The organism is Terribacillus sp. AE2B 122 (genome assembly GCF_902497585.1).
In the GTDB taxonomy this organism is placed as follows: domain Bacteria; phylum Bacillota; class Bacilli; order Bacillales; family Amphibacillaceae; genus Terribacillus; species Terribacillus saccharophilus_A.
In genome coordinates, this window is record NZ_LR700947.1 from 157,973 (window position 1) to 215,643 (window position 57,671).

Genomic DNA, 57,671 nt, shown 5'->3' on the forward strand with positions numbered 1-57,671 from the left:
GTAGCCATGATCGGGTGCTGCTCTGCCTTCAGCAGCGTAACATCTCCTACGATTACTTGCCTGCTGACATTTGCCTCCTCTGCCAGTTCACTTCCCTTAAGCGGGCCGTCTGCTGCCCGAAGCTTATTCAATAACCACTTTCTGCGCGTACTCCCCAATAACTTCTTTTTTCCTTGACCCATTTCGAATCCGTCCTTTTCACTGTTTCCTGTATTATAGCAAATAAAAAAGACACAGCCATACTAGCTGTGTCTTAGTCCGCGTACACTTCCTGTTCCTTTTTTTCAGGAAGTACTTTCCACGGTGTCTGCTGCAGGAATTCGAAATAAAGCGGAGCAAATGGATGCCCGACATCTGAGTTCCATGGTTTATTCGCACCAGTGAAATGAACGATGGCAGGTGATTGGCGAGCTTCCTTATAACGTTTCCGCTCTGCTAATTCTCTAGGCGTTTTCGTCTTTAGAATGATGAAGGATTGCGCATTCCATCTTGGATGGATCGGCTTCCACTTATCCCAAAGGATTGCATTCAAGGCATCCTGATCATGTAAGTAAAGGAACTCCGGATCATTGTTTTCGTCAATGAATTGCAGCACTCTGTCCGAGATGTTTTGTTTGCGCCAGCCCTCCATGTCAATAACCATCATACCGGAATTAAAATACTTGCCCTCAGTGGTAATATTCATTTTCTCCAAGCGCTGAAGCTGGCCAGCATCCTCTACCGCCGCCATCAGGTTCCCATCCAGATCGATATCGTTCAGCTGGGCGATATCCGTCAGCACAAGTGTGTCGCAGTCGATATAGATGACTCGTTCCACACTCGGATCTGTTATGACTTCCGGAATGGAGATACGATAGTAAGCCGTTTTATTAATATATCTGCTTTCTGTTGCATTCTTATAGGATTCTGTATCTATGGATAGAAAACGGATTGGAACACCGAATTGCATCGTCGTCTTCATGAGCATTCTTTTGTTTGGCTTTGTGATGCCCCCGTCGATTACATATAGCATGACTCGTCTTTTCTTATCAACATTTGTAAGCAGGGATGCCAGCATCACACCTAGGTGGTGGGCGTAGTTATCATCTGCACTGGAAACAACATGGATTGTATCTTTGTGATGCAAGACGTTCATCCTCCTTTGAAATCGTACGTTTCTGTACCCTGCTTTCACCTACAGGAAACCCTTTATAGCAAAAATAAGCAGATAGAACCGTTAATTGTTTGACAATTAGGACAATTACTCCGGTTAAAAAGAGCTATTACAACTAGTTAATTGCAATAGCTCTTTGATCAAATGTTTGATCAGGATAGCGGCTGATGGAGTTCCCAGCCTAACTTCAATATTTCTACGATATAATCCGCCACTTCCTCCGGATTCAAATTATCAGTTGTGACCCGCGCATTATGTTCTGCATAAATCGCTTGTCGTTCGTCGAAGATCTCTTGGACCTCCTCGACCGACTTGTTATGCAGTACAGGGCGGTTTTCGATCAGCAGATCCATACGTTCCTTCCAGTGGTCCCAACTTAAATCAAGGAAGAGCACCAGACAGCTGTCGAGACATTTTTCCCGGATGGCTTCTTGTTTGAAAGCACCACCGCCGAGAGAAACGATATTACATTGTTTATTATCACAGATATCGATGACCGTATTCCGTTCAATCTCTCGAAAATACCCTTCACCATGCTGCGCGAATATTTCTGGTATCGTCTTGTTATAACGGCGTTCGATTTCGATATCAACGTCGATGAAATCCCTGTAAAGTTTATCGGCAACCATCTTGCCGATGGTCGTTTTCCCGACACCCATGAATCCGATCAGGACGATATTCTTCGCCCGCACGGGTATATGCTGTCTGCTCATTGTCCGCACGCTGTATCTCCTCTCCTTACGTTTCGTATACTCTACATTATGTTCTATTGTATACGATAAATCAAAAAATCGTAAGAGAGAAATACCTTACTTTACCGCGGCATCTGAAAGCTCTAGATTCAGCCACTTTACTTCTTCTTCTGTCAATTCAATGTCAATTGCCGGCAGCGCTTCTTCTAATCGCTGTACATTTTTACATCCGACAATGGCACATGTCGGGAATTCTTGATGCAGTACATACGCAACAGCAATCTGATTTGCCGTCACACCTTTTCTGCTGGCAATTTCTGCAGCTCGGTCAAAGCGTTCCCAGTTGTCATCATTGTAATAAACACGAGCAATTTCTTCATCTGTCACATGATTCCTATCATAAGTACCGGTAAAGAAACCGCCTGCCTGAGAGGCCCAGGAAATGACCGGCATACCTGTGCGGCGATGCCAGACGAGATAGTCATTATCCAAAGCTACTGTCTCCGCCCAGCGCACCTCGTTCAACTGTGCAAGACTTAGGTTCGGACTATTCACGAACAGCCGGTCATACCCTTTGGCATCTGCATAGACATTTGCCTCCTCAATGCGATCAGCCTGCCAATTGGACACGCCGTATATGCCAATTTTCCCCGCCTGCTGATGCTCATGCAGCATATCCATCAGCACCTGGACAGGAACACTTCTATCATCCCGATGTATGAGATAGATGTCGATAAAATCGGTCTGCAAGTTTTCCAGGCTATCCTGCAAATCTTTTGTAATTTCAGCAGGGTCCACCCGCTTCATTTCCGGATGATGCGTGCCATCCTTATCAATGTGGTAATGACCACCTTTGGAGATAAGAACCACATCCTCACGGTTACCACGTTCCTGCATCCACTGACCAATTAGTTTTTCGGCTTGGTATTTTGCATATTTCGGACCTGTATCAATCGTATTGCCGCCTGCCTGTAAGAAGGCATCCAGAACAGCGAATACATCATCTTTTTTGTCTTCGAAGAATTTTGTTGTTCCCAGGATTAATTGTGATAGCGGGCGCTCGATTCCTGGTATAGCTGTATATTTCATGCTGAAAAACCTCCCTTTTATTCTGAAAAGTAAGTAAGCAGTTTGCATTCCTATTCCCTAATTGATAAGAAAAGTATCCTTTGCTAGTACAGAAAAAACAGAGTTCTTGATTGGAAGAAGCTATTGCGGGGTTGTTTCCTATAGGGGCGTGTATATTCACTTTAGCATTATGGCCATGCTTACAGCAAATAAAATGAGCAGTCACATAGTGTGACTGCTCAAAATACTTAGCCATTCATGACTTCTGTAAGGACTGGTACGATTTGTTTTTTACGGGATACAACACCTTTTAAGGTAGCTGTATTATTGGAAAGCTTCACTTGGAAAGCTTTTTCGACAGCTTCTGTATCTGCTCCGATTGCGATAGCAGTGGAGTCATTTGTCAGGATATTCGTGATAGCGAAGAGGTAGAGCTTCAAGCCTTTATCTGTAATCTTCTGCTTCATCGCTGCTTCCACTTCAGCCTGACGTACAAGAACATCCTGCTCGTCTACAACGTTGACTTGTGCGATTTCTACTGTTGCATTACCCATCTGGAATTCTTTTGCATCAAGTGTGATCAATTCCTCAGGAGTTTTCTTGCTAACATCTGCTCCAGCTTTCAGCATATCCAAGCCGTATGTATCAACATCGACATCAGCAATTTCTGCAAGTTCCTTCGCAGCCTTAATGTCCTGCTCCGTGCATGTAGGGGATTTGAACAATAGAGAATCAGAGATGATTGCACTCAGCATAGCACCCGCGATTTCTTTTGGAATCTCAACATTATGCTCTTTGTAAATTTTCTTGATGATGGTTGCTGTACAACCAACTGGCTCCGCACGGTAATAAAGCGGATCAGCTGTTTCGAAATTGGCAATACGATGGTGATCGACAACTTCAATAACAGAAACTGTATCGATATCTGAAACACTTTGCTGTTTTTCGTTGTGATCGACTAAGATGACTTGCTCAGCATCTCCATCAATCGCCTCAATTACACGAGGTGCTTCCAATCCGAAAGTTTTCAAAGCGAATGCTGTTTCTTCATTCAATTCTCCCAGGCGGACTGCTTCTGCTTCCACACCTAGTTTATTTTTCAAATGCGCGTATGCAATTGCGGATGTAACCGCATCTGTATCCGGGTTTTTATGTCCGAAGACGAGTACTTTACCCACTGCCTATCTCTCCTTTTTTGCATTGCCGGCGAGTGCCGGACATGATGTATTCATTTTACATGATTATAGCCGTTTTAAAAAGGGACTCACCTGGAAACATACCTGTTCCCGTGCACCCAGAAACGCCACGGAAAATCTTTGGCTTCCTGTGCATTTGGAATCCCGATTCTCGGTCCCGTCTCCACTTGCTCCGGCTTGTACCCTTCTGCGATATATAATGGCGGAGTGGTAAATTGACCGCCATAGTGTGACTGGATTATGCCCATTGCCTGACATAGCTTTCCGGGGCCATTGGTCAGTTCCCTCGGCTTCCGTCCAGGTCTGCGTGTTTCCATAAGCGGCATTCCATCCTTTGGTTCAAGCGCACGTATGAGGACAGCCTCCGGTATCTCAGCATCTGCACTTACTACATTTAGCAGCACTTGACGATGCATTGTATACGTATAAATATGACCGGGAGTATGGAACATGATTTCCGTCCGTTTTGTTCGCCGGTTATTGAAGCTATGCGCAGCACGATCGAGTGCTCCTCGGTACGCTTCAGTCTCCACGATATAGCCGGAGGTGATTCCTTCCGATGTTTCGTGTACAAGCAGGCATCCCAATAAGCTCTGAGCCAGCTCTAGTGTAGGCTGCTGATAAAATGACTGCAGCAGCGGCGGATAACTTGTCATCTAACATGCTCCTTTTTTAATACAGGTTTCAGGTTTTGCTCCTTCCCTTTTAGCATTACCCAAACCTGGAATAAGAATGGGGCACCAATAATGACAAGGAAGGCTATGATCGTGAATATCGGAATTGGATGAACTGCACCAAAATGATCAAGCAACATCCCTCCAATCAGCGGCCCTGCAACACTTCCAAAGCCCGTAAAGCCCATTGCGCCGAAATAAGTCCCCTTCATATCAGGATTGGCAATTTCATCAATGAACATATCCGACATAGAGAATAGCAGCACTTCTCCAATCGTGAACAGAATAACCGCTGCCGCAATCCAGATGATTTCATGCAAAAAGGCCATACTTAACAAACTGAGGGCAATCAGTACATTTCCAAGCATCAGGGACAATACGAGTGAATACTTTTTCGCAATAGCAACAATTGGATATTGTACAATTAGAACTGTCAAAGCATTCAACGTAAGCATCATACTGAATAGCTTTGCCCCATCCTCAATACTAGGCGTAGCTGCAAAAAACTGAGGTAAGGTAGCACTGAAATGCGAATATCCAAACACACTGATGGTGACCCCGATCAATAGGAACATAAACAGTGTGTCCTTTCGCGTTACATTAAAAGCTTCACGGACACTAATCCTATTTGCTCCTGCTGCGGCTGTTTCTTCCACTTTGACACGTAAAAACTGAAAGATAAGCACGAGTCCGTAGGCGAAATAAACCAAAGCCGCAATCAGAAATGGTGCTGTTGAAGAAGCCGAACCAAGGTACAGACCTAAAAGAGGACCGAATACGACACCTATATTGATTGCGGTATAGCGCATATTGAAAACGAGTAAACGGTTCTTTTGATCGGTCACATCTGACAAAAGAGCTTTGGACGTTGGTTCGAACAAAGAACGGCATAATCCATTCAGTGCATTCATGACAAAGAATACCCAGATAGCATCCGCCAGGGCAAACCCAACAAATACTCCGCACCAGCCAAATATACTGATACTGATAATTTTCTTTCTGCCGAATCGATCAGAAAAGTATCCGCCGTAGAAGCTGGACAGAATGCCAACCAAGGAACTGATAGCAATAATCAGGCCGGTAAATCCTGCTGATGCCCCTTTCTCCTGCGTCAGATAGATTGCTAAAAAAGGAATACTCATACTAGTAGCCATCCTGCCGAACACCGTTCCGATGATAATTGTCCAGCTGTAAGGATGGAGTGTGCGTAAAACGTGCATGCTGTCTCAACTCCTCGTAATCCAAATTATAGCAGATTACAAGGCTTCTGTTTTTGCATTCCCGGACTGCTTATAAATTAATCAAAAAAAGAACCAGACTCACGTCTGATCCTTCATTTTTTCTTCCTTTTTTAATAAGTCGCGGATTTCTGTGAGCAGCTCCTGTTCCACGGTCAGTTGCTGGACAACCTCTTCTGTCTGCGGCTGCTTGCGCTTCAATCTGTTCATGACTTTGACGACCATGAATAGTGATACAGCTATCAAAAAGAAATTAATGACAGTTTGAATGAACGCTCCATACTTCACTACGGCACTGCCAAAAGTGAACTGCAGACCGCTAAAGTCATGCCCTCCGGTAATAATACCGATGAGCGGCATGATGATATCGTTAACGAGGGATGTCGTGATGGCACTGAATGCGGAACCAATTACTACGGCTACAGCCAAATCCACGACGTTCCCGCGCAACGCAAACTCTTTAAATTCCTTAAACATCGTATGTATACCTCCTTAAAGCTAGTACCATTCTTACGCATCTATTTCCCTTTTTCAAGTATAGCCATTACAAAAACAAACGAGACTCCTGTTGGAGTCTCGTCTATATTATTATAATTCCTTCCACCAGTCATCATGGATGGTGGCCGGCATCTGCCGTTTATGCGTTGTTTTGAAGTAACGGTCCTCTAAAAGTTTAGCTGTTTTCTCTTCGATAATTTTCCCTTCGAGATAATCATCGATATCCTCATATGAGAGTCCGAGTTCTGCTTCGTCGGCTTGACCTGGATTCTCATCAAGCAAGTCAGCTGTTGGCGCTTTTTCATACAGACGTTCTGGTGCCCCAAGTTCGATGAGAAGCTGTTTACCCTGACGCTTGTTCAAGCCGCTCAATGGAAGAATGTCTGCTCCGCCATCGCCGTACTTCGTGTAGAAACCAGTAATAGCTTCAGCAGCATGATCTGTACCGATAACCAGCAATCCTTCTTGACCTCCAATTGCATATTGGGCGATCATGCGCATACGCGCCTTGATGTTTCCTTTGTGGTAATCAGCAAGCTGGTTGCCAGTAGCATCTTTATACGCTTTCGCCGCTTCTGAAACTGGGGATTTAATATTGTAAGCATATGATTCAATAGGATCAATGAAATCCAATGCCAGCTGAGCATCTTCTTCATCCGCTTGTTCACCATGCGGAAGCCGAACAGCAGCAAAGGTTACATCCTTACCTTCCTTCTTCAGCTCTTCGATTGCCAATTGCGCAAGGCGTCCTGCCAATGTAGAATCCTGTCCGCCGCTAATACCAAGAACGAATCCTTTAGCACCAGTTTTTAGCAGATAATCTTTCAGGAAGTCGATTCGGCTGCGGATCTCCTGTTTAGCGTCTATTGTTGGTTTTACTTGCAGCTCTGAAATAATTCTGGATTGATTAGACATAATTTTGCCTCCTCGATAATAATGATTCTTTTTCTTTTCCCTCTCAAGCTGGAACTTAATCTATTTATGTATCATGCTCTCTTCTTCTAGTATAAACCAATCGCATCATAAAAGACGAAAAATAAAGCCCGCGGCATTAGTTCTCCGCGGGCTTGCTGTTTAAATATTCTTCCATGTCCTCCATCGTCTTTTCCATACGCTGGACATCTATATCAAAATCAAGGTCTGTTGAACGAAAGAATGGATCGTTAAATGTGAAAAGCTCTGCAATGTAGTTTTCATAAGCTCGCATCGCAACCATCTCCTTTCCAATTCTTCTTTCGTCTATTTTAGCCTAAATCCCTGCCGAAAAAAACCCATCCAAAGGAACTTATTCGCAGGCTCAGCGTTTTAGAACACGCTGTTTATGTCAATAACTTTCCTGATGGAATAAAAGGAGGTAAAGGAAATGGATTTATATGATTTTATGAAAGAAGGCAACCCAGGCAAGAAACAAACCCGCCTGCCTGGAATTCAGCATGAGATGGATCCGCTCCCGATTGAAGAATTCGACCATTGGAAGGGCAGTGGGAAACTGCAGGGCAAGGTTATTCTTATTACAGGAGGGGACAGCGGTATTGGGCGTGCAGTAGCGATCGCTTATGCAAAAGAAGGTGCTGACATAGCAATATCTTATCTAAATGAACAGGAGGATGCAGAATACGCGAAAAAGAGGATTGAACAAGAAGGAGTTAAATGCGTTCTGTATCCTGGCGATATCAGCGACGCTGCATTTTGCGAAAATCTTATAAAACAAGTTATACAAGATTTTAATAAACTTGATATTTTGGTCAACAATGCTGCACGCCAGGAAGTACAGAACGATTTGACGGATATCACCCCAGAGCAGCTTGAACGGACTTTCCAGACCAATTTCTTTAGCTACTTTTACCTGACTCGTGCTGCTCTGCCGCATCTTGGAAAAGGAAACTGTATCATTAATACATCTTCCGTCACTCCGTATATCGGCAACCCTACATTGATCGATTATACGTCCACAAAAGGAGCAATCGTTGCCTTTACTCGATCATTAGCAAAAGGCTTGGCTAGCAAAGGGATACGAGTGAATGGAGTCGCACCCGGCCCGATCTGGACGCCGCTCATTCCGGCTACCATGCCGCAAGACACATTAGGAAACTTCGGTACCCAGACTCCGCTCGGAAGACCTGGCCAGCCTGTCGATCTCATCGGCAGCTATGTTCTGCTCGCTTCGGATGAAGCTGCCTACATTACCGGACAATTCATCCACGTTAACGGCGGGGATTATATGTCATCTTAATAAGAATAAGGAAGCCGCATATGCGGCTTCCTTATTCTTTGCTTTTCCAAGCTTGAGTTTTATCGTCCTCATCAAATTCGATGGTGACATCTGTGACGCCTCTATGCTCCAAGATTTGAGCTTCCAGCCGATCCCTGATATCATCAGCATCCGCCACCGTAATAGTCGGGTCAATTTCCAGTGTAGCTTCCACGTGGAAGGACTCCCCTTCTTTTACAACAGTCATTTCCTGGATATCACGTACATCCTTATCTGCAAATAAAATGTTCCCAATCTTATCTGCCATTTCTTCATCGGCTTCCCCAATGACACCAGCTGCATTATCAAGGAAAACACGTCCAACCACTAAAAACATCATGCCACCAATTATAATTGAAGCGATACCTTCTGCCTGGTAAAACGGTGTATAAGCCGCAATCAAGATCGCAATGATGGCAACCAAGCCGCCGCTAGTAGCAACCAAGTCTTCCATGAAGACTAGTTTTGTAGCTGGTTTTGCCCGTTTTACATGCGCGAAGCTCATCGGAATGACCGCGAGCCCTTTTGCACCTGAATCACTCTCATGGGCAATCTCACGCATCGCTTTGAGAAGTACGAATGCCTCTAGGATACAGCCAAGTGCAAGCACTGTAATACTGATCCATAATCCACCTGATTCTGATGGATGTGCCAGATGGGTAATACCCTCCCGGATGGTTTCATAAGCGAGGATACCTACGATTAAGACTGCGCCGAGCAGCACAAGGTTGACAGCCCGGCCAAACCCTCCCGGGAACCGCTCTGTAGGGGCTTTTTTACTGAGTGCTGAACCAACATAGACGAAGAGCTGGTTCGCGGCATCCCCAAAACTATGCATCGTTTCTGCAAACATAGCCACATTCCCTGTCAACAAGAAAGCTCCTCCTTTGACAAGGGCAATGATCAGATTGACTACCGCAGCCAATGCGGCTGATTTACTTCCCTGACGTAACAGGCTTACATATTCCTTCATGCTGTCTCTTCCTTCTTTATGTTTTTATATGTAGCAGTTTATGGTAACAATATTTTTAGCATAGCATACATTGAATGCAACGCCGCCCCCTTTTGCTTAAGGCGCAGGAAGACAGGATGTTTTAGTTTGAGTAGAAACGGTTATTCCATATACATGAAATCCGTATTTTTTTCACTTGCAGTCTTTCGCTGAACGTGTTAATATCTTGAACAATATACTTTTTCAGAGAAAGGAGATAAAAAAATGAGAAAAGTAACATTGGAGCAGATTTATACACATCCAATCGCACAGAAGTATCTCGGACGTTCCGGGCAAGCGCATGCCATTTCAGTGGCGGAGCACGCACTAGTCATCAGTGAGAAAAAGCAGGTTGACCCAGACACGGCCGTAAAAGCTGCATTGCTGCATGATATCGGCCATTATGAATGGTATAGCGATGGAAAATGGGATTATGATTTGTATAAACAAAATGATATCCATGCTATCAAGGGCGCTGCCCGGGCACACAAACTCCTGATTCGTTTAGGTGAAGAGCCGCAGGCCGCCAAAGCAATTTCCTTGGCAATCCTTCTGCACACAGACTCTTACCTGCCCGAACACAATCTGAAGCTTGATCCATTACAGCAAGTAGTAGCGGAAGCAGATACAGCTGATGAAGAGACTGGCGGTGCACATCATTATAAGACCATCTCTCAGCAAGAGGCACTCAAACGCATTCGGAAATTGGACGCAAGCATCGAGAAGCGCATGATAAGACAAGTCCAGACAAGCTAATCATGTCCGCTTCCTCCCCCCTTCCTTATATCTCCTATCTTTCCTTTCAAAACTTCGTTTCAAAACGTGCAATCTAGTACCTATTCCGCTATGCTAGAAATACAATATACGAGACTTCAAAAAGGAGAATAGCGAATTTGCACTGGAAAAGGATTATAGTAACTACTTTGCTTATGACAGTTGCAGCGTTGATCCTATTCGGCTTTTTGCATATAGAGCAGCTTCCGCCAAATCAATCCAATCCTGCCGATTCCATGAATGCAGATGACATTACCGGCCTCCATCCTACAGTAGAGAAGAATATGAATGAACTAGTAGAAAAAACTTCTGACATCGGAATCTCCATTATCATTACGGATGACTATCGATCCAAGGAAGAACAAGACAAGCTGTACGCCCAAGGCAGAACAACCGAGGGACAAATTGTCACTCAAGTCCAAGGCGGAGAATCCATGCATAATTACGGACTCGCCATCGACTTTGCCCTGGAACCGGAACCAGGCAATGTAATCTGGGATATGGAATACGACGGGAACAAGAATGGAGAATCCGACTGGATGGAAGTAGTCGAAATCGCCAAAGAACTCGGCTTCGAATGGGGCGGAGATTGGCCAGGATTCAAGGATTACCCGCATCTGGAGATGCATATTGATTAACAAAAAAGCGCCCTCATGGGCGCTTTTTCAGTTAGCAATGACAAGATAGGCGCTAAAACTGATGATATAGATAGCAAAACAAAAAACAGCTACGCGCATGTAATTACTTGTTAGGTCGAACAACACCTTTAACCCATTGGACAAAATAGCTGCAATTGTAAGTACAAAAGAAATTCCCAACATCAGCATAGCACTGAGAAAGACGATCTGCTCCATCTAGATTCTCTCCTTCTTTTAATTCCTATTACAATTATAATAGAAGGAAAGCCGCACAAGCTCCTGTTATTCTGGTAACATTAATTGCCTGAAAGTGACGATTATGTCACCTGTTACAGTTCTAACTGAGAAGGGTACAACGTCATACCGCCATCGACGAATAGAGTAGTACCTGTGACGTAACTCGCTTCCTTAGATGCAAGCCACGCAGCAGCTGCTGCAATCTCTTCTGGTTTACCAAAGGATTGCATCGGTATTTTCTTCATCTGCCTTGCTTCGTTTTCCGGCTTGGTATCATCGTTCCGCTCCGTATCAATTGTTCCTGGCGCAATGGCATTTACTCGGATTCCTTTAGCAGCATACTCAAGTGCCATCGTCTCAGTCAATAGCTTGATGCCACCTTTAGAAGCAGCATAATGACTGTCCGAAGGTTTCGGAATTTGCTGGTGTACACTAGACATATTAATAATGCTGCCTTTTATATTATTCTCCAGCATATGACGCAAAGCCACTTGGCCGCCAAGGAAAGTTCCGGTCAGGTTTACATCAATTACACTCCTCCACGTATCTTCTTCCATTTCATGAAACGGTTGCGGCTTGCTAAAGCCGGAGTTATTCACCATGACATCCAATCCGCCGAACTCGCTAAGAGCCGCATCTAACAGTTTCTGAATCTCTTCTTTTTTGGATACATCTGCTTGAATAACAATTGCTTTTCCGCCAGCTTGGCGAATATTTTCGGCCGCTTGATTAGCTCCATCCTCGTCCCCATGATAATTGACGACAACATTCATGCCCTCTTGTCCGAATCGTTCTGCAACTGCGCGCCCTATCCCCTTGGAAGAACCAGTGACGATAGCTGTCTTTCCTCTTAAATCATCATACATGTAGATTTCCCCTTTCAACTTATGTTCTTCTTTGCTTTTCCCCCATTCCATTTTTAAGAAACTTTTCTACAAAATATGACAAAATAGGATTTTTTCTAGTGAAGCGCTTTACTGTCTGGTACTTCTTACCGATATAAAGGAAAACCATGTGCAGAGGAGCTCGTTTTATGAATTCTACCTTACAGGCAGTAGTCAATATTGCCCCTATTATAAAAGATACGCTTGGACCGACAGCCGCGATGGGCGTGCTGGATACGGAGGAGTTCGTTTATTTCGCCCCTTCAACACTCTTGTCACTAGGTATTGAAGTAGGTAAAACAAAATTGAATGAACATGAAGTTTACCTGCGTGCAATCAAAGGGGAGCACATTGTCTTTGCTATCACAGAAGATTATGAAGCACTTGGTGCACCCGTTGTCACGTCAATAACTCCAATACGTGATATGGATACGAATGAAATTGTCGGCCTATTATCACTTTCACGTACATTAGAGCATCAAGGAAAGCTTGATAAAGAACTCAGCAAACTGAATCAAGTGATTGATGCATTGCAAGGAAAAGTACAGCATGTTGCAGCTCAAGCAGAACAATTATCCGCTACAAGCAGTGATATTAACGAACAGGCGAACAGCGCAAACCAAAACTCCCGTCAAATAGGAGAAGTAGTTCAGTTGATTGAACAAATTTCTACACAAACGAATTTGCTTGGCCTGAATGCGGCGATCGAAGCAGCTCGCTCCGGTGAGGCTGGCAAAGGATTTGGTGTCGTAGCAGATGAAATCCGTAAACTTTCTGATAACACGAAAGAAGCTATCCAGACAATCGGCAAGTCCTTAACGGAGATACGATCCAGTATCGAAAACCTGACACTCAGTATCAACGAAGTGTCAACATCCTCTGAGGAACAGTCTGTCGTCATGGTCGAGTTCATGGATGATATTCAGGCTTTGGATGAAAAGAGCAAACAGATTATCGAAACGATGAAGAAAGTAACGAATCAGGAATAAGGAGGATATTTAAATAATGCATCCTACAATACAAGCAATGGTACATCTAGCACCAGAAATCAAGAAGAATATTGGAGAAAACAATGTTGTTGTAGTTACAGATACAGAGAATTATGTATTCTTCTCCCCTTCAAAGGATTTAGATGTAGGTATTAAGGTCGGCGACTTCGCCTTTACAGAAGAAAATGATCTGCTAATTAAGGCACTTCAAGGTGAGAAAGTACAGGTGCATATTCCAAAGGAACGCTATGGTTTAGGTATGCAGAACACAGCCAACCCAATCCGTGATGAACATGGGGAGATTGTAGGTGTTTTCCAGATTACTAAGACATTGAAGGACGAAGAGATCTTGGACGAAGAATTGGATGAATTACGCGCAGTTGTAAGCAGTCTACAAGGAAAAGTACAGCAAGTTGCAGCTCAAGCGGAAGAACTTTCTGCCACGAGCACGGATATAGACAGTCAAGCATCTCATGCAAATGCCAACTCACAGGAAATCAGTAAGGTTGTACAGTTGATAGAAGATATTTCAACACAGACGAATCTGCTTGGCTTGAATGCTGCTATCGAAGCAGCCCGCTCTGGTGATGCTGGCAGAGGATTCGGTGTCGTAGCAGATGAAATACGAAAACTCTCCATCGGAACGAAAGAAGCTGTCGGTACAATCGGCCAGTCACTTCAGGAAATCCGTTCTAATATGGAGAATCTGACACTAAGCATCGGTGAGGTTTCCACTGCCTCCGAAGAACAATCTCGTGTGATGGTGGAGTTCATGGAAGATATTCAGAATCTCGATAGCCAAAGCAACGATATTGGTCAATACATTAAAGAAATTACGTATTAAAAAAACGCCTCCCATTGGGAGGCGTTTCCTTTAGATAGATTGTTTGTTGTTAGGAGTAGGCGGTGTTGTTTTAGTAGTAGGTGTTGTTGTTGTCTTGTTGATAGGCTGGCTCTTCTGTTCAACAGAACCGCCGTTGCCTTCATTTTTCGGTTTTGTCATCGGATTACTCGGTGCACTGTCAGGCTTTGTTTCCATTAGCTTATTAGAAGCTTCTTTCGCTTTACTGCCTGCATTTTTCAGATCGTCTTTCGCTTCTTTTACTGTTCCAAGGGCAGATTTAGAATCTTCTTGAACATCGTTCACTGAAGACATGATCTCATTTTGAGCCTTATCATAAACATTCTTAACGTCGTTAGCTGCATCTTTTGCAAGCTCCGTTGCGTCCTGCACTTTGGTCATAACTTGTTCCTTCGTGCCCTGCGGGTCCTGTTTTGCATCTTTTACGAAGCTGACAACCGTATCCTTTGCTACACCGACATTTTGGAATACTTTTTGACGTGTCTGCTTGTTAAGTAAAACGATTGCCGCGCCGGTAACTGCTCCAGCGACTGCGCCAGTCAATAGTTTGGAACCTGCTTTTGCCTGTTCTTTCACTTCGTGCTTGTCTACTGTTTGTGCTTGTACCATTATGAACACTCCTTAGCTTTTTTGTTTACCGTATTGGTGTATTAATACCCCGTCCAAATGAAAGTAAACAAGAAAACTGTAATTACAATGGCAGCACCCTTTTTTGTTTTTGTACGAAGTAGACCATTTCCTTGAACCCGATATCCTTCAAACGGTCTTTCACTTTATCAAAATCCTCGCCGATTCTGGATGGTATATGCGCATCAGAGCCAAAGGATATGTCCACACCATAATGCAGGGCTCGTTCCAAAATACGATCAGATGGATACCATCCGCCAACTGCCTTTGTGCCGCCTGATGTGTTCACTTCAATGCTAACACCAGATTCCCCGATTACTTTCAAAGTCTGTTCGATCGCGTGATCAGCAGGAATATCAGAAAATGCAGGATAAAAGCCTTTCATCGCATCGATGTGACCAAGCACTTGAAATATACCGCTTTTAGCCGACTGCTGTATCATATCGTAATAGGTTTCTTTCACCCGGATGTGATCAGCTTCTGATAGGCCATCCCATCTGCCTTGTTTGAAGATATTCACTTCATCGACATAATGAACAGAACCGATAATATAATCGAATGGATACTTTGCGTAGTAATCCGCATATAAAGCAGCATGTTGTGGGAAGAAATCACTCTCGACACCTAAGAGGACGTGGATCTGGTCCTTATACTTCTCTTTTAGATGCAGCACTTCCTGTACATATGCTTCAAAGCCGCTGATTGGCATAGCAATACCAGGATAAAGCTGATCTTCCTCGCTGTAGAAATAAGGAGAATGATCCGCTATCCCAATATAATGCAAGCCTTTTTCAATAGCAGACTTGATATAATCCTCTATTTGTCCTTCAGCATGACCACATCGGTAATGATGGGTGTGCAAATCGAATGTCATACACCTGCTCCTTCGGCTACTACAGTATTTTCTTCCAAAAATTCTTTAATCAGCATGTTGACGATTTCCGGCTGCTCGTGGTGCACCCAATGTGTTGCATCATCGATATATACCAGCTCATAATCAGAGCAGTACTTAACTGATTCCTGTGCCAGTTTCTTTAAAAGGAATTGATCCTTTATCCCCCAGATAATCTTGGTAGGTACATGAACCATAACAGAATCCCTTTTGCCGTACATGCTGATGTTGTCTTTTTCTGTCAAAGCTCGGTACCAGTTCAGCATCCCTGTCAGCGCACCTGGCTTGGACCATGCTTCTTTATAATTATCTACATCCATCTGAGAAAATGTTCCTTCTTGGCTGAACTTTGTCAGCGCCATTGCAAGACCGTAGTAATCGTTGGCAGCCAATGATTTTTCCGGTACATCCTGCATCTGGAAAAAGGCCATATAAGAGCTCTTGAACCATTGCAGCGGGTTAGTTGCGAGTATTTTAGGCATAGCTGCAGGATGAGGCATATTGATAGCAATGAATTTCTCTACATGTTCCGGCCGTGTAACTGCCAAATGCCAGCCAACAGCTCCGCCCCAGTCGTGACCAATGATAATCGCCTTCTCTCTCTGGAAAAGACGGATCACTGCAACGACATCATCACGGAGCTCGTCCAGTATATAATTAGCAGTATCCTCTGGTTTATCACTCAAATTATAGCCTCGCTGATCCAAAGCCAGCACCCGAAAACCTTGCTGTGCAAGCGGAACGATCTGCTCCTTCCACCCATACCAAAATTCCGGGAATCCATGCAGGAGTATCACCAATTCACCATCATTCGGACCAGCTGCCGCCATGTGCAAATTTATTCCATTCGCTTTTACCGTTAAATGCTCGACTCTCATTAGAATCCTCCTCGTCCATATTAACTGCGGGTCAATCCATAATGCGCCAATGCCTGCTGCAAGGAATTATAGAATAGAATACCCTCTGCTTGTATACCTCCTCCTAAAGTCTGTGCCAGATCGGGGCGGACACCGGAAACTGCACAGTTAATTCCAAGCATTTGCAGGATCTGCACCATCTGTCTGAGCTTTTCCCTAACAAGTGCTTCGGTAAAACTGGCCCCAGACATATCAATAAAAAGTGTTTCGACTCCCTTTTCCTTGCAAGCTTGCGGCATATGTTCCAGGATCAGCTCCGCACGCCGTTCACTTATTTCACCAACCAATGGAAATACCCCGATGCCATTCATAATTGGAATAACAGGTGAACTAGTCTTATGAATTACTTCGCGCTGGCTTCTGATTTTCCTTTCTGTCAGCTCATAATAAAACTTTGTAAATTTATTGATAACCTCATCTAATGCGCGGTGGAGATTTTTCGACCATCTAATGACCATAGCAGGTGTAACATCGTGTTTGTGCTCTTCTGCAAATGACTCGATGAATTCCCAAATCACCGTTCCTGATTTTCCGACCGCCTTCAGCACTTCATGGATTGGTGTATTGGTCTTAACCCGGCTATTCGCCACTTTTTCCACCCATGTTTTGAGATTTTGACTATATTGCTCTTCATCCTCTAAAAGTGCACTGGCAACTGTGATGATAGTCATTCGGTGCTGTTTTCTTAATTTCTCACGCATCTCTTTTCCAGCATCATCTGCGTAGATTGAATTTTTGTAGTCATATAATGAACCTGCCCATCGATCTGTTATATGAGGAGCGTTGTCCATGAGGTAGGTGTATAATGCTTCGTTCATACTTGGCATGCAAATCTCCTTCATCTTTGTGATGCTTTTATTATAGCCGAACCTCTAAGGCGCTTCTATCTTGAGCATGTAAAAAAAGAGTCTGCCGAAGCAGACTCCTACTAAACTCTCAAAGGTACCATATTCCCTTCGTTCACTCTTATATAGCCGTGATCAGTCAATTTCAACGCTGGACTTACCGGCAGCGAAAGGGTACTAATCGACATGAGAACATTATAATGCTTGTAACCGAGCGATTTGATAGACTTCGTCAAATCAGAGACTTGTGCTGCCACTTCTTTCAATGGTGCTTCCGAAAGAATACCCCCAACAGGCAATTGCACCAAAGACAGTATCTCGCCATCCTTCACGCAGCAGATGCCGCCTTGATGACGAATCACTTCATTCGCCGCAAGCACCATATCCTCTATATCACGACCGATAACAAGCAAGTTATGGTTATCATGCGAATAAGTAGTGGCAATCGCCCCTTCTTTCAGCATATCCCCCGTTAACAGACCGAAAGCACGATTTCCATTCTTCCCGTATCTTTCTGCTGTCATGACAAGTGCAAGTCCTTCTTCCTGCCATTTTACCTGCCCAGCTTCGATTGCTAAGCGAACATGCCGTTCTGTCGTGAATGTCGAACCGTCTTTTATTTCCATAACACGGTACAAAGCATCACTTTCTTCTTTTTCATTTAATAGAAGGAAATCGTCAGGCTTCAGCTCTTCCAACTTAATGCTCTCATAATAGGACGAAGGGAATTGCCGTTCAAGTACGATTTGCTCCTTCACAGCATCCTTCTCGTAAACTTGTTGACCTCTTTTGAAGACTTCTTGGATCGAGAAACCATGCAGATCATCGAGCAAGATAAAATCAGCTATTTTCCCAGGAGCAATTAATCCTCGGTCCTTCATTTGCATTCGTTTTGCTGGTGCAGCAGTAGCAGCATATATTGCCTGCTCCGGCTGCATCCCCATATGTATCGCTTTTTGCACAAGCTGATTCAGATGTCCTTCTTCCAGCAATTTATCTGCCATGACATCATCCGTTACAAAACAGAAATGTTCGGTAACATCGTTTTCTATCACATAGTTTATGATTTCCTGTGTCATAGATTTCTCCTGCAATTCTACGAACATACCTGCATTGATGCGCTGTTCCATCCCTTCAACTGTCTGATGGGTATGATCGGAATCGACACCGGCATATATCATCCGCTGCAGTTCAAGATCCAAAAGTTTCGGTACGTGACCCTCCACGATCAAGTTCGGATATGCTTGTCTTACATGCGCTAGAATACGATTCGTCTTACTGTCAGGAGCCGATATAACATCATAATAATTCATGATTTCACCAAGGCATTGAATATTGCCTGACAGCATCAACTCATCGATATCCTGGATATCGATTTCCCCGCCTGTCGTCTCCATCGATGTGGCTGGCACGGAGCTTGGAATGCCATAAAACATATCCACCGCACAATCAGCACTTGCTTTCATCATGCTTTTCACACCATCAACCCCGAAAACATTTGCCATCTCATGCGGTTCAGGAACAATGGTTGTCACACCATTTTGAATAATGCCATAAGAGAAGGAAGAGGGCGTAATCATTGTACTTTCAATGTGAAGATGAATATCAATCAAACCTGGTACCATGTACCGGCCCGCTCCATCTAGTACACTTTTTGGCTGTAATTTATCGGTATCTTTCTTGCCGATATAGAGGAATTTCCCCTCCAGCACAGCGACATCAGCATCGATGAATTTCTTTCGATAGCTGTTAAATACCCGCACATCACGAATCAGTAAATCAACAAGCATAGTTCAACCTCCTAATCAACGAGCACAATTTGTTTCTTTGGAATCTCGAGCACGACTTCCTGGCCATTTGCCAGTGGTGCTGCTGCAGCGTCATCATTTACGGTGAACTGCCCGATACTCGTTTTGACTTCATATTGATAGCTGCGGCCAAGATAAGTGCTGATCAGCACTTTTCCCTGTACAGCATTCTCTACCGTCATTGGTGCTGCATCCAATGGATACAGACGCAGATCATCCGGTCTGATTGCTCCTACCAACCCAGTGTCATTGTCCTGCTGCTGAACGGTTAAGGTTATTCCTTGAACAGTTGCAGCGATTCCATCTGTTTCCTGACGACGACTGTCGAATTGGATAAAGTTCTTAAATCCGATAAAGTCCGCGACAAATTTTGTCTTCGGTTGTCTGTAGATAGTGGCAGGATCACTAAGTTGTTCGATGATACCTTTATTCATGATCGCTACCTTATCCGAAATCGAAAAGCACTCTTCCTGGTCATGCGAGACATATACTGTCGTGATGCCAAGTTCCTGCTGTATCCTTCTAATCTCAACGCGCATATTCACACGCAAGTTGGCATCCAAGTTGCTTAAAGGTTCATCAAACAAAAGGAGGTCCGGTTCAATGACTAACGCTCTGGCAATTGCCACACGCTGCTTTTGTCCGCCTGACAATGCGGCCGGGAAGCGTTCCTCAAATCCTTTCAAACTGACGATATCAAGTACACGAAGTACTCGATCCTTGATCGATGCTTTCGATACTTTCCGCTGACGCAATCCGAACGCGACATTATCGAAGACCGTCATGTGCGGGAACAAAGCGTAATTTTGAAAAACAAAACCGAAATTACGTTTGTTTACTGGAACTTTCGTATAGTCCTTCTCCCTGAACAAGAATTTGCCTTGCTTTGATTGCAGGAATCCTGCAATCAGCCGAAGCGTTGTCGTTTTTCCGCAACCACTTGGACCAAGAAGGGAAACGAGTTCCCCTTCTCCGATAGACAAATTGAAGTCTTGAAGAATAGCTTGCTTCTGATAAGCAACAGTGACGTCCTGCAGCGTAAACAAAGACATGATAAAGCCTCCTAATTACCGTTTCGTGAAATAAGATAAACCAAGCAACCGCTCGACAAAGAACATGAATAAAGCTGTGATGATCATCAATACGACGGATAGCGCCGCGATTGTTGGATCGAAGTAATTCTGCACATACGTGAGCATCTCAATTGGCAGCGTGCTTACGCCAGGTCCAGTCATGAAGACCGAAATGTCCACATTATTGAAAGATTCCAAGAATGCAATCAAAACACCGGCAATGATACCGGATTTGATATTAGGCAGAACCACTTTAAAGAAAGTACCGATTCTGCTCGCACCTAAACTGACTGCCGCCTCTTCTATGGAAAAATCGAAGTTAGCAAGACTTGAGGAAACGACACGGATAATGAATGGCAGCATAATGACAGTATGCCCGATAAACAGACCTGCATAGATCGGCAGTTGATAGTATGTAATGAAAAAGCGCAGGAACGTAAAACCTAGCACGATACCAGGAATGATAATCGGAGATACAAATATACCTTCCAGAAGCGCCTTCCCTTTAAAATCAAATCGATTCAAAGCGTACGCTGCTGGTATTCCAATTAGCAGCGCAAGCAGGTTGCCTGCCAGAGAAAGATAGATGGAAACCTTGAACGTTTCCAGGAACCCGCTCACCTCGAATATATTTTTATACCAATCGAGGGAAAAGGATTCCGGCGGGAACCGAAGTACTGTTCCTTGTTCGAAAGAGGTGAAAGAAATAATCACCAATGGCCCCAGCAAGAAAACGAACACCAGAAACGTGAAGATGCCAAGTCCTATATGTTTTTCCCGCATGGTCTACCTCCTCGGATTCAATTTATTTGCCAGTAAATTCATGCAAGTAATGACAATGAGCGTCACTACAATCATGATGGCAGCTAGAATACTGGCCATATGCCAGTCATTTAATGTATTTGCATTTTGATAGAGCAGCGTTGAAAGGACTCGCTGCTGACCTCCCAGCAATGCAGGCGTTGTATAAGCGGTAAAGCTGCCGACAAACACCAGAATTCCCCCAATTACTAAACCAGGTACACAAAGCGGAAGGACTACCTTGGTAAACACTCCAAAACGGCTTGCACCAAGGCTCGCTGCTGCAGTCAGCAAATCTGACTCTATACTTTCCATAACACCAACTAATGTAATGATCGTCAATGGAAGGAAGAGATGGACAAGTCCGATGATGACGGCAGTGGGTGTATACAAAATTTCCAATGGTTCCTGTATGATACCAATCCCCATCAGTGCTTCATTGACCAGCCCGTTGCGTCCGATGATGACCATCCAGCTGAAGGAACGCACGACAGGACTCGTCAGCAGCGGGAATATTGTCAAAATTAACAGCAATGCTTTCATTTTTGCGGACATTCTGGCAATAAAGTATGCTGTCGGAAAACCGATCACCATACAAATAATAGTAGTCAGAATGCTGACCCGCAGCGTTGTCCATAGTATTTCCAAAAAGTATGAATCCCGGAAGAGACTAGCGTAATTGCTTGTATCAGCTGCTGCTTCATTTGGGAAGAAGGTCGAAATGATTGTCATGCCAATTGGGACGAGCATGAAGATTGTTAGAAATAGAACCCCTGGCAAGATCAGGAGATACTTATAGTAATTTCGCATAATGGTTAACTCCCGTTCTTTTGTCTAAGCGTTTAACAGCTTGAGAAAGAGGTCGAAGAAACGAGCTTCATCGAGCTCCAGACAAACATGCATATTCGCCGGATGTCCAAGACGGTTCTGGAAATCACAGATAGTTTGACCGTCGCAGTAAGTGCTGTTCGTCTCCATTGTGACGTGCAGGCATTCTGTTTTTACCAGCTCGGCATCGATTGCAATCGCAACTGCTAGCGGGTCATGCATTGCACAAGCCCATACGCCATTCCGCTCAAAATAGCTATTGCGGTATGTCGCAGTGCTTGTTCGAACATAATCCTGTAATACCGGGTTCTGTATGTGATCTATATGTTCATCCTTCAGCAAAGCGCTTCTCGTAACGTCCAGTCCGACTTGTGTTAAGGAATGGAATCCCGCCTCGAAGACAATGGATGCAGCCTCTGGGTCAGCGAACATGTTATACTCCGCCACCGGTGTCACATTGCCGACTCCTTTCACAACACCGCCCATAAAGACGACTTCTTTGACTGCCGATACAATCTCAGGATACTGCTGTACTGCCTCAGCTAGATTTGTCAGTGGACCTGTCATAATCAACGTAATGTCACCTGGAGCATTCATAACTTGAGTTCGTATAAAGTCCACCGCAGATTGTTCTTGTATCTCACGATTCGTAGCAACACCCTTTAGTGCGCCTCCGATCCCATCTTCACCGTGCACACGATGCTCGAAATGAGGGTTCCGGGTCAGCGGTTTGGCAGCCCCGGCGAATATAGGTGTCTTTTTATCATCAAGCAAATCAAGTATTTTGGCTGTGTTAATAGTGGCTGTTTCTAAGGAAACATTGCCGCTGACTGTCGTGATACCAACAACGTCTAATGCCTCGCTTTTCACAGCAAGCATGATGCCAATTGCATCATCAATACCAGTATCTACATCCAATATGACTTTCTTCATCATGCTCCCCCTTACTTGGTCACTTCTTTATTCCAGCGATCGATCCACTGCTTAGAGTTCTCGACTAGGAAGTCTGCTGGCAGGACATTAAGTTTCTCAATGACATCTTCACCGTACGTAATACCTTCCTGCTCTTCATCGGAAAGTACCACTTCTGTATTAACCGGAGAATCTACCTTTGCTTTTGCTGTCTTCTCTTGTACTTCTGTACTTAACTGATAATTGATAAATTCCTCAGCTAGTTCTTTCTGATCGCTATCCTTCACTACGTTGACTGTATTCATGACAGCATATCCGCCTTCTTCAGGTGTTACAAATTCCGCTTCAGGTACTGCTTCTTTCAATGAGCTGAAGTACATTTCCATGATTGGTCCGCCAGCAATCTCGCCTTGTCCGAACATATTGATGAATTCAGAGGTCTGATTGTATTCGTTAACGATATTAGGCTTCAAAGCATCAAGCTGTTTGAATGCAGCATCTTCATTAAATGAATCGTTGCCGCTCACTTTAGAAGCTGCATCAAGAAACATCGGTCCTGTTGTAGTCGTAATACCAGGAATTGCTACATTACTTTCCCACTCTGCATTCCACAGATCCTTCCATGATGAAACAGTTCCTTTCACCATTTCAGGGTTATAGGCAATTCCGAACTGCCCGATAGTGTAAGCCGGTCCATATCCTTCACCGTTAGGAGACTTGGCTGTCTCATAAATCTTGTCTAGGTTTGTCAGCTTGGAAGAATCCAGCTCCTCGAACAAACCATCATCCACACCTTGCTGCGCGTAATAATCAGATAAGTAGACTAGATCTACATCAGAGTTACCTTGACGTATTTTGTTCAATCGCTCCGCATTATTTCCTGTTTCTACTACAATATCAACATTGTGTTCCTCCTCAAATGGCGCATACACATCTTCATTGAAGAAGTCCTCCGAGAAACCCCATGTAGAGATGACAAGCTTTTCTTTCCCAGCTCCAGCACTATCACTGCCACAAGCAGATAAAGTAAGTGCAGAAGCAATTGCAGCTGAACCTAAAAGCATTTTAATACGACCATTCATGTGAAAAACCCCCATATAATAAGTGATTTATAAAAGCAAAAAAAGAAGACAATCTTAATAGAATGCGAGCATTCTACAAGATCATCTTCTCTTCGATCAACAAAGGTCAGACCAATCAAGCTTTTCTATGGCATTAGCCGCATACCAGATAAATCCGGTTTTAGCTTAACTGCCTAAGACAATATTGGTAAAAGCACGTTGAGAGGCTGCGTCGTAATCTCGTAGTATTGACTCAATGTGCCATTCCGTTTCATTATGCAATTTTTCTGCCAAGCGTTTTTTGTACAGCATCGATAACCGGAAGTCGACCTCCTGCTTCAAGCTAGGAGCCTCGCCTTCCAAAGCTGCAGATCGCGGAGAACGCCGATGCTTGGCTTGGATGGTGATGATGTTCTGATCGATAGATACCTTCAGTAATGTCGTTCCGACACCGAACAATTCCTTCGACACATCATTGTACATATGTGACAGCATCTTCTTGATTTCATTGCTATTCTCTAGCATGCCAACAACCACCTGTCATGTATGTGGTAAGGTCATTATACATACTTTAATAACTCAAATCAATATATTGTTCGGATTTAAATGTTTTTTTCTGTTTTACATTCAGTTATTGTTCACTAAAAAAGAGAGACAGGATTTATCATGTCTCTCTTACCGTTATCATATCGCGGTATTCCCGCTCTGCTTTTATTAGTTGCTTTGCCCTATACAAACGGGTTTTAACTGTTGATTTAGTCAAAGATAGGTTTGCAGCAATTTCACTTTCCTTCATATCTTTCACATAACGCAGCGCCAGCACTTCCTGAAGTTTTGGCTTCAGCTTTCGAATATCCTGCTCCAGTTCCCGTTTCGTCTCCCGGAGCTCGACTTCTTCAATCACGATATGCTCGAGATAATGCTGCTCCAGCTCCCAACTGGCCAGCTCAATGCTGATAAACTTACGCTTTCCTTCTTTACGAAGCATATCAATGGCCGTACGGGAAGCGATTGTTGCCAGCCACGCACCAGCCTTTGACACATCCTCCAGCTTGTCCAAATTCCGATAAGCCTTGATAAACGTTTCCTGCGCCGCATCCTCCGCCAGCTGCGGATCACGCAGCACCTTCTGAGCCGCGTGATATACCCGCTGATGGTAGAGCGAATAGATATGCTGAAACACCGACTCTGTCACATATACATACTCGCTAGCCACGCTTTATTCCTCCAATTGGTTTTTGATTGATTCGGGAAGGTCGTCGTATTCGATAGAGAGCTCATCTTGCATACTTCGCCCTCTGTTAAGATTGAACGTTACAAAATAAGAATCTTCGTTTTCGCTATAGTAGATGAGGTGATCCAGAATATGCTTGATATCTTCTTGATCCTCTATTGTCACTGTATTGTTTCGTTCGTAATTCTCTAATTGGATACTGGATATGTCTTCGGTATATACTTTTAAATCATCATAAAGCCCAGCTTCTTGTAGGACCTCAATCGTATTTTTGTAACTATTATCAAATTCAACGTAATAGTAGTCTTGATCTTTATTTGTTAATAAGTCGAGCGAATAAGTTTCAACCTCTTCCAAAGATTCCTGTGGATCCGCAAGCTCAATATCTTTCTTAACAGCTTCTATGAGCCTGTCAACCAATTCTCGATCTGTTACGGTAGTGCTACTTTGCTTAATATTATTCGATTGCACATCCACAGCATAAATATCATTTAAAGCAATATTAAACACAGAGTTATTCGCATACTTATACAAATTCGAACCCTCAATCTCATGTTGCAGACTTTTCAGTTCTGGATTATCGTCTAATGAATACGTATATGATCTAGCCACCTTCTTTCCGTTTTTCAGCTCATAAACAATGAACGTAGAACGCATGTCTCCTTCATACCAATCATCGGCTCTTGGAGCAGCTATTACTTGCTCATGTAAATCACGGACTAATTCTATATTTTGCTTATCTGTAAAAAATAGCGGTTTAATACCGGGTTCCAAATATTCCGGATCCTCAGTGTAAATATAGGAATCTCCAAAGTAGACTCTTTCGATATTGTCAGCAGATGGAATCCTATTCTCATAATTTTCTTTTACGAGATTTACAGCAATTAGAACAACAGCTAAGGAAACTGCGAATATTAGATAAGATTTATAGTTACTGTATACTCTCCAGGTTTTATTCAAAATCGCTTCAGCTATAATGAATCCCATCAGAGATCCTGCAATATAGCCGAATATAACCCAAGCGAAAGAAGAGGACATGACATGAAAGTAATACCCGCCTACCATCATAAAGCAGAATGTTACGCCGTTTCGAAAAACAGGTCGCATAAAAGGATACACAATAGCTTGTGATGTAGCTTCCATTCGCCGGTGAGCGTATAACCAGTATGCGGCCACATATAAAAGAACACCTGCTACTGCATACACTGACATCATGATCCAGGAAAATTCTGGCTCAGGCGTAAAGTTGACAAAGAAATAGGAGACTGGTGAGAATTTAAAAATAGCTAAGTCTGCGTAATATTCAACCGGGTAACCAACGAATAAAATACTCATATTGGCAATCAGCAGGAGAGCAAGACCCGCCGGAAGCAAGACTAAGATATAAGTGAGTACAAAGTGCATGGAAAACAATCCTGTTATCATTCCGGTGAAAAATGTAGCTAATAGTATAAAAATATTAAGAAATAACATTATGCCCAGCCAAGATAACACATGCGTAGCATTAAAATAATCTCCTATGCCAGTGAAAGCCTGTAAACCAAGCAAAATCAGCGCATTCAACATAATTGGGATGAATAACAATACCAGCCCAACAACTAAATGGTGATGATATAATGATGACCTCTTAACAGGCATACTGTGAATAAAATCAGATACCTGTTTTTTATGCAAGTAGCGCAGCAATAGTATACCCATAAGCACTGGCACTGTAATGGACATAAGCCATTGGAGATCAGGGATATATAGGAAAAGGCCCCCTTTTTCCATATACTCTCTCGTTTGTGGATTAGAATACTGGATGATAATCTGTAATGGCAGAATTAATAGCAAAGCCAAAAAATATAACACACTTAGCCAACCAACCTGCCGGACATCATGCAGAATAATCTGCTTCTTAATCGAGGATGTTTTCGATGGCATAGCCAGCACCTCCCATTTCATAGATAAAGATTTCTTCCAGTGATAGCGGCAGCATATCCAGTATGACTGGGTTTTGTGCTGCAAGTATTCCTTCTAACTCCTGATGGTCTGCTTTGACAATCAGCAGATGGATACTCCCGCGTTTTTCCTGGTGAAGGATATTTAGTTCTTCTAAGAAACTCATATCCTGCCCTTTCCGCAAAGCAAACTGAACTTTTTGAACCTCTGTCTTCATATCATCCAGATTGCGCTCCAGAATCATCTTTCCTTTATGTACAATACCGACGTCGTCACAGAGGTTTTCCATTTCCCGCAGATTGTGGGAAGAAATAAGAACAGTCATCTCTCTCTCTGCTACGTCATTGATGAGTAAGCCTTTAATTCGCTGCCGCACGACAGCGTCCAATCCATCCAGCGGTTCATCCATGATCAGAAAATCGGGCTTTGCTGCCAATGCCAGACAAAAAGCTACTTGCCGCTGCATTCCTTTCGAAAAGGTAGAGACTTTCTTGTTCTCGAGTTTGAATTGGCTGATTAGCTGGTCATATCGCTGCTGGTCCCAATTTGCATACATATCCGCATAATATTGTCCCATCTGCTTCACTGTATATTGCGGGAGAAAATAAAGAATATCAGGCATGAAGATGATGCGCTGCTTTAACGCCACATTTTCAAATACAGTTTTGCCGTCAACCAGGACACACCCTTTGTCTTGTTTCAGGATACCGGCAAGAATACGTATTATGGTTGTCTTGCCTGCACCGTTTGAGCCAAGCAGACCGTAGATTGTCCCTTTTTTCACCTGGAAACCAACTTGGTCCAACACTTGCTTCCGGTCAAATTTTTTACTTAATTCTACTGCTTTGATCATGTTTCACTTCCTCCCCCATTACGCAGCTGCTGCTCCACCACATTTCGAATTTCATTTGCTGTCATACCAATATACTGTGCCTCGGTCAGCAGTTTTTTCAATTCTTCCTGCATTTGCATCACCTTTTGCGGATCGACTTGTGCACTAATCGCGTTCACGAAACTCCCCCGTCCCTTCACGGAATAAATCAATTCCTGGTTCTCAAGCTCTCGGTATGCTTTCTGAATTGTATTCGGATTGATCGTCAGCTGCTGGGCAAGCTCCCGTACCGAGGGAAGCTTCTCGTCTGTCTCCAGCACTTGATTGATGATCAGTTCCTTGAACTTATCGACGATTTGTTCATAGATCGGCTTGCCGCTTCGCAAGTCAAGTTCAAACATGTATTCACCTCATTCAGGCTGTGTATTAACTGTATTAGTTATAGTAGTACACTTAATACACCAAAGTATACACCAGCGTTTTCCATTTGAAAAGCACTTTTTTCCAAAAAATAAAAAGCCAGATCATAAGATCTAGCTTTTCCAGTAAATTTATATGAATTAGATGCGTAGCATCCTCGCTTCACTGCCTCGTATTACAGGATTCTTTGCTGAACATAAAACCCGTCCTAATCATAATTAGAACGGGTTAAAGCACAAGTTAACCAAGACCGATGATATTGAAACCAGCATCAACGTAAACGATCTCACCAGTTACACCGCGGGAAAGGGCACCCAGCAAACCAACTGTCATATCGCCAACTTCTTCAGCAGAAACATTACGGCGTAGCGGTGCAGTATGTTCCACTTTTGAAAGAATGTCATTGAAAGAAGGTACGCCTTTTGCAGCCAATGTACGGATCGGACCTGCAGAGATAGCGTTAATACGGATATTATCCGGACCAAGATCATTAGCCAAGTAGCGTACACTTGCTTCCAAAGCTGCTTTTGCAACACCCATGACATTGTAGCCCTGAAGTACACGATCAGCTCCAAGGTAGCTCATTGTTACGATGGAACCGCCTTCTGACATAATCGGGCGAACAGCTTTTGCTACAGCTACTAGTGAATACGCACTTGTATCCTGAGCAAATGCATAGCCGTCACGAGAAGTGTCGATGAAATCACCATTCAAATCTTCTTTATGCGCATGTGCAACGGAATGTACAAGACCATGGACAGTTGTGAACTTGTCTTTGATTTCTGCAAATGCAGCCGCGATGCTGTCATCATCGTTAACATCACATTGGATAACTGCTGCTTCCATTTCATTCTTTTCCAATAGCTTGTTCAGCTTTTTAGCGGAACGCTCCTGACGATATGTAAAAATCAGCTTCGCACCAGCAGCATACAATGATTGCGCAACGCCCCATGCGATACTGCGATCATTCGCCACACCCATGATGACGATGTGCTTATCCTGTAATTGTAGAAAGTCCTTCATTTTCATTCTCCTTCTAATGAACAGTTTCGTTCACGTTTTCTACCGCCTATCATAACAGAAAACAGAAATGAAAGGAATGACACGTCTGTTCAGACAAGTCACACTTCTATATAATAGGGTTTGGAAATAACAACCAATAATTGCGAGGTGAAAAGATGGATACTACGCCTCCTAATAAACCTGGAGACAATTTTGATAAAAGACTCCAGGATTTATACGATCAAGGCTACATATCTGATGCAGTATTCACAAGCGCTTTAAATGGTAATCGAAGAAAGCGGCTTAATGATGCTTCAAATCACAAAGAAGCACAGACGCAAAGAGATTCAGTACCTATGCAGCAAACAGCTGCAACAGCAGTACAAACGCAACCTGTACCAAAACCGGCTGTATATGCAAATTCATCCTTTAAAAAACAAAAGTCTCCGGAGCAAATCCGTGAGCGCAATCTAACAATCATTCTTGTCCTTGGAATCATTATGCTTTTCTTTGGCGGGTTATATCTCGGCACTTCCAATTGGGGAAACTTCTCTTCTTTAGGAAAAGTGTTATTAATCAGCTTGATTCCTTTCCTTTTCGCAGGATTGAGTTATATCAGCTATAAGGTCCGGATTCCACAGACAGCCTTCGCCTTCTTAATGCTTGCTGCGCTGTTTGTACCGATAGCCATTTTCTCAGCATCTTATTATCAGCTGTTTGGGAGTTATTTGTCCTTCGGTGGTGACGGAGCAGCCTTAATCGGAACCATTGCAGCATTAAGCTGTACAGCTTTGTACTATGCAGTGGCAGCACGCACAGGCTCAAAAGCATTCATTTGGGTGACCTATGTCGGCTTATCGTCGACACTAATCTCAGCACTGCTGTATGTGACGACTACATATAGTGCATTTCTATTCTTTTTACAGCTAGCCAATTTGCTGCTGCTTTTGTTCGAGCGAACTATCCGAAATTCCTTCAAACTTCAGACATTGCAGCGTTATTGGCCATATTACCTGCAAATGAAGCTTGGAACAGAAGCCATCATCACAATTATTTTGATGACTAGCGCCATTACTTATGATCTGACTTTATTGGTGATTGGAATTAACGCATTGATTCTGGCCGCCAAGAACTTCAGCAGACTCTACCATTTTGGCTTTATCGTATTCACCTTAATTGGCGGCACCTCACTTCTTTTGGAGATTGATTCTTATTTCAACATGTTCTTTGGTCAATTCATAGGCTTAGGATTCATTCTCGTTCTGTTGACATGGAATTTGCCTCGCTGGTTGCAAGTGGTCTACGAATCCTTTATCCATGCTATAAATGGCTTTCTTCTGTTCTTTTTCACAAGTCTTATCTATTATTTCGAATTTAATTGGGCGTACTTGATCGGAATTTTATTCCTGCTGGTTCAGTATACAATTTGGACGGTTGCATCACGCAAAATCTACTACAGTTACCCAAGCGTCGGAATGTTCCTAATTGTTGTCTATTGGCTGCTTTATATGGCTGGTTCCTCAATCTGGATCCGCACAAGTGCATTCGCGACATTATCTTTCATTGGGCTGGCATACAGTTATATTTGGCCGAGAAGGATAACTCTTTTGAAGCCATTCCAAGTTACGATAAACTGGACAGCAGTTGGAACCGTCATTCCTATATTCCTGGTGAATCATAGTTATGGATATTATGAAGCAAATAGTTATCTGCTGCTATTAGTGGCTGCGGCAGGTTTCTTCTGTTACAGCAAGGAAAATGCAGAAGTTGTGCTCATCAGTAAGATTGTTACCCCGATTAGCTTGATTGCAGCGTTATTACTCGGTGGTTACCGTCTGTATACCGAAAATGAATTTTATCGTGAACAAGTTGGTATTTCAGGACACGCGACTTTGATTGCATTGATAGCTATTGCAATCGCATTCCTTTGCCGTAAATATCGGTACCAGCCGTTATTTTTGTCGTTTTTCCTAACAGGCCAAATCTTGCAAAGTTACGCTGTTGCGATTGCCATCTTATCGTGGAATTTACCGGCGGTCACTGTTACGTTCGTTTCACTTATCAATGTTGGTATTCAGTTAATGGCTCTTCAAGTCTTTCGGAAGCATCCATTATGGGTTGCCGTGCTCGGCTCCATCATCGTGACCTATGCATCACTGCAAAATCTATTCGGAATAAGGGACTCAAATATAATCACGGCTTATGTGCTGTTATGCGGCGTGCTATTCTTTGCAGCTAGTCTATACATCAAGAAGAAAGCTCCGATTGGATCGGTCTACTTTTTTTGGTGCAGTCATGCTTTGATAATTTTTGGTACGCTATGGGTATTGCTTGCACAGTTGTTAGATTATGTTCCTCCTATCTGGCTTCTTATTCCGCTCGTCCAATTCGTGTTTTCTGCACATATTGTGACGAGAGCGATAGAAAAGTATATATTTGCAAATGCCAGTATTATAGTTGTCTTCCTTATCTCGATCACTCATTTGGATCAGTACACAAATCTGAGTCATCAATTTGCATTGGCTGCAGCTCTAACTACAGTTTGCATTGCCTTGGTATATGCGCTGCTACCTAACTGGCGGTCTTTACTGCGGATCAGTCTGCTGACTGCCTATAATGTTATTCTGCTGTTCGCATTAGCAGAGCTTACTATTCTTTTCTCCTGGCAGATCATCCTGCTAGCCATCTTTGTCGGGGTAATTGCAATCTATCAACAGCTTCAATGGCAGCTAAGCATTATTTCTGCCTGTACATTGCTGTTACTTCTCACAATTACACTTCTCTATGGCAGTATCGGCCAAGAAATCCGTACAGCTTACTTACTGCTGGCCGGGGGAGCAGGATTAGCTATTACCAGCTTCAGCAATTACCAATCTTTCGTTGCTGAAGCTGACAAGTATTCTGTTTGGAATAGAATAGATGTATATCGGATTGGCGCTATCGTTTATACCGTTGCCGGAAGTCTGGCGGGCGTTGCAGCGTATGAATCCGGCCTTGCTGATACGCTGTTTGGTTTGACAGTTCCAGCACTGTTATTTGCGATTAGTATCTATACAGCACCTGCTGCTGAAAAGCGTTATGTACGGCTGGCTGCCATCGTATCTTGTTTGTACCCTTATATACTTGTGCTGCAAATTGCAGACATAAGTCCATATTTAACAACAGAGCTGTATGTTGTGCCAATTGCATTACTAGTTCTTATCATCTTGCGGCTGTTTTTCTATGATCCTGATGTGACACCGCATATTGAGTTAGTTTTGCTAACAATTGGATTCGGCATGTTGGTGCTCGATGGACTGTCTACGATGACTATTTATGATGCCCTATCCCTTGGCAGTCTTTCTTTACTAGCAGCTGTCATTGGTTTCTTACGAAAATATCGTGCGTATTTCCTGACGGGTACGATCACCGTTGTATTTAACTTATTCTTCAACACGCGTACGCTTTGGGGCAGCGCACCATGGTGGTTATATCTTATTGGAGCCGGCTTCCTGCTGATTGCCTCTGCCAGTTTTATTGAATATCAGAAACAAAAGCATGATAGAACCACCGAATCTCTGCTGCAAGCCAGCAAATCCAGGTGGACAAAATGGTTTAAGCAATATAAATAAAGAAAGGCAGCTGTCTGCGCTAAGACAGCTGCCTTTCTTTTCATTAAAAATCGAATTCATCCGGATGCGGCCCGCTACGGGTACCATCATCCAATTGATCCAAACGTTCCATATCTTCTAGTTGAATTTCGAAATCGAAGACTTCCTTATTTTCAATAATACGTTTGTCTGTCATTGATTTTGGTATCGTTATGACATCATGCTGAATATCCCAGCGAAGCACAATCTGAGCCGGTGACTTCCCGTATTTAGCAGAAAGCTCCTCAAGTAAAGGCTGTGCCAGTAGCTCTCCATTCATAAGCGGAGACCATGCTTCCAAATGAATACCCTTTTTCTTCGTATATGCACGCAGATCTGCTTGGATCAAGCGCGGATGGAATTCTACCTGATTCACAGCTGGTACGACAGATGCGGTACTTAGTAGTTCCTCCAGATGATGTACTTGGAAGTTGCTTACACCAATCGCTTTTACTTTCTTCTCTTTATATAACTCTTCTAGTGCACGATAGGCTTCTAAGAACTTATCTTTTCCAGGCCAATGGATTAAATATAGATCGAGATACTCAAGCTTCATCTTCTCCAGGCTCTCTTGATAAGCTGCTTTCGTTTGTTCAAACGTCAGGTCTGCATTCCACACTTTAGAGGTGACAAACAAATCTTCTCTCTTCACTAATCCTGCTTCAATGGCCTGGTTAATCCCTTGGCCGACACTTGCTTCATTTCCGTAAATAGCAGCTGTATCAATGCTGCGATAGCCTTGCTCGATAGCAAAATAGACTTTATCAGCTAGTTGTTCTCCATCTTCTACACGGAAGACACCGTATCCTAGCATCGGCATAGAATTGCCGTTATTGAGCTTTACTGATTTCATGAGATATTACTCCTTTGTTTTCTAGTTTTCTCGAAATAGCTGTTAAACCAACTGCTGCTGCAACCATGATTGCAGCCAACCAGCTTGTATGAATCAGACCGAGCCGCTCCGTAATGACTCCGCCCAAATAGGATCCAAGGGCAATTCCAGCATTGAAAGCTGCAATATTCCATGCAGAAGCTATATCTACCGCCTGTGGCACGAGCCGTTCGGCAAGCACAACGATATACGACTGCAAACCCGGAACGTTCATAAACGCGAACAACCCCATGAGAAGAATAAACAGCAAACCAAGTCCTTTGACAGGTAGCGTGATGTATAAGGCTGCAAGTACAATTGCCTGTATGGCAAACATATAAAATAAAGCATGAACAGGCCGTCTATTTGCAAGCTTACCACCAGCAATGTTTCCGACTGCTACCGCCACACCATATACTAGCAGCAGCCAAGTCACAGTCCCTGGCTGAAAGCCGCTTATCTGCTGCAGAAGTGGTGACAAATACGTAAAGACAACGAATGTACCGCCATAGCCAAGTGCCGTAATAAGAAGTACAAGTACGATAGGTACTGATCGTAAGAGACTAGTTTGATCTTTTAGTCTTACTTTGACGCCTTTAGGCAGCGTATTTGGCAGCAATGCAAAATTAGCCAAGCTAGCGAGAATTCCAATAACTACGATGAACAGAAAAGCAATTCGCCAATCAAGCTGCTGACCGATGAATGTGCCGAATGGAACTCCCGTGATAGTCGCTACCGTAAGTCCAGTGAACATGATACTTATTGCTCCAGCCCGCTTATTTGGCGGAACTAAACTAGCAGCAATTGTCGAGCCGATAGACATAAATACGCCGTGCGCAAGCGCTGAGATGAAACGTGCGGTCAGCAAAACAGACATATTAGGAGCCACAGCGGCAATACTATTACCTATTAAAAAGACAAGCATAACCAATAGAAGCTGCTTCTTTTTCGGTATACTGGAAAGCATCGGTGTCAGGATCGGAGCACCGACAACGACCCCGATGGCATATAGGGACACTGTAAGTCCGGCCGCCTGCACTGATGAGTGAAAGTCATCCGCAATCAACGGCAACAGACCCACACTGATGAATTCTGTTGTGCCGATCGCAAATGCTGTTATAGCCAAAGCGATCAAGGCAAAGGTTTGTTTTCCTTTCATATTACATTTCCTTTCCGGTTCTTTTATCTCCCGCCTCAGCCGGAGTAATGTTATTATGTCGTATGGGATTCATATTGAACAGTACGTACTTTTTTGTGCTATAGGCACCATTTAGTACCTATATAAGGAGAGAAGACGATGCAAAAAAAATATAATATTAGTGTGGAAGCAACACTTGAAGTAATCGGTGGAAAGTGGAAAACCGTTATTCTTTGCCATTTGACACATGGAAAGAGACGGACAAGCGAATTAAAGCGGCTTATGCCGAATATCTCCCAAAAAATGCTCACTCAGCAACTCCGAGAGCTGGAGGCAGATGGAATTATCAATCGTATCCAATACCACGAGCTGCCCCCGCGTGTCGAATACGAGCTGAGCGATTATGGCTGGAGTTTACAAACCATTCTCGACTCGTTATGCAGCTGGGGTGAATCCCATATCGTCAAGGTATATGGAAATAAAGAAGACTACCTGGAAAAGACGTATCTAAACGAATGAAAACAGCTATAGCATGATCGCTATAGCTGTTTTTTCTTACAATGTTTCGATATTCACTTTGTTTTTTTGTTGAACTTTGACTTGCTCTCCCTCTTGGAAAACAACTCTTTCAGCAGATCCCAGATTCGTGAACACAACCGGAGTCAGCAAGGATGGGACGTGTGGTTGAATTCTTGCGAGGTCAGCTTCCGCGATTTTTTGACCCGCAGTGACCTGGTCTCCCTCTTTCACGAAGACCTCGAATCCTTCACCCTTCAAATTCACTGTTTCTAATCCGATGTGGATCAGCACCTCACGACCAGTGTCTGCTTCTACACCAATGGCGTGCTTTGTCGGAAAAATGTTGATGACTTTTCCGTTAACCGGAGAAACAACTGTTCCATCGACAGGTTCGATTGCAAAGCCATCTCCCATCAATTTCTCAGAGAAGACCAGATCCGGTACGTCTTCCAAGTAACGAAGTGTACCAGACATTGGAATAACAAATCCTTTTATATTTAGATCATCCTGAAGTGAATTTATTATAACATCCTGGACCAGTTTACCGACTTCTGCTGCATGTGCTGCTTCAATTTGCGGGCTCGAATTTTTGCCATTTATGATATCCTGCATTTGCTCTTTCAGCCCTTCCGATTTCGGCCCAAAAATGGCTTGCATATTGTTGCCGACTTCCAGCACACCCGCTGCTCCTAGTTTCTTCAGTGCAGTTTTATCGACTTTGTTTTTATCATTCACTGTGACTCGAAGACGTGTTAGACATGCGTCCAGATACTTGATATTTTCTTTAGTACCCATCGCTTCAAGCACGTGATACGCCAGTCCTCCAGTCTGAGCATTCCTTCCGTTTGTTGCTTCTTGCACTCCTCTTTCACGACCTGGCGTCATGAGGTTGAATTTACGGATAGCGAATCGGAACCCGAAATAGTAGATTACTGCAAAAGCTAATCCCACTGGAATGACCAGCCACCAATCAGTTCGGTTTGGCAGTATTCCGTACAGGAAGAAATCAATGAATCCACCGGAGAATGTCATTCCGACTTTAATATCCAGCATGTACATCGTCATATAGGAAAGTCCGGCAAATACACAGTGTACAGCGTACAATAGTGGTGCTACGAACAGGAAAGAGAAATCAAGCGGTTCGGTGATTCCTGTCAAGAAGGAAGTCAGTGCTGCTGACCCCATCAACCCAGCAACAACTTTCTTTCTTTCAGGGCTTGCTTCGTGATAAATAGCCAACGCTGCCGCCGGTAAGCCAAACATCATGAACGGATATCTGCCAGTCATGAATGTACCTGCTGTCAGCTCTGCCCCGTCTCTGATTTGTGCCATGAAAATACGCTGATCCCCACGGATCAGTTCACCAGCCGCATTTGTATAGCTGAAGAATTCATACCAAAACGGCGAATAAAAGATATGATGCAATCCGAACGGAATCAACGCCCGTTCAATGACACCGAAAATGAAGGCCGTCAGTGTCATATTGGAAGATAACAGGCCGCTCGAGAAGCTATTCAATGCATGTTGAATTGGCGGCCAGACAACAAGCATTAACAGACCGAGCATCAATGCAGCAAGAGATGTCACGATTGGAACGAAACGCTTTCCGGCGAAGAATCCTAGATACTGCGGCAATTCAATTTTATAAAACCTATTGAACATAATGGCCGCCAGCACACCGACAATGATCCCGCCGAATACTCCTGTGGCGAGCGTTGGTATTCCGAGCGTCGTCGTATATGCCGGATTATTCCCCGCAAAGAATTCCGCTTGTTCACCAGCATCTTTCGGAATGCTGCCATTAGCGATGAGCACCGCACTCATCGTCACGTTCATGATCAGATAACCGATGATGGCAGCTATACCTGCCACACCATCCCCATTCGCAAGTCCAATGGCAACACCTACCGCAAATAATAACGGCAAGTTATCAAATACGATATAGCCGGCACTTTGCATAACAGAAGCAATGAGCTGCACCAAAGCACTGTTCAAAAAGCCGACATTCCCCATCAAATCCGGGTTCTGCAATGCATCACCCAATGCAAGCAAAATACCGGCAGCAGGTAGTATTGCGACAGGCAGCATAAGTGCCCGTCCAATCTTCTGCAAAACACCAAAAGCACTTTTCATCTTCTTAGCCTCCGATTTTCACGGTTGATAACGGTTACAAACTAGTAAATAAAAAAGACATGAGCGATAAAGAATATTACACAAAAAGAATAAGATTCTTCTTGCGCATCCTTTTATCCTCATGCCTGATCAGTTCAGTTACACGTATAAATGTAATGCACATTATAATTTATTGGTCAAACGGTACAGATGCAAAGTGAGATAGACCGTCTCCGCTTCCTGCACTGGACGTTTTAACGTTTGCTGTAATATTTTGACTAGCTTCCAAGCAGTATTATAGCATAGCGGATATTCATTTTTCAATAGGGTCATAATCTTGTCAGGCTCCCGGACTTCCTCTCCCCGTTTTATCCGGTCAATTGCAAATCGGAAGTGACGGACAAGTCTTATATAATTGATGCTTTCGCGATCCACTGTAATGGCTAAACTCTTCTCAATCACTTGGAACATCTGGGCGATAAGCCTTGTATATTGACTTAGCTCTCCTACTGGCTGGTTGATACAGGCACTGTGAATATGCAAGGCGATAAAGCCGATTTCCCCGTCTGGAAGCTCAATGCCGAGCCGTTCGTTTAATAATGACACTGCCTCACTAGCTACCGTATATTCTTTTGGATAGATGAATTTTGTTTCCACAGCAAAAGGATTTTTGATATCCAAGCCTTGTTCCAGCCGTTTCATTGCAAAAGCTAGATGGTCCGTCAATCCGACGTGGATATGCTCATTCAACGGATGCTCCATCCGTTTTGCGATTAAATAAATCACATCATTCATTACTGCAACAAGCTCTTCATCGATATGATTCAGCATCTGTTTGTAGCTGTTTTGCTCCTTCTCATCTTGAAGGACAAATAGCTTTTCAAAAGTACCTTCCGCAAGGAGGCTACCTGCTTTCTTCCCGAAACCAACTCCTTTACCGATCAGCACGACTTCTTTCGCCGCTTCATTTTCAGCAATGAGTACATTATTGTTCAATACCTTTTGGACAGAAAAGGAATTCCCCATAGACTATCTCCTTTTATTATTCATAACGATATTGTAATAGATAATTAGTCCTTTGTGTAACTTTTTGAATCCGCTTTCTTTCCTATATAGAAAAAATGTATAGCTATTTTCTGCTATACACTTCTTTATACGGGCTCTGGTAACGATGTATGCAATAATAAATCCGCGAAATTACGCGTTAGTGGCAAGGCATCATCCAAGCTGCGGGAAGTACCATATGCATAAAGGAAAGGGCTATGCTTCTTTTTTCTGATAGCAACTCGACAGCTGGCTTCTTTATATTTCTCGCGTACATCCATACACGCAAGCAGCTGGTCGAATGTCAGGATTGCGATTTCTCCGCCAAGAAGATCTTTCTTACTGCATATCAGCACAAACAGCTGGTGTCGTTCTTCATCAGTCCATTGCAGCAGACGTTCTCGTTCTTCATCCGAGAAGCGGAAATTCCACGTATTAGTCGAACTTGTCGCGTATTTGGAATATACTTTCATCCGATTCGAACCTGTTTCCAGCTGGTAAACCCGTCGTTCCTTACTTTCCTCGATCAGGGCAGGAACAATCTGCATGGATACAAGCTTAGAAAGGAAGGCACCATAATAATAATCATATTTGTTCAACATACTATCGTTGCTCCTGTCTTTGTTGTTCCAACAGTATAGCATGGCCGCAGATTTTTTGCAGATGCCTGTTACAAATAATAACTCGCTTACGAATGAGCATTTTGTTTGCTACCTTTTTCACAAGTCTCTAGAATATAGTCCATACAAAGGAGGAATATTTCCCGTGAATGAAAAATACGCTTCTCTTTTCGAGAGTTTAACCTTACCAAATGGCGTTACGTTGAAAAACCGCTTCGTACTCGCTCCGATGACACATTACTCTTCCAATCCTGATGGAACAATTTCTGATCAGGAACTTCCATATATCGCACAGCGTTCCAAGGATATCGGCTTGGTTATCACTGCTGCATCGAATGTATCTGATAGCGGAAAAGCATTTCCTGGACAGCCTTCCGTTGCCCATGATACAGATATCCCTGGCTTGAAAAAGCAGGCAGATACAATCAAGGCTGAAGGAGCAAAAGCGATCATCCAGATACACCACGGCGGACGTGAAGCAGTTGCTGATCTTGTGCCTAATGGAGATATTGTTGCCCCAAGCGCTGTAGAAAAAGAAGGAGCAGCTACTCCGCGCGCATTGGAAACTGCTGAGGTGCAGCAAATCGTAGAAGATTTTGGTGAAGCTACTCGCCGTGCTATCGAAGCTGGCTTTGACGGCGTAGAGATCCATGGTGCAAACGGCTATATCATTCAGCAGTTTTATTCTCCATTCTCCAATCGTCGTGATGATGAGTGGGGCGAGCGTTTACGCTTCCCATTGGCTATCATCGACAAAGTCACGGAAGCTGTAGAAAAGCATGGTTCAAAAGACTTTATCGTTGGTTACCGCTTCTCTCCAGAAGAACCGGAAACACCTGGACTGACGATGAAAGAAACGTTCGAATTAATTGATGCACTTGTAGAAAAACCATTAGATTACCTGCATGTATCTTTGATGGACTTCCATTCCACAGCAAGACGCGGTGCTGATACAAATGCAAAACGTATCGATTTAATCAAAGAACGAATCAATGACAAAATACCATTGATCGGCGTAGGATCCTTGTATTCCGCTGAAGACGTAGCCGCAGCGAAAGCGACTGGTGTCCCACTGATTGCTTTAGGCCGTGAATTGTTAATTGATCCAGAATTCGCAACGAAGCTTAAAGAAGGACGTGAAGATGAAATCATCCGTCTGATCGATCCTGCCCGCGCGGATCACCACGGTTTAACAGAAACGCTTTGGAATATCGTATTGCAAACAAAAGGCTGGGTTCCGACAAAAGCAGAGTAATAGCGAAGCGTATCCTATTATGCTTTAATGGAATAAAAGCATTCGAAGGAGAGAGCCCACATGGCAAAAATTTCAGCATTAGTATTAAAACCAGAAAGAGACTTCGCTGCAAAGTCTGTACCATCTGATCCCCAAGGCATTCAAAAATTTGTTGGCGGCTCACCCATCATGACAAGATTGGTTGATGGTATTGTTGTCGTCAGCAATGAAAGTGCTACGGAAAATGATCCGTTGAACTTCACTATTTTCCAGCGTCACAATGACCACGTTCATGAACTAGGCAAACTATACGGTGATGCTGTATTCGCAGCAGAATCTGAAAAAGGATTGACTAGCCTCGACAAGGATCAGAAACAGGCTGTTAAAGAATGGTTCCAATTCGGTCGGGATAGACTTCTATTAAATGAATAGACGAAAAATACCCTCTCACATGAGAGGGTATTTTTTATGCTTGCTGCTTTTCAACAAAACGCTTAATCCGTTTCATCGCTTCTGTCAGCTGCTTCATCGAAGTCGCATAAGAACAGCGAATATAACCTTCTCCGCTTTCCCCGAATACACTTCCAGGTACAACGGCAACCTTTTCTTCAATCAGCAATGCTTCGGCAAAAGCTTCGGAGCTCATGCCGGTTTCTTTAATAGATGGGAAGATATAGAAAGCTCCGCCCGGTTTGTTCGTCATCAAGCCCATTTCCTCGAAGGCGGACGTTACAAAATTCCGACGCTGGCGATAGCTTTTTCTCATATGCTCTACACTGGCAGATCCGCTGCGCAGTGCTTCAACTGCGCCGTATTGAGCCATCGTCGGTGCGCACATAATTGTATACTGATGAATCTTTGTCATTGCTTGGATCAGTTCAGCAGGTCCTGCAGCATAACCGAGACGCCAGCCTGTCATCGCAAATGATTTAGAGAATCCGGAAATGAGAATCGTGCGATCCTGCATATTCGGTAAACTGGAGAAGCTTACGTAATCAGCTTCATAGCTTAGCTCTGCATATATCTCATCAGAAAGGACGAGTAAGTCATGTTTTTCCACAAGCTCTGCAATCGGCAAAAGCTCCTCCCGGTTCAACATAGTGCCTGTCGGGTTATTCGGATTACATAGGATGATTGCCTTTGTTTTTGACGTAAGCGCATTTTCCAATTCTTCCGGTTGCAGCTTAAAGCCGTTCTTCGCCTTCGTCCCGACAGAGACCGGTACGCCTCCTGCCAATGAAACGGCTGAAGCATAAGCAACAAAGCATGGCTCGACAATGATAACCTCATCACCTGGGTTGAGGATAGCCCGTAAAGCAATATCGATTGCCTGGCTGGCCCCTACCGTCACAATCACTTGATCCTCAGGGCGGTATGTCACAGAGTATGTTGTTTTGAGATAATCGGAAATCAGTTCCCGCAATTCCAACAGTCCAGCATTTGCTGTATACGCTGTGTACCCTTGCTCAAGCGAGTGATAGCTTGCTTCAATAACATTCCACGGTGTGACGAAATCTGGTTCACCAACCCCCAAGGAGATGACATTATCCATTGTAGAAGCTAAGTCGAAAAAGCGCCGAATCCCAGATGGTTTTAATGCATCGACATGCTCCGCAATAAAGCGGCTCGTATCCAGACTCATGGACTCACCGGCATTCTGCGATCATTATTGTCATCCTCACCGAAGATGATGCCATCATGTTTATACTTTTTCAGGATGAAGTGAGTGGTCGTCGAGATAACTGTGTCCAATGTGGACAGCTTTTCAGATACAAAGCGCGCCACCTGCGACATTGTTTTGCCCTCCACCGAAACGGACAAATCGTATGCACCTGACATCAAATAGACAGCTTTCACTTCTGGGAAACGATAAATACGCTCTGCTACATCATCGAACCCCTTGCCTCTTATAGGTGTTACTTTTACATCGATCATAGCAGTAACACCTTCATGACCACGCACTTCCGTCCAGTCAATTAGCGTTGAGTAGCCGTGGACAATCTGCATTTGCTCAAATTTACTGATAGCAGCTTCTACTTCATCAACGGACAGCTCTACCATCCGTGCTATCATATGTACGTCCATTCTTCCGTTTTTCTCTAATAGCTCTAGTATTTCTATCTCTTTCTTATCCAAGTCTGTCACTCCTCTAATACCTAATGATGTAATTCTATTTTATCTGAAAACAAAGAATTGAGAAACCGAAAACGATTACACCATCGATATATCAACCGATGATGATCCGTTCTTCCGGATTTCGCACGGCAGTCTTCCTGATTCGGAAAGCTAACGCGAACGCGATGGTAATCGGTCCAACACGGCCCATAAACATGAGGATGGATAGCAGAATCTTGCCGGATTCTGACAGATCCGGTGTAAGTCCAAGTGACATCCCGACCGTTCCGAAAGCAGAAAGCACTTCGAACGCAATATAATTGAGTGCAGCACCCTTCTCCGTAATAGCAAGCAAAAATACGAATAGCGATACAAGGAGAACAGAATATGTCGTGATTGAAAAAGCTCGGAACACTAAATCTCCCGGTATCCGCCGATTTCTAATATTCACTTCCTGCTTCCCTTTTATCAGTGCCCATACTGCAAACAGCAATATGGCAAAGGTAGTAACTTTAATGCCGCCTGCTGTTCCTCCAGTTCCGCCACCGATAAACATAAGCGCCATTGTTACCAGCTGTGATCCTAATGTCAAATCAGCAGTATTCAGCGAATTGAAACCAGCAGTCCGCGGAACTACACCATGGAAATAGGAAGCCAATAGTTTATCATTCCATGACAGATTTCCGATAGTAGCTGGGTTACCATACTCCAATAGAAAGATTAATAATGTCCCGCTAACGACAAGTACAGCAGACATCCATAGAACAACTTTCGTATGAAGTGTCAGCCGCTTTCTTGTTTTTCTCTTCTGGAAGATATCAGCTACGACAATGAAGCCGATTCCTCCTAATACCAGCAGACTTGTTAACGTAAGATTGACTATCGGATCATCAACATAAGCAGTCATGCTGCTGAAATCTCCCATAATATCAAATCCGGCATTATTGAATGCGGATATTGAATGAAAGAGTCCGTAATAGAAAGATTTCGGATAGCCAAACTCATCTCCCCAGTGAATCCCGAGGATAATCGTTCCAATCACTTCACAAATAATAGTGAATAAGAGAACAAACCGTACCATTGTGACAATTCCTTGATACGAATCCTGATTGAGTGATTCTTTAACTAGATGCCTCTCCTCAAAGCTTATATTGCGGCGAAGAAGCAATGCAATGAATACCGTAAGCGTCATAAACCCTAATCCGCCTACCTGGATAAGACACAACAGTACAATTTGCCCAAATAAAGTAAAAGTGGTCTGTGTATCGACCACTACCAGCCCTGTCACACAAACAGCTGAAGTTGCCTCGAATAGCGCATCAATAAAAGAAAGATGGTGCCGATCTGCTGTCGCAATCGGAAGCATTAGAAGAATCGTACCCAATGCGATCAACAGGAGAAATCCCAGCGCAAAAAATTGCGGCGGATTGATTTTTATACGGTGAAACAGCTTCCCACCTCTAGTCGCCATGTCTACCCAAGTCCTTTTATCTTATTTTACATCTCACTTATACTATATATCATTCGATTATAATACTGAAAAAAGGGTGAATATGCTATGGTATATTGTAGCTAAATGAAGAAAAGGATGTTCGACATGCATATAGCAATTATTGGAGCAGGAATAGCTGGATCTGTTACCGCTTATAAACTTGCCAAAGCAGGCATGCAGGTAACTGTTATCGATCGTTTTGACCAAGGACAAGCGACAGATGCAGCAGCCGGAATCGTCTGTCCATGGCTCTCTCAGCGGCGCAACAAAGATTGGTATCAGCTAGCCAAAGGCGGGGCTCGCTATTACCCGGAGATTATTGAGGAACTTCGGATTGATGGCGAAGAGGAAACAGGCTATGCCCGTGTAGGTGCCTTAAGCTTGCATCAAGATCCCAAGAAATTAGAAGCCATGCAGAAACGTGCAGAAAAACGCAGAGACGACGCTCCGGAAATGGGAGCCATCACGATGTTAGAAGAAGATGATGTACGGCAGATTTTCCCATTACTTGCACCAGGATTTGGTGCCGTACACGTTAGCGGAGCTGCTCGTGTCGATGGCCGGGCTTTACGCAATAGTTTGCATCGGGCTGCTAAGAAATACAACGCTCGTTTCGTTTCAGCTGATGCTCACCTTTCGATGACTGCAGGACAAATTGTCGTCACAGCCGGCGATGAAGAATGGATACCCGATCAGGTTGTAGTCACAGCCGGCGCTTGGGCAAAGGAGCTGCTAGAACCGTTAGGCTATTCACTGCAAGTCAGCTTCCAGAAAGCACAAATTTGCCATTTACAGCTTGATGCTGTCCAAACAGAAGACTGGCCAGTTATTATACCGCCCAACGATCAATACCTGCTTGCTTTTCCAGACGGCAGGATGGTGGCTGGAGCCACACACGAGAATGATGACGAAATGAATACAAAAATCACTGCTGGCGGCGTGCATGAAGTGCTAAGCAAAGCTATGCAGCTTGCGCCTGAATTAGCTGAAGCTATGCTGACTGAAACGCGGGTTGGCTTCCGGCCATTTACACCTGGCTTTCTTCCAGTCTTCGGCCGCCTTCCAAAGCATCAAAATCTTTATGTAATGAATGGATTGGGCGCATCTGGTCTTACAATGGGACCGTTTGTTGCCTCTCAGCTCACGAAGTTGATAATAGGACAAGAAACCGATATCGATATTTCTGCTTATAATCCGGTAAGTGCGTTAGTATAAAGTAAGCCCATGTTCAGCATGGGCTCTTTGTCATAATTAGGAACCGTAAGCCATCAGACTCCCGATTAAAACGATTGATTTCCCGGAAGCCAGCCTTTTCATAAAGGTGGATAGCACGCTCATTGAAAGCAGCTACAGTAAGCCGGTATTGGTCTTGCTCGATGTTTTTCTTAATCCAATTCAAAATTTCAGTGAAAAACTGCGAGCCACTTCCTTGTCCGGTCTTTTCTGGTACCATCCCGACTCCGATATCCAAATAGGCATGGTTACTATAGTCACCGCCAAGCACACGTGCATCATCTCCAACACAGAAATATCCAAGCAGGTTCCCGTTTTCATATACCCCATAATAGTCACCGACCATGAGCATCATGACTGCACCTTCCGTGTAGGTTAGGTTATAGAGGTCGTATGGCGGGGAATAGCGCCAATGCAATACTGCATACGCATCATCTGCTGTTAATGATTTTATCTCATATCCCATCAAAAGGACTCCTTCTATCAGTTGTTGCTTGTATTATAGCATTTTCCATCTATAGAGAAATGGGTATACTTGAACTTAAGAAAGGACGGTATTGCTTATGGAATTACGGCAGCTGCGCTATCTGATCGAAATTGTGAAACAGAAGAGGCTAACGAAAGCAGCAGAAAGCTTGCATGTATCTCAGCCCGCCCTCAGCAAAACGATCAAGAGTCTGGAAGAAGAACTCGGCATCACCTTATTCAAACGTACGAACAAATCCACTACCTTGACCGATGCGGGCAAAGTAGTCCATACCTATGGTCAGCAAGTGCTGGCCCAATTGGATGAGATGCAAACGACCCTTCAAGATCTTACTGATCTGAAACAAGGAGCTGTCACTATCGGGATTCCGCCTATCATCGGCAGTCTCTTCTTTCCTAAGGTAATGGCTCGCTTCCACCAGACCTATCCGAATGTCACGATTAATATTACCGAATACGGGGCCGCCCGTGTCGTAAAGGCAGTAGAAGAAGGGGAATTCGAGCTTGGTGTTGCTGTTTTGCCCCTTGATGAAACGGAGTTCAATTATTATCCAATTGTTGAGGAAGATATGAAGCTGATGGTGCATCGGGAGCATCCGCTAGCAGATCGAGAATTGGTTGAGCTGAAGGAATTGAAGGATGAAGATTTTATTTTTTATAATGAAGAATTCGCTTTACACGATATTATGCGAAAACGCTGCATCGAGGAAGGCTTTGAACCGCATATCCTCTTCAAAAGCGCGCAGTGGGATTTCATCAGTGAAATGGTCGCTGCTAACTTAGGAGTCAGCCTGCTTCCTGAATCCATTTGTAATCGTACCTATAACGCTGATATCCGCATTATAGATATAACACCGTCTATTCCTTGGAACTTGGCAATCATCACAAAAAAGGACAAATACATTTCCTATGCCGGAAGACGTTTTATTGAGTTTTTCCTTTAATTCAATATAACTATAAGTTATACACAATATAATATATATGTATTTTACGAATACGTGAGACCGCAGTATGATGGAGTTATCAATAAAAAAAGTTATGATAACTTTCTGTTAGGAGGAAGAAATATGGTACGAAAAACGATTACCATGCTTTCTCAGCTAGCGATCATTCACGTATTTTATTTTGCCGGTGTCGGCTTAGCGCATATATTATCTCTTCCGGTACCAGGCTCCATTGTAGGTCTGGTCTTGTTATTACTAAGCTTATTTGCAGGCATCGTCAAACTGGAATGGATCGAGAAAGCAGGGGGCTGGCTGTTGGCTGAACTTCTGCTTTTCTTTGTCCCATCAGCTGTCGGTATCCTGAATTATAAAGAAATATTGAACTGGCAAGGTCTGGAGACAGTGCTGCTGATTCTGATCAGCACCTTCATCGTGATGGCCGCTACTGGATTCACTGCTGAGAAACTGTATAGAAGAAAAAGAAAAGGAGGACACACACAATGACTACCGCACTGATTATCTTAATAGGCACCATTGTAACCTACGTCATCTACCGCGCCTCAAAAGTTGTGTACAAGAAATGGCCCATGCCATTCTTCCACCCTCTGCTGTTGTGTCCTTTGATTCTTATCGGTATTATCCAGCTGGCTCATTTGCAGCCAAGTGATTATGCCTTATCTTCTAGTCTTTGGACACATATGCTCGGACCAGCTACTGTTGCCTTTGCGATTCCCATCTATAAACATGCTCCTCTGTTACGAAAAAATATCATGATCATCTTAACTAGTATTGCAGCCGGTACATTGGTAGCAATCAGTTCTTCCCTGCTTTTGAGTCTAGTTATGCGATTCAATGGTGATTTACTGATCAGCCTCCTGCCTCGGTCCATTACAACTCCGATCGCAATTGAAGTATCGAAAACGATCGGTGGCTTACCGACATTGACGACTGTTTTCGTTATCGTTACTGGTGTGACAGGCGGTATCATCGGCCCGTATGTCATTCGGCTGATGGCACTTAAATCCCCTGTTGCTCGCGGCTTAGCACTTGGAATGGGGGCTCATGGAGTGGGCACAAACAAAGCAATGGAATATGGAGAGCAAGAAGGTACGTTCTCGACTATCGGCATGATTATGGCTGCCGGTATGACATTGATTTGGGGAGGCTTGCTCATACCTTCCTTGCTGCAAATCACCATCCTATGAAAAAAAGCATTTGCCGAAAATGGCAAATGCTTTTTCTTATGCATGTTTTTTGCGAAGAATAAACATGCTTACTGTGATGATTACAAAAGCGGTGAATGCAAGCAATGGAATCGTGATGAATCCGAGCCAGTTGATATAGTGACCCGAGCACGGTACACCGCTGGAACAGAGACTGGCTCCTTGTAAAGCGGGTACCTTTTGATGCAGGTAATGATAACCTGAAATAAGTACTCCGAGAATACTAAGCGGCAGCACATACTTATAAATTCGAACATCATTTTTATAAAATGCGATACCTAGTATGATGGCTAACGGATACATGAGAATCCGCTGATACCAGCATAGCGTACAAGGCACAAATTTCATAATTTCACTGAAATAGAGACTGCCCAGCATCGCAATGACTGCAGTTATCCAGGCAAATAACAGGCTCTTATTCATCAGTTCGCCTCCTGCGTTTCCTCATCCACCATATCAATCAAGTCGTTCATATCTTGACCTTCGAATAGTTTCCCATTTACGAAGATTGTTGGAGTACCTTGCACACCAAGATCATCCGCAAGTTCTGTATCTGTTGAAACGGCATCATCGGTTCCATTATTCTGATACACTTGCAATACCTCTTCAGCTTCTTCATCGCTGACTACTTCACGAAGCTTGTCCATTAGGAAATCATCAGTGAAGCTTGTATTCAAATCTTCCGCGAAGAGAACATCGTGGAATTTCCAGAATCCATCATCTCCAAGCACTTGGTAAACTGCCTCACTGAATTCTGCACCCTTCTCGGAGTCTGCATTAATGATCGGCATATTCATGAAGTAGAAGCTAGCCTTACCAGTTTCAATCAATTCCTGATCGATTACCGGGAAATTATTATGGTGGAACTCTTGGCAGTGGATACATTTGTAATCGCCAAATTCAACTATTTTAACCGGGGCATTTTCATCACCAAGGAAAGGCTGACTGCTGTAGTCGATATCCTGCGCCTCATCACTGGAAGACCCTGTATAATTATTAATGAGGACCAGTGCTACTACTAAAAGGATAATCGCCAAAACAACCCAAACAATGACCTTAGATGCTTTAGAAGCAGCTCCTGATGTATTGCCTGCGGATTTCTTCTTTTTTGCCATCTCACTATCGCTCCTTTATTACAGAAATAAGATGATAGATTTCTTCTATCACATAACATCATAACATTAAAAAGTAAAAATGGATGCCTTGCAACAAATTTGATTACAGGTATTTTTATGCGCAAGTCTCCCACTTAATACTTCACCCGTTTGAATTAGTTTGTGAATTGCATTACAATATAATAGTTCTGATTATGGCCTTTTTTTATGGGTATCACGGAAAGAAAAGAAGGGATTTACTTGAAGGAATATCATTTACCGCAGGCACCGGCACGACTTAATCTGCGTGATGCATTACGTGTCAGATCGGCTGCCTATCCTTGGAATCGAGCAATTGGATCTGGCCTCGCCACCTGTCTACCAATTTTGATTGGTTTATTGTTAGGTGACATCATCCATGGATTTTCAGCTGCGCTCGGTGCTTTTACATTCTTATATATAGGAACAGAAACGTATAAACAACGAGCCAAGAAGCTCGCTGCAGTCGCTATCTGTCTAGCTGCCGCTATGGTGCTTGGAAGTCTGCTTGCTCCGTATACAATTGTGCTTTCTATAGTCGCAGGTATCATTGGCATAATTGCCTTTTACGTCCTGAACACTTTGCAGCTTCTCATACCAGGGCCGATGTTCTTCGTTTTAATATTTTGCATGGCTACAGGGCTGCCACTAGACCCGCATAGTGCGTGGGAACGAGGATTATACGTCTTGCTTGGAGGAGCACTATCTTGGCTTCTTGCCATGGCAAGCTGGCTCTGGACAAAAAAGAACCACGAAAAACAAGTTCTGGTCAAATCCTACAGACAGCTTATGACAATGCTGCAATCCATTGGGACACCATCGTTCTATCAGATGCAGCACCTTACCGTCCTGACGTTAAAGCAAGCCGACCGAATTATCTATGCATCCAAAAGGCAGCCAGCTGCGCTGCGTTTACATGAGCTAGCTGCAGATATTTTCTATACATTGACACAGCTCAATAATGACAGTCTCTCATCAGATTTGCGAAAATCCTTAGAAAATCAGCTGGCTGCAGTAATCGATGCACTCGAAGATGCAAAAGGCAACTGGCCTGCATATACAAAGTCTGACCAGTCAGTAGTACGCAATCTCCAGCTTGAATTGGAGCAGGCATATGAACTTTCCTCCAAGGCAACTGCTGAGGAAGCTGTCCATGTCGAGACAGAGTCTGCTTGGAGTGTGCTTCGAAATGGTCTTTCACGTAAAAACATTACCGTCCGGCACGCTTTATTTTATGGACTGTTTATTATGATTGCTTCGCTGCTGGCGCACATCCTGGGATTTAACCGCCCATATTGGGTACCTGTAGCCTGTGCTGCTGTACTTATCGGGGCGAACACGACACTCACTATTCATCGGGCAATCCAGCGCTCACTTGGCACCATCGTTGGTACCCTAATAGGTGGACTGATTTTATCACTAGAACCGTCCGGCATTTACCTGATTCTTGTTGTTGGTCTGCTGCAGCTCTGTGTGGAACTAGTGATAGTACGCAACTACGTTTTTGCTAACATGTTCATTGCTCCACTTGTCCTTGTACTGGTAGAGACAATGAATCCAGGCAATACTGTCAGCTATTTCGTAACAGCAAGGGTCGTCGATACGATTGTCGGCAGCTTGATTGCTATTCTCGCTGTATTGCTTTTATGGCGAGGTATCCATACTCGCTTCCTCCCGATCATTCTGAAAGAAACAATCCTGAATATGCAGGAGCTGCTCCGTGCAATTCATTCAGGAGATCGGGAAAAAAGACATACAAAAAAATTAATGAACAATTTGATCGAATTGCGAGCTGCATATGATAGAAGCCTTGGTGATTTCTCGGCTTCCCAGCAGCAGGCTGAAGTTTTGTGGCCGGCCATCATGCACACGCAGCATGCAGGTTATCTGCTCATGTCCCTCCGCAAGAACAAAGATAAGTTAACGGAAACTCAATATGATGCAATTCAGAACCAGCTCGGCAGCATCATGACCAGTCTTTCAACACGACAGCCAGTATCCTTTGAAAAGTACGAGGAGCTCGATTTACAGCGGGAGCTCAACCAGCTGCAGTCTGCTCTTACACAGCTTCACAAAACAAAAGATGCGGCCAAGCTCGCACCTAATTGACCTTCTCTGACGACAGAGAAGGTTTTTTTGTGTTACAGGCACGAGAAAGAAGGGTACGATTATACACAAAGAACAAGAAGACAGGAGCGGTACATCATGCAAACAGATCAGAAAAAACGCCCGGTCGTCGCTTTGACGGGGGCGAGCGGCTACATAGGCAGTCATCTATTGGATAAATTGAAAGAGCGTTTTGATATCATCGCCTTATCACGCAGCGGTGACAAGCGGGAAAACACAGACCAGGTAACATGGCGGTCTTGTGATTTATTTTCCCAGATCGATACCGAAAAAGGTCTTCAAGGAGCTGATATCGCGGTCTACCTTGTCCACTCGATGAGCCCTTCTGCAAAGCTCACCCAGGCAAGATTTGAGGATATGGATGTCATCTTGGCCGATAACTTTGCCCAAGCTGCCAAGAAAAACGGCGTGAAGCAAATCGTTTATCTAAGCGGGATCATCCCGCCGGATGAAAAACTTTCCCGTCATCTTCGCAGCCGATTGGAAGTAGAGAAGATACTTGGATCTTACGGCGTACCTGTGACGACAGTTCGAGCAGGATTAATCGTAGGTCCGAAGGGATCTTCTTTCCCGATTGCTGAAAAGTTGGTCAAACGACTGCCAGTCATGGTCTTGCCAAGCTGGACAAGGACGAAGACACACCCAATCGCGCTAGCTGATGTATTAACAGCATTACAAAAAAGTGTCGGGAATAAAGACGTTGCTGATAAAGCTATAGATGTCGGCGGCCCAGAAGTCATGACGTATAAGGAAATGCTTGAACACCTTGCGGGCGTAATGGGTAAAAAGCTACGCAGCTTTAATGTACCATTCCCTACTGTCATGCTCTCCCGACTATGGGTAAAACTCATCAGCGGTATGCCAAAAGAGACAGTCTACCCTCTGATCGAGAGCCTGTCACATCCAATGGTTGCGCAGCCTTCCCACTACGTGGAGGGCATCAGTAATGGTCAGATTTCCTTTGACGAAGCAGCCAAATCAGCAATGGAAGAAGAACAACAAAATAAAGATTCCAAGCATAGCAAAAAGCCGACGCTCCCTTCCCTTCCGCTACGTCAGGATGTACGTTCTGTACAGCGCATGCCACTTCCATCAGGCAGGGACGCGGGTTGGGCAGCAAAGCATTACATGAGCTGGGTATCCGGATCGCTCCGGCCTTTTGTTCGGACAGAGGTTGATGATCAGTTTAATTGCAAGATCTACTTGACGTTTACCAAGCACCCGTTGCTTATCTTGTCTTATGCAAAAGAAAGAAGCACAGGTCATCGCGCATTGTATTACATTACTGGCGGTCTGTTCGCGAATGTAAAGGAAAGCCAGCGGGGCCGCATTGAATTTCGACAAATACCAGGAAAGCAGGAGATGGTCGTCGCCATACACGAATACTTACCGTCCTTGCCTTGGTTCGTCTATAAATATACTCAGGCGCCTATCCATATGCTCGTTATGTTCTTGTATCGGAAACATCTCGAGCGTCTGATCCGCCATAAATCGCAGCCCTGTTTACAAGTACCGCAGCTTGCGGCACAGCATTGAAAAAAGGCAGCACATCAAGTGCTGCCTTTTTTTGAAGGTTCTATACTAAGAGGCTGCTTACACTGTGTATCAACATTACATTTACTATTTCGAGAGATTGATTGAGTCCCCAGCCTCCTGATACCAAAAGAGTGAATAATCGTTCATCGTAGAAGCGTGGCCCAACTGGCGCAGCATTGCAGAAACATTGCCCCGGTGATAGGTACCGTGATTGACTACATGCAGTACAATTTCTGATAACCGAGTGTGTCGTGTGCCAGCATATGGGTTCTCAAGCAGAATAGTTCGGTCCAAGTCGTCCTGGCCTTGTAACCATTCTTTGTATTGTTCTGCCAACCGTGCGAAGTCGTTTGCAAATTGATCTGCAGAATGCAGAAGAGTCTCCTTTTCTAGAGGCATGCACATTTCCAGTGCATCCTGCATACGAACACCATTTAAAACCCTATACCAGACACTTTCTACTGCATAGATATGACCAAAAGCTTGGGCGATAGTAGGAAATGAGGTGTTCACTTCTTCGTGCAGCACAGCAGCTGGGAGCTCCTTGATCCGGTTCAAGAGGGTTTGATTGGCCCAAGAATGGTAGGTATACATTTGTTCTGGATGATTCATTCGTATCTTCTCCTTTTGATATAACTAGATTTAGGTTGTTTCTCATCACATTATAAAAAAAGAAGTATGACAGCAGTCTGTCATACTTCTTCATAAAGTTTAATTGTGTTTTGTAGCTTCTCTTTCAGAATGACTCGCAGGGCATGCGGCTCGAGAACTTCAGCACCGCTGCTAAAACTCAGCAGAATCGCCCACAACCATCGCGCTTTTAAAGGCTCATAAACAGGGATTCTCATCGTCATGCTGCCATCAACATGAAATTGCTTATCAACTTGGTGAAACTGATCCAATGCTTCCGCCAATGCCTCCTGCCTGACCTTTATTACCACATCAGACACCTTATTTCCCATTACATTATCAGAAGTAAGATTTTCTTTCGCCATTTCGTCATGCGGCTGAAACGTTTCCTCTGTCAAAGACAACTCCAGCATCCGGGACAATCGGAACTCCCTATAACCCTGTCGATTTCGGCAAAAACCATTAATGTACCAATTGCTATACTTGTAATGAAGCTGCAATGGTTCCATATCACGAGTGGTGCGTTGATTCTGTGCATTGATATAATCAAAGCGGACAACCTTTCGCTCCATGATGCCAGAGCGCAGTTGGCGAAGTGCCTCCGGCTCCGTCCGGTAGCTTTCAAAGTCCACCGAGAGATTCTGACTCTGATGCTCCTTCCCAATTGTTTGCAGGCGCTCAATGGTGCTCTGTGCACGCTCATCTTCAAACACAGTGGCAAGGCTTTTGAGCACAGTGATCAAGGAATCAACATCATATGAACCGAGCAAACTTCTGTCCATCTTGTATCCGTCCATTATGCCATAACCACCCTTATTTCCCTGATACGATACAACTGGGATACCTGCAGCACAAATCACATCTATATCCCGGTAGATAGTTCTTGGGGAAACTTGGAACTCTTCAGCTAGCATAGATGCAGACAAAACTTCGTTGTTCAAAAGTTTGTAGATTATAGAAATCAAACGCTCCAATTTCATGTGTATTCCACCCTTTATCCAATTCGAATTCTTAAGCGTTTCTCTAAAATATAAGGGGCAGCACATCACGTGCTGCCCCTTTATTCGCCGCCTCCTCCATCCATCGAGAAGGAACCATTATTATTGTGCAAGACCATATCCAGTACAATCATGACAGCGATATAAGTAAGCAAATGAGATTCATCCTCTATCTGCATTTCGTACGTATCGCCCCAGGTGAACCACTTTTTTGTTACATGCATCAACGGCTCATTCCCATCCGTCAACGTATACTGATGCGACCAAACATCACCATCCAGACTCCAATTTTGCGGCTTCAACGAGAAATTAGCTTTGAAGAAAGTGAAGTTCTTCGTCACTTCGGCAACTTGTTGGCCATTTTCTTCAATTATATATCTTGGCTTCAAAAAAGCTAGCTGCTGTTTAATCTCAACAAGAGGCTGATCATCCAGATTAGTGATCGTCAACCGATCTTGCAGGGAAAAAAGTTTGCTTTTGACACGATAAACCTCCTGCTGATCTGCGTCGAATACCGAAAAGCTATCCTTGAAGCTGAATACTTTTTGTTTAATATAATATGTCCCCATTGCCACACCTCCGCAAATTCTCTATTTCCTTCATACGAAGGTACGGAAGCTTTAGTTCCAAATTCTAAATAAGTTTCGTTTTTTCCTTCGGTACTGCACGCTCGACACTCGCATACCGCTGGCGCAATGCCATTTCACAGAACAAGATGCCAAGCAGTGTAAAGACAATGTAGCTGAATCCCATACCATATTTGCCGACCGACTCTCCCATGATAATGCCTCCTGCGCCAATCAGCTTTCCGAATTGGAACACAAAGCCATGGAAAGCCATGTATGTCCCGCGTTTCGTATCATCGACCATGTCAGCCAGCATGCTTTGTCTTGTTGGGACATACATCAGCTCACCTAAGGATAGGATCAGAACTGCTGCTGCCAATAGAAATGGGCTATTACTGACAGCCATAATGACAAATCCTATGCCGAACAGGACAAAGCCTGTGTACATGACCAGGCGCTCATTATGCCCTTTAATCAGTTTGGTGACCAAACCTGTGAAGAGCACAATCAACAATGTATTTTCCACAGTCAGAAGACTGACCAGACGCAGTCCATCTATGGATAAACTGAACCCAAAAATAGACATGCCCATCTCTGCGATGTCTTTCTCCATGCGAACCGTCAAATAATTGCTCCGCTGGAACTCAAGCGAAAGGATAGCAATGCCGCTAAGTACAAACAGCAAGAAGGCTCTGTCTTTGCCAACACTGCGGTAACTTTGAAACAAGGATTTTAACCCAAGGTCTTTCTTTTCTCCAACCGCCGTACGAACTGTATATGTTTCTTGGATGAACATAATTGTAATTACCATCGTGATGACAGACATCACCACTAATCCAAGAAGCAGCTGGAACATATAATCCTGAAACAGCCAGCCACCTATCGTAAGACCAATCATCATAGCCAGATTGTTTGCCCAATAGTTGATCGCATACATATAAGCACGTGTTTCCTGTGTACTCACATCAATCAGCATCGCCTCTTGGGCTGGCATGATCATTCCGCTGGCAATACTAATTACCATCAGCATGGCAAAGGTGACTGAAGCAGAAGTGAAATTTGGTGTATTAGCAAGCACCATTCCGATGAAAGCTAGAGCTTTAGCCGCTTCACCAAGTACCATCATCTGCTTTCTACCGATTCGGTCAGCTAAGTGTCCTCCATAAAGACTTGCCAGGAACTGAATGACAACATTGACCATCATCAGTACCCCTGCTATTGTCGCATTCATTTCTTGCACAAAATAAACCGCCATAAACGGGAAGATCATACTGCCAATCATGCGACTCATAAATGAAGTATAAATTCGTATTCGTATATTCGGATGCAGACTTCTGAACATTTCTGCTCCCCCTCTCTCTTTTTTCCATTATGTAGAAGTTGAAAAGAGGTAAAAAGTGTATAATTCTATTAAAGATGTCACCTTTTAGGAGGGGGAAACCAGTTGGATATTAGCTACTACCTGTTACGTGCCCATTTATACGAGAGAGAAACGAACGGACAAGTGTCGTGTACGCTGCATGAAATCGAAGCTATCTGGCAATGCACGAGGAGACATGTCATCCGTAAACTGAAGAAACTAGAGGAGCTCGGACAACTCCTTTATCAGCCAGGACGCGGCAGAGGACGCAGCTCATCCCTTTCATTTCCGAGCGACTTCCGGGAAGACGTAGAAAAGTGTCTGAAATTCTGTATTCAAGAAGACAAGCCCACTATACTGTTCCAGCTCTTACAGCTGCCGATCCCTCGTCACTGGTATACCCATATGACGGAACTGGAGCAGCTTTTTGGCTACCAGCAACAGGAAGGGCAAGATACACTTCGTACCGTTTTCAACCGACCGATTACGACACTCGATCCTTGCGCAAGCTCGATTACTTTCGAAAGCCATCTGATTGAGCAGCTTAGCGACACACTCGTTATCTATGATCAGGAAACAGACAGTGTACATCCCCACCTTGCCCATCATTGGAAAACAAATGAAGATAGTACCGAATGGGTCTTCTATTTGCGAAAAGGAGTCCTTTTTCATCACATGCGGGAGATGACGTCAGAGGATATAGCTTATACAATAGACCGTTTTAAACCGGATTCACCTTATTATTGGCTCGTTAGTGATGTAGTGCAGACAGAAGTGATTGATCGTTATATCATCCGTTTCCAGCTAGCCAAATCAAATCCATTTTTCCTTCGTTATATGGCGAGTGTAAGCATGGCAATTCTTCCCCGAGATGTAATGTTCAATGAATATGAATGGGTTGCAACCGGACCTTATCAATTGAAGGAAAGAACGGAGCAAAAACTTGTACTTGATGTTTTCCCTTCCTACTTTCATATGCGGCCTTTTCTGGATAGAGTCGAGATGTGGCGCATCAAGCCTGGTGAAAAGAAAGTAAATTATACTTTGCCCGATCAGCAAGGACCTACGCAATCTCACTATGAAGTTGAGCAAGGGTTCCGATTTCTTGCATTCAACTTTCATCGTGATTCTATCATCCAGGAAAGATATTTCCGTGAAGCTATGTATCACTTAGTAGATACCGAGAGAATTTTCACCGAATTAAATCTAGAGCAGCTATTTGGTAAACTAAAACATGCAAGCAGCTTCTTTCTTGAGAAGTCTGTTGCACCTAAGAAAAGTGAACAGAAGCTGAAGGAAGTGCTGAAGAAATCAGCTTATCAG

General features: G+C 43.8%; 59 protein-coding genes and 1 pseudogene (2 of these 60 running past the window's edge). 16 read left to right on the plus strand and 44 right to left on the minus strand.

Going from position 1 to position 57,671, the window contains the following annotated elements; translation table 11 throughout:
* The 10 genes from AE2B122_RS14795 to AE2B122_RS14840 all read right to left on the minus strand — a co-directional run.
* Nucleotides 1-182, minus strand: partial view of a transcription repressor NadR gene (locus tag AE2B122_RS14795; RefSeq protein WP_095219988.1) — the 5' end (the start) only. Its footprint begins 361 nt before the window's first position; only the first 182 of its 543 coding nucleotides appear in the window; the start codon lies at nt 180-182; the stop codon falls past the left edge of the window.
* Between the two features lie 71 nt (nt 183-253).
* Nucleotides 254-1,126 (minus strand): glycosyltransferase family 8 protein, encoded by an 873-nt coding sequence (locus AE2B122_RS14800; protein WP_095219987.1) that lies wholly within the window; start codon nt 1,124-1,126, stop codon nt 254-256.
* Between the two features lie 179 nt (nt 1,127-1,305).
* A complete protein-coding gene (locus AE2B122_RS14805; protein WP_175074614.1) occupies nt 1,306-1,866 on the minus strand; it encodes a shikimate kinase in 561 nt (186 codons plus the stop codon).
* A 96-nt stretch (nt 1,867-1,962) separates the two neighbouring features.
* The gene (locus AE2B122_RS14810; RefSeq protein WP_175074547.1) at nt 1,963-2,934 is read right to left on the minus strand and encodes an aldo/keto reductase; all 972 of its coding nucleotides are present in this window, start codon (nt 2,932-2,934) and stop codon (nt 1,963-1,965) included.
* A 227-nt stretch (nt 2,935-3,161) separates the two neighbouring features.
* Nucleotides 3,162-4,091 carry a manganese-dependent inorganic pyrophosphatase gene (locus AE2B122_RS14815; protein ID WP_175074548.1) on the minus strand — a complete coding sequence of 310 codons (930 nt, stop codon included), beginning with the start codon at nt 4,089-4,091 and terminating at the stop codon, nt 3,162-3,164.
* A gap of 86 nt (nt 4,092-4,177) precedes the next feature.
* Nucleotides 4,178-4,765, minus strand: coding sequence for a DNA-3-methyladenine glycosylase (locus tag AE2B122_RS14820; protein ID WP_095219985.1), 588 nt, complete (start codon nt 4,763-4,765; stop codon nt 4,178-4,180).
* Nucleotides 4,762-6,003, minus strand: coding sequence for an MFS transporter (locus tag AE2B122_RS14825; protein ID WP_175074549.1), 1,242 nt, complete (start codon nt 6,001-6,003; stop codon nt 4,762-4,764). The genes AE2B122_RS14820 and AE2B122_RS14825 overlap by 4 nt, the downstream gene beginning before the upstream one ends.
* A 99-nt stretch (nt 6,004-6,102) precedes the next feature.
* Nucleotides 6,103-6,498 (minus strand): large conductance mechanosensitive channel protein MscL, encoded by a 396-nt coding sequence (gene mscL, locus AE2B122_RS14830; RefSeq protein ID WP_175074550.1) that lies wholly within the window; start codon nt 6,496-6,498, stop codon nt 6,103-6,105.
* Nucleotides 6,499-6,609: 111 nt separating this feature from the next.
* A complete protein-coding gene (gene nadE / locus AE2B122_RS14835) occupies nt 6,610-7,434 on the minus strand; it encodes an ammonia-dependent NAD(+) synthetase (RefSeq protein WP_095269740.1) in 825 nt (274 codons plus the stop codon).
* A 136-nt stretch (nt 7,435-7,570) separates the two neighbouring features.
* Nucleotides 7,571-7,726, minus strand: coding sequence for a hypothetical protein (locus tag AE2B122_RS14840; protein ID WP_175074551.1), 156 nt, complete (start codon nt 7,724-7,726; stop codon nt 7,571-7,573).
* A gap of 156 nt (nt 7,727-7,882) precedes the next feature.
* On the opposite strand from AE2B122_RS14840, the gene AE2B122_RS14845 reads away from it, so the two are divergent.
* Entirely contained in the window at nt 7,883-8,752 is an 870-nt protein-coding gene (locus AE2B122_RS14845) for an SDR family oxidoreductase (RefSeq protein WP_175074552.1), read from the plus strand.
* Nucleotides 8,753-8,783: 31 nt separating this feature from the next.
* Here AE2B122_RS14845 and AE2B122_RS14850 read toward each other — a convergent pair whose 3' ends face one another.
* On the minus strand, nt 8,784-9,743 hold the full coding sequence (locus tag AE2B122_RS14850) for a cation diffusion facilitator family transporter (protein WP_175074553.1): 960 nt from the start codon (nt 9,741-9,743) through the stop codon (nt 8,784-8,786).
* 243 nt (nt 9,744-9,986) lie between these two features.
* Between AE2B122_RS14850 and AE2B122_RS14855 the strand changes: the two genes are divergently transcribed.
* Nucleotides 9,987-10,517 carry an HD domain-containing protein gene (locus AE2B122_RS14855; RefSeq protein ID WP_095219979.1) on the plus strand — a complete coding sequence of 177 codons (531 nt, stop codon included), beginning with the start codon at nt 9,987-9,989 and terminating at the stop codon, nt 10,515-10,517.
* A 137-nt stretch (nt 10,518-10,654) separates the two neighbouring features.
* Nucleotides 10,655-11,173 carry a M15 family metallopeptidase gene (locus AE2B122_RS14860; protein WP_305852011.1) on the plus strand — a complete coding sequence of 173 codons (519 nt, stop codon included), beginning with the start codon at nt 10,655-10,657 and terminating at the stop codon, nt 11,171-11,173.
* Between the two features lie 27 nt (nt 11,174-11,200).
* Here AE2B122_RS14860 and AE2B122_RS14865 read toward each other — a convergent pair whose 3' ends face one another.
* Entirely contained in the window at nt 11,201-11,389 is a 189-nt protein-coding gene (locus AE2B122_RS14865; RefSeq protein WP_095219978.1) for a hypothetical protein, read from the minus strand.
* Between the two features lie 113 nt (nt 11,390-11,502).
* Nucleotides 11,503-12,276: a glucose 1-dehydrogenase gene (locus tag AE2B122_RS14870; RefSeq protein WP_175074554.1), complete on the minus strand. Its 774-nt coding sequence runs from the start codon at nt 12,274-12,276 to the stop codon at nt 11,503-11,505.
* Between the two features lie 674 nt (nt 12,277-12,950).
* On the opposite strand from AE2B122_RS14870, the pseudogene AE2B122_RS19525 reads away from it, so the two are divergent.
* Nucleotides 12,951-13,283 (plus strand): annotated as a pseudogene (locus tag AE2B122_RS19525) (methyl-accepting chemotaxis protein); the annotation flags it as partial.
* Nucleotides 13,284-13,299: 16 nt separating this feature from the next.
* Nucleotides 13,300-14,127: a methyl-accepting chemotaxis protein gene (locus AE2B122_RS19380; RefSeq protein ID WP_175074556.1), complete on the plus strand. Its 828-nt coding sequence runs from the start codon at nt 13,300-13,302 to the stop codon at nt 14,125-14,127.
* Nucleotides 14,128-14,157: 30 nt separating this feature from the next.
* Here AE2B122_RS19380 and AE2B122_RS14885 read toward each other — a convergent pair whose 3' ends face one another.
* From AE2B122_RS14885 to fabI, 16 genes are all read right to left on the minus strand, one after another.
* Entirely contained in the window at nt 14,158-14,754 is a 597-nt protein-coding gene (locus AE2B122_RS14885; protein WP_175074557.1) for a hypothetical protein, read from the minus strand.
* Between the two features lie 82 nt (nt 14,755-14,836).
* On the minus strand, nt 14,837-15,646 hold the full coding sequence (locus AE2B122_RS14890) for a histidinol-phosphatase (RefSeq protein ID WP_175074558.1): 810 nt from the start codon (nt 15,644-15,646) through the stop codon (nt 14,837-14,839).
* Complete coding sequence (locus AE2B122_RS14895; RefSeq protein WP_175074559.1) at nt 15,643-16,542, minus strand: alpha/beta fold hydrolase; 900 nt, start codon at nt 16,540-16,542, stop codon at nt 15,643-15,645. The genes AE2B122_RS14890 and AE2B122_RS14895 overlap by 4 nt, the downstream gene beginning before the upstream one ends.
* A 20-nt stretch (nt 16,543-16,562) precedes the next feature.
* Complete coding sequence (locus AE2B122_RS14900) at nt 16,563-17,408, minus strand: STAS domain-containing protein (RefSeq protein ID WP_175074560.1); 846 nt, start codon at nt 17,406-17,408, stop codon at nt 16,563-16,565.
* A gap of 101 nt (nt 17,409-17,509) precedes the next feature.
* On the minus strand, nt 17,510-19,216 hold the full coding sequence (locus AE2B122_RS14905) for an adenine deaminase C-terminal domain-containing protein (protein WP_175074561.1): 1,707 nt from the start codon (nt 19,214-19,216) through the stop codon (nt 17,510-17,512).
* Nucleotides 19,217-19,227: 11 nt separating this feature from the next.
* Complete coding sequence (locus AE2B122_RS14910; RefSeq protein ID WP_095269768.1) at nt 19,228-20,286, minus strand: ABC transporter ATP-binding protein; 1,059 nt, start codon at nt 20,284-20,286, stop codon at nt 19,228-19,230.
* 15 nt (nt 20,287-20,301) lie between these two features.
* On the minus strand, nt 20,302-21,090 hold the full coding sequence (locus AE2B122_RS14915; RefSeq protein ID WP_095219968.1) for an ABC transporter permease: 789 nt from the start codon (nt 21,088-21,090) through the stop codon (nt 20,302-20,304).
* A 3-nt stretch (nt 21,091-21,093) separates the two neighbouring features.
* Nucleotides 21,094-21,918: an ABC transporter permease gene (locus AE2B122_RS14920; protein WP_095219967.1), complete on the minus strand. Its 825-nt coding sequence runs from the start codon at nt 21,916-21,918 to the stop codon at nt 21,094-21,096.
* 24 nt (nt 21,919-21,942) lie between these two features.
* Complete coding sequence (locus tag AE2B122_RS14925; RefSeq protein WP_175074562.1) at nt 21,943-22,869, minus strand: nucleoside hydrolase; 927 nt, start codon at nt 22,867-22,869, stop codon at nt 21,943-21,945.
* Nucleotides 22,870-22,880: 11 nt separating this feature from the next.
* The gene (locus AE2B122_RS14930) at nt 22,881-23,930 is read right to left on the minus strand and encodes a PotD/PotF family extracellular solute-binding protein (RefSeq protein ID WP_095269773.1); all 1,050 of its coding nucleotides are present in this window, start codon (nt 23,928-23,930) and stop codon (nt 22,881-22,883) included.
* 165 nt (nt 23,931-24,095) lie between these two features.
* A complete protein-coding gene (locus AE2B122_RS14935) occupies nt 24,096-24,434 on the minus strand; it encodes a Na-translocating system protein MpsC family protein (RefSeq protein WP_095219964.1) in 339 nt (112 codons plus the stop codon).
* 139 nt (nt 24,435-24,573) lie between these two features.
* Nucleotides 24,574-25,125, minus strand: coding sequence for an RNA polymerase sigma factor (locus AE2B122_RS14940; protein ID WP_175074563.1), 552 nt, complete (start codon nt 25,123-25,125; stop codon nt 24,574-24,576).
* A 3-nt stretch (nt 25,126-25,128) separates the two neighbouring features.
* A complete protein-coding gene (locus AE2B122_RS14945) occupies nt 25,129-27,066 on the minus strand; it encodes a DUF6449 domain-containing protein (protein ID WP_175074564.1) in 1,938 nt (645 codons plus the stop codon).
* Nucleotides 27,041-27,937 (minus strand): ABC transporter ATP-binding protein, encoded by an 897-nt coding sequence (locus AE2B122_RS14950; protein WP_175074565.1) that lies wholly within the window; start codon nt 27,935-27,937, stop codon nt 27,041-27,043. The genes AE2B122_RS14945 and AE2B122_RS14950 overlap by 26 nt, the downstream gene beginning before the upstream one ends.
* On the minus strand, nt 27,934-28,317 hold the full coding sequence (locus tag AE2B122_RS14955) for a GntR family transcriptional regulator (RefSeq protein WP_095219960.1): 384 nt from the start codon (nt 28,315-28,317) through the stop codon (nt 27,934-27,936). The genes AE2B122_RS14950 and AE2B122_RS14955 overlap by 4 nt, the downstream gene beginning before the upstream one ends.
* Nucleotides 28,318-28,576: 259 nt before the next feature.
* Nucleotides 28,577-29,359 carry an enoyl-ACP reductase FabI gene (fabI, locus tag AE2B122_RS14960; protein ID WP_095269782.1) on the minus strand — a complete coding sequence of 261 codons (783 nt, stop codon included), beginning with the start codon at nt 29,357-29,359 and terminating at the stop codon, nt 28,577-28,579.
* Nucleotides 29,360-29,514: 155 nt separating this feature from the next.
* Between fabI and AE2B122_RS14965 the strand changes: the two genes are divergently transcribed.
* A complete protein-coding gene (locus tag AE2B122_RS14965) occupies nt 29,515-32,949 on the plus strand; it encodes a hypothetical protein (RefSeq protein ID WP_175074566.1) in 3,435 nt (1,144 codons plus the stop codon).
* A 43-nt stretch (nt 32,950-32,992) separates the two neighbouring features.
* On the opposite strand, the gene AE2B122_RS14970 is transcribed toward AE2B122_RS14965, so the two are convergent.
* The gene (locus tag AE2B122_RS14970; protein ID WP_095219957.1) at nt 32,993-33,820 is read right to left on the minus strand and encodes an aldo/keto reductase; all 828 of its coding nucleotides are present in this window, start codon (nt 33,818-33,820) and stop codon (nt 32,993-32,995) included.
* A complete protein-coding gene (locus tag AE2B122_RS14975; protein WP_175074567.1) occupies nt 33,798-34,997 on the minus strand; it encodes an MFS transporter in 1,200 nt (399 codons plus the stop codon). The genes AE2B122_RS14970 and AE2B122_RS14975 overlap by 23 nt, the downstream gene beginning before the upstream one ends.
* A 138-nt stretch (nt 34,998-35,135) precedes the next feature.
* Here AE2B122_RS14975 and AE2B122_RS14980 point away from each other — a divergent pair, with 138 nt between their 5' ends.
* Complete coding sequence (locus AE2B122_RS14980; RefSeq protein ID WP_095219955.1) at nt 35,136-35,495, plus strand: helix-turn-helix domain-containing protein; 360 nt, start codon at nt 35,136-35,138, stop codon at nt 35,493-35,495.
* Between the two features lie 36 nt (nt 35,496-35,531).
* On the opposite strand, the gene ptsG is transcribed toward AE2B122_RS14980, so the two are convergent.
* The 3 genes from ptsG to AE2B122_RS14995 all read right to left on the minus strand — a co-directional run bounded on the left by ptsG (nt 35,532) and on the right by AE2B122_RS14995 (nt 39,253).
* Entirely contained in the window at nt 35,532-37,628 is a 2,097-nt protein-coding gene (ptsG, locus tag AE2B122_RS14985; RefSeq protein WP_175074568.1) for a glucose-specific PTS transporter subunit IIBC, read from the minus strand.
* 162 nt (nt 37,629-37,790) lie between these two features.
* Nucleotides 37,791-38,633, minus strand: coding sequence for a glucose PTS transporter transcription antiterminator GlcT (gene glcT / locus AE2B122_RS14990; RefSeq protein ID WP_095219953.1), 843 nt, complete (start codon nt 38,631-38,633; stop codon nt 37,791-37,793).
* Nucleotides 38,634-38,758: 125 nt separating this feature from the next.
* Nucleotides 38,759-39,253, minus strand: a complete 495-nt coding sequence (locus AE2B122_RS14995) for a hypothetical protein (protein WP_175074569.1) — start codon at nt 39,251-39,253, stop codon at nt 38,759-38,761.
* A 163-nt stretch (nt 39,254-39,416) separates the two neighbouring features.
* Between AE2B122_RS14995 and AE2B122_RS15000 the strand changes: the two genes are divergently transcribed.
* Both AE2B122_RS15000 and AE2B122_RS15005 read left to right on the plus strand, forming a co-directional pair.
* Nucleotides 39,417-40,526, plus strand: a complete 1,110-nt coding sequence (locus AE2B122_RS15000; protein WP_175074570.1) for an NADH-dependent flavin oxidoreductase — start codon at nt 39,417-39,419, stop codon at nt 40,524-40,526.
* Between the two features lie 60 nt (nt 40,527-40,586).
* The gene (locus tag AE2B122_RS15005) at nt 40,587-40,937 is read left to right on the plus strand and encodes a hypothetical protein (protein WP_095219950.1); all 351 of its coding nucleotides are present in this window, start codon (nt 40,587-40,589) and stop codon (nt 40,935-40,937) included.
* Nucleotides 40,938-40,971: 34 nt separating this feature from the next.
* Here the strand turns inward: AE2B122_RS15005 and AE2B122_RS15010 are convergent, their stop codons facing one another.
* The 3 genes from AE2B122_RS15010 to AE2B122_RS15020 form a co-directional block, all read right to left on the minus strand.
* Nucleotides 40,972-42,147: an aminotransferase gene (locus tag AE2B122_RS15010; protein WP_095219949.1), complete on the minus strand. Its 1,176-nt coding sequence runs from the start codon at nt 42,145-42,147 to the stop codon at nt 40,972-40,974.
* Nucleotides 42,144-42,641, minus strand: a complete 498-nt coding sequence (locus AE2B122_RS15015; protein ID WP_175074571.1) for an Lrp/AsnC family transcriptional regulator — start codon at nt 42,639-42,641, stop codon at nt 42,144-42,146. The genes AE2B122_RS15010 and AE2B122_RS15015 overlap by 4 nt, the downstream gene beginning before the upstream one ends.
* Before the next feature lie 91 nt (nt 42,642-42,732).
* The gene (locus tag AE2B122_RS15020; RefSeq protein WP_175074572.1) at nt 42,733-44,091 is read right to left on the minus strand and encodes a TrkH family potassium uptake protein; all 1,359 of its coding nucleotides are present in this window, start codon (nt 44,089-44,091) and stop codon (nt 42,733-42,735) included.
* Between the two features lie 126 nt (nt 44,092-44,217).
* Here AE2B122_RS15020 and AE2B122_RS15025 point away from each other — a divergent pair, with 126 nt between their 5' ends.
* A complete protein-coding gene (locus tag AE2B122_RS15025) occupies nt 44,218-45,327 on the plus strand; it encodes an FAD-binding oxidoreductase (RefSeq protein ID WP_095219947.1) in 1,110 nt (369 codons plus the stop codon).
* Between the two features lie 13 nt (nt 45,328-45,340).
* On the opposite strand, the gene AE2B122_RS15030 is transcribed toward AE2B122_RS15025, so the two are convergent.
* On the minus strand, nt 45,341-45,811 hold the full coding sequence (locus AE2B122_RS15030; RefSeq protein WP_095219946.1) for a GNAT family N-acetyltransferase: 471 nt from the start codon (nt 45,809-45,811) through the stop codon (nt 45,341-45,343).
* 97 nt (nt 45,812-45,908) lie between these two features.
* On the opposite strand from AE2B122_RS15030, the gene AE2B122_RS15035 reads away from it, so the two are divergent.
* The 3 genes from AE2B122_RS15035 to AE2B122_RS15045 all read left to right on the plus strand — a co-directional run bounded on the left by AE2B122_RS15035 (nt 45,909) and on the right by AE2B122_RS15045 (nt 47,980).
* Nucleotides 45,909-46,775, plus strand: coding sequence for a LysR family transcriptional regulator (locus AE2B122_RS15035; protein ID WP_095219945.1), 867 nt, complete (start codon nt 45,909-45,911; stop codon nt 46,773-46,775).
* Nucleotides 46,776-46,898: 123 nt separating this feature from the next.
* Nucleotides 46,899-47,279 (plus strand): CidA/LrgA family protein, encoded by a 381-nt coding sequence (locus AE2B122_RS15040; protein ID WP_038557742.1) that lies wholly within the window; start codon nt 46,899-46,901, stop codon nt 47,277-47,279.
* Nucleotides 47,276-47,980 carry an LrgB family protein gene (locus tag AE2B122_RS15045; RefSeq protein WP_095219944.1) on the plus strand — a complete coding sequence of 235 codons (705 nt, stop codon included), beginning with the start codon at nt 47,276-47,278 and terminating at the stop codon, nt 47,978-47,980. The genes AE2B122_RS15040 and AE2B122_RS15045 overlap by 4 nt, the downstream gene beginning before the upstream one ends.
* A 36-nt stretch (nt 47,981-48,016) precedes the next feature.
* Here AE2B122_RS15045 and AE2B122_RS15050 read toward each other — a convergent pair whose 3' ends face one another.
* Nucleotides 48,017-48,421, minus strand: a complete 405-nt coding sequence (locus AE2B122_RS15050; protein WP_095219943.1) for a disulfide oxidoreductase — start codon at nt 48,419-48,421, stop codon at nt 48,017-48,019.
* Entirely contained in the window at nt 48,421-49,113 is a 693-nt protein-coding gene (locus AE2B122_RS15055; protein ID WP_175074573.1) for a DsbA family protein, read from the minus strand. The genes AE2B122_RS15050 and AE2B122_RS15055 overlap by 1 nt, the downstream gene beginning before the upstream one ends.
* A gap of 240 nt (nt 49,114-49,353) precedes the next feature.
* Here AE2B122_RS15055 and AE2B122_RS15060 point away from each other — a divergent pair, with 240 nt between their 5' ends.
* Together AE2B122_RS15060 and AE2B122_RS15065 are read left to right on the plus strand one after the other, a co-directional pair.
* Complete coding sequence (locus AE2B122_RS15060) at nt 49,354-51,240, plus strand: FUSC family protein (RefSeq protein ID WP_175074574.1); 1,887 nt, start codon at nt 49,354-49,356, stop codon at nt 51,238-51,240.
* Nucleotides 51,241-51,336: 96 nt separating this feature from the next.
* Entirely contained in the window at nt 51,337-52,794 is a 1,458-nt protein-coding gene (locus tag AE2B122_RS15065) for an NAD(P)H-binding protein (protein ID WP_175074575.1), read from the plus strand.
* A gap of 84 nt (nt 52,795-52,878) precedes the next feature.
* On the opposite strand, the gene AE2B122_RS15070 is transcribed toward AE2B122_RS15065, so the two are convergent.
* From AE2B122_RS15070 to AE2B122_RS15085, 4 genes are all read right to left on the minus strand, one after another.
* On the minus strand, nt 52,879-53,406 hold the full coding sequence (locus tag AE2B122_RS15070; protein WP_175074576.1) for a DinB family protein: 528 nt from the start codon (nt 53,404-53,406) through the stop codon (nt 52,879-52,881).
* Between the two features lie 80 nt (nt 53,407-53,486).
* Nucleotides 53,487-54,404, minus strand: a complete 918-nt coding sequence (locus AE2B122_RS15075) for a YafY family protein (RefSeq protein WP_175074577.1) — start codon at nt 54,402-54,404, stop codon at nt 53,487-53,489.
* An 80-nt stretch (nt 54,405-54,484) separates the two neighbouring features.
* Nucleotides 54,485-54,991 (minus strand): LURP-one-related/scramblase family protein, encoded by a 507-nt coding sequence (locus AE2B122_RS15080; RefSeq protein WP_175074578.1) that lies wholly within the window; start codon nt 54,989-54,991, stop codon nt 54,485-54,487.
* Nucleotides 54,992-55,055: 64 nt separating this feature from the next.
* Nucleotides 55,056-56,330 carry an MFS transporter gene (locus AE2B122_RS15085; RefSeq protein ID WP_175074579.1) on the minus strand — a complete coding sequence of 425 codons (1,275 nt, stop codon included), beginning with the start codon at nt 56,328-56,330 and terminating at the stop codon, nt 55,056-55,058.
* A 102-nt stretch (nt 56,331-56,432) separates the two neighbouring features.
* Between AE2B122_RS15085 and AE2B122_RS15090 the strand changes: the two genes are divergently transcribed.
* Nucleotides 56,433-57,671: the 5' portion of an ABC transporter substrate-binding protein gene (locus tag AE2B122_RS15090; protein ID WP_175074580.1), read on the plus strand. The gene runs 489 nt beyond the window's last position; the window shows 1,239 of its 1,728 coding nt (coding positions 1-1,239); it begins with the start codon at nt 56,433-56,435; its stop codon lies off the right edge, out of view.

Coding starts and splice junctions, on each gene's coding strand:
- AE2B122_RS14805 (WP_175074614.1), bottom strand. CDS start 1,866: ATGAGCAGACAGCATATACCCGTGCGGGCGAAGAATATCGTCCTGATC.
- AE2B122_RS14810 (WP_175074547.1), bottom strand. CDS start 2,934: ATGAAATATACAGCTATACCAGGAATCGAGCGCCCGCTATCACAATTA.
- AE2B122_RS14820 (WP_095219985.1), bottom strand. CDS start 4,765: ATGACAAGTTATCCGCCGCTGCTGCAGTCATTTTATCAGCAGCCTACA.
- AE2B122_RS14825 (WP_175074549.1), bottom strand. CDS start 6,003: ATGCACGTTTTACGCACACTCCATCCTTACAGCTGGACAATTATCATC.
- mscL (WP_175074550.1), bottom strand. CDS start 6,498: ATGTTTAAGGAATTTAAAGAGTTTGCGTTGCGCGGGAACGTCGTGGAT.
- nadE (WP_095269740.1), bottom strand. CDS start 7,434: ATGTCTAATCAATCCAGAATTATTTCAGAGCTGCAAGTAAAACCAACA.
- AE2B122_RS14840 (WP_175074551.1), bottom strand. CDS start 7,726: ATGCGAGCTTATGAAAACTACATTGCAGAGCTTTTCACATTTAACGAT.
- AE2B122_RS14845 (WP_175074552.1), top strand. CDS start 7,883: ATGGATTTATATGATTTTATGAAAGAAGGCAACCCAGGCAAGAAACAA.
- AE2B122_RS14850 (WP_175074553.1), bottom strand. CDS start 9,743: ATGAAGGAATATGTAAGCCTGTTACGTCAGGGAAGTAAATCAGCCGCA.
- AE2B122_RS14855 (WP_095219979.1), top strand. CDS start 9,987: ATGAGAAAAGTAACATTGGAGCAGATTTATACACATCCAATCGCACAG.
- AE2B122_RS14865 (WP_095219978.1), bottom strand. CDS start 11,389: ATGGAGCAGATCGTCTTTCTCAGTGCTATGCTGATGTTGGGAATTTCT.
- AE2B122_RS14870 (WP_175074554.1), bottom strand. CDS start 12,276: ATGTATGATGATTTAAGAGGAAAGACAGCTATCGTCACTGGTTCTTCC.
- AE2B122_RS19380 (WP_175074556.1), top strand. CDS start 13,300: ATGCATCCTACAATACAAGCAATGGTACATCTAGCACCAGAAATCAAG.
- AE2B122_RS14885 (WP_175074557.1), bottom strand. CDS start 14,754: ATGGTACAAGCACAAACAGTAGACAAGCACGAAGTGAAAGAACAGGCA.
- AE2B122_RS14890 (WP_175074558.1), bottom strand. CDS start 15,646: ATGACATTCGATTTGCACACCCATCATTACCGATGTGGTCATGCTGAA.
- AE2B122_RS14895 (WP_175074559.1), bottom strand. CDS start 16,542: ATGAGAGTCGAGCATTTAACGGTAAAAGCGAATGGAATAAATTTGCAC.
- AE2B122_RS14900 (WP_175074560.1), bottom strand. CDS start 17,408: ATGCCAAGTATGAACGAAGCATTATACACCTACCTCATGGACAACGCT.
- AE2B122_RS14905 (WP_175074561.1), bottom strand. CDS start 19,216: ATGCTTGTTGATTTACTGATTCGTGATGTGCGGGTATTTAACAGCTAT.
- AE2B122_RS14910 (WP_095269768.1), bottom strand. CDS start 20,286: ATGTCTTTGTTTACGCTGCAGGACGTCACTGTTGCTTATCAGAAGCAA.
- AE2B122_RS14915 (WP_095219968.1), bottom strand. CDS start 21,090: ATGCGGGAAAAACATATAGGACTTGGCATCTTCACGTTTCTGGTGTTC.
- AE2B122_RS14920 (WP_095219967.1), bottom strand. CDS start 21,918: ATGCGAAATTACTATAAGTATCTCCTGATCTTGCCAGGGGTTCTATTT.
- AE2B122_RS14925 (WP_175074562.1), bottom strand. CDS start 22,869: ATGAAGAAAGTCATATTGGATGTAGATACTGGTATTGATGATGCAATT.
- AE2B122_RS14930 (WP_095269773.1), bottom strand. CDS start 23,930: ATGAATGGTCGTATTAAAATGCTTTTAGGTTCAGCTGCAATTGCTTCT.
- AE2B122_RS14935 (WP_095219964.1), bottom strand. CDS start 24,434: ATGCTAGAGAATAGCAATGAAATCAAGAAGATGCTGTCACATATGTAC.
- AE2B122_RS14945 (WP_175074564.1), bottom strand. CDS start 27,066: ATGCCATCGAAAACATCCTCGATTAAGAAGCAGATTATTCTGCATGAT.
- AE2B122_RS14950 (WP_175074565.1), bottom strand. CDS start 27,937: ATGATCAAAGCAGTAGAATTAAGTAAAAAATTTGACCGGAAGCAAGTG.
- AE2B122_RS14955 (WP_095219960.1), bottom strand. CDS start 28,317: ATGTTTGAACTTGACTTGCGAAGCGGCAAGCCGATCTATGAACAAATC.
- fabI (WP_095269782.1), bottom strand. CDS start 29,359: ATGAAGGACTTTCTACAATTACAGGATAAGCACATCGTCATCATGGGT.
- AE2B122_RS14965 (WP_175074566.1), top strand. CDS start 29,515: ATGGATACTACGCCTCCTAATAAACCTGGAGACAATTTTGATAAAAGA.
- AE2B122_RS14970 (WP_095219957.1), bottom strand. CDS start 33,820: ATGAAATCAGTAAAGCTCAATAACGGCAATTCTATGCCGATGCTAGGA.
- AE2B122_RS14975 (WP_175074567.1), bottom strand. CDS start 34,997: ATGAAAGGAAAACAAACCTTTGCCTTGATCGCTTTGGCTATAACAGCA.
- AE2B122_RS14980 (WP_095219955.1), top strand. CDS start 35,136: ATGCAAAAAAAATATAATATTAGTGTGGAAGCAACACTTGAAGTAATC.
- ptsG (WP_175074568.1), bottom strand. CDS start 37,628: ATGAAAAGTGCTTTTGGTGTTTTGCAGAAGATTGGACGGGCACTTATG.
- glcT (WP_095219953.1), bottom strand. CDS start 38,633: ATGGGGAATTCCTTTTCTGTCCAAAAGGTATTGAACAATAATGTACTC.
- AE2B122_RS14995 (WP_175074569.1), bottom strand. CDS start 39,253: ATGTTGAACAAATATGATTATTATTATGGTGCCTTCCTTTCTAAGCTT.
- AE2B122_RS15005 (WP_095219950.1), top strand. CDS start 40,587: ATGGCAAAAATTTCAGCATTAGTATTAAAACCAGAAAGAGACTTCGCT.
- AE2B122_RS15010 (WP_095219949.1), bottom strand. CDS start 42,147: ATGAGTCTGGATACGAGCCGCTTTATTGCGGAGCATGTCGATGCATTA.
- AE2B122_RS15020 (WP_175074572.1), bottom strand. CDS start 44,091: ATGGCGACTAGAGGTGGGAAGCTGTTTCACCGTATAAAAATCAATCCG.
- AE2B122_RS15025 (WP_095219947.1), top strand. CDS start 44,218: ATGCATATAGCAATTATTGGAGCAGGAATAGCTGGATCTGTTACCGCT.
- AE2B122_RS15030 (WP_095219946.1), bottom strand. CDS start 45,811: ATGGGATATGAGATAAAATCATTAACAGCAGATGATGCGTATGCAGTA.
- AE2B122_RS15035 (WP_095219945.1), top strand. CDS start 45,909: ATGGAATTACGGCAGCTGCGCTATCTGATCGAAATTGTGAAACAGAAG.
- AE2B122_RS15040 (WP_038557742.1), top strand. CDS start 46,899: ATGGTACGAAAAACGATTACCATGCTTTCTCAGCTAGCGATCATTCAC.
- AE2B122_RS15045 (WP_095219944.1), top strand. CDS start 47,276: ATGACTACCGCACTGATTATCTTAATAGGCACCATTGTAACCTACGTC.
- AE2B122_RS15050 (WP_095219943.1), bottom strand. CDS start 48,421: ATGAATAAGAGCCTGTTATTTGCCTGGATAACTGCAGTCATTGCGATG.
- AE2B122_RS15055 (WP_175074573.1), bottom strand. CDS start 49,113: ATGGCAAAAAAGAAGAAATCCGCAGGCAATACATCAGGAGCTGCTTCT.
- AE2B122_RS15065 (WP_175074575.1), top strand. CDS start 51,337: ATGCAAACAGATCAGAAAAAACGCCCGGTCGTCGCTTTGACGGGGGCG.
- AE2B122_RS15070 (WP_175074576.1), bottom strand. CDS start 53,406: ATGAATCATCCAGAACAAATGTATACCTACCATTCTTGGGCCAATCAA.
- AE2B122_RS15075 (WP_175074577.1), bottom strand. CDS start 54,404: ATGAAATTGGAGCGTTTGATTTCTATAATCTACAAACTTTTGAACAAC.
- AE2B122_RS15080 (WP_175074578.1), bottom strand. CDS start 54,991: ATGGGGACATATTATATTAAACAAAAAGTATTCAGCTTCAAGGATAGC.
- AE2B122_RS15085 (WP_175074579.1), bottom strand. CDS start 56,330: ATGTTCAGAAGTCTGCATCCGAATATACGAATACGAATTTATACTTCA.